The 57,671-nt window shown below is 56.1% G+C and carries 47 protein-coding genes and 1 pseudogene (2 of these 48 cut by a window edge); 28 read left to right on the top strand and 20 right to left on the bottom strand.

The window, feature by feature from the left end; translation table 11 throughout:
* The 12 genes from ACR0AA_RS16525 to maiA all read left to right on the top strand — a co-directional run.
* Positions 1–2,439 carry the 3' portion of a GcvT family protein gene (locus tag ACR0AA_RS16525; RefSeq protein ID WP_480756460.1) on the top strand. 15 nt of this gene lie to the left of the window's left edge, so the window shows 2,439 of its 2,454 coding nt (coding positions 16–2,454); the start codon falls outside the window, past its left edge; it ends in the stop codon at positions 2,437–2,439.
* 14 nt (positions 2,440–2,453) lie between these two features.
* Positions 2,454–3,995 (top strand): trimethylamine methyltransferase family protein, encoded by a 1,542-nt coding sequence (locus ACR0AA_RS16520; protein ID WP_480663599.1) that lies wholly within the window; start codon positions 2,454–2,456, stop codon positions 3,993–3,995.
* Between the two features lie 9 nt (positions 3,996–4,004).
* Positions 4,005–5,018 carry an Ldh family oxidoreductase gene (locus ACR0AA_RS16515; protein WP_480663601.1) on the top strand — a complete coding sequence of 338 codons (1,014 nt, stop codon included), beginning with the start codon at positions 4,005–4,007 and terminating at the stop codon, positions 5,016–5,018.
* The gene (locus ACR0AA_RS16510) at positions 5,015–6,253 is read left to right on the top strand and encodes an NAD(P)/FAD-dependent oxidoreductase (protein WP_480756459.1); all 1,239 of its coding nucleotides are present in this window, start codon (positions 5,015–5,017) and stop codon (positions 6,251–6,253) included. The genes ACR0AA_RS16515 and ACR0AA_RS16510 overlap by 4 nt, the downstream gene beginning before the upstream one ends.
* Before the next feature lie 359 nt (positions 6,254–6,612).
* Positions 6,613–7,563 carry an MBL fold metallo-hydrolase gene (locus ACR0AA_RS16505; protein WP_480663605.1) on the top strand — a complete coding sequence of 317 codons (951 nt, stop codon included), beginning with the start codon at positions 6,613–6,615 and terminating at the stop codon, positions 7,561–7,563.
* A 25-nt stretch (positions 7,564–7,588) separates the two neighbouring features.
* Positions 7,589–9,223, top strand: a complete 1,635-nt coding sequence (locus tag ACR0AA_RS16500) for an FAD-dependent oxidoreductase (protein WP_480756458.1) — start codon at positions 7,589–7,591, stop codon at positions 9,221–9,223.
* Positions 9,220–9,411 (top strand): DUF2783 domain-containing protein, encoded by a 192-nt coding sequence (locus ACR0AA_RS16495; RefSeq protein ID WP_480663609.1) that lies wholly within the window; start codon positions 9,220–9,222, stop codon positions 9,409–9,411. The genes ACR0AA_RS16500 and ACR0AA_RS16495 overlap by 4 nt, the downstream gene beginning before the upstream one ends.
* Before the next feature lie 17 nt (positions 9,412–9,428).
* A complete protein-coding gene (locus ACR0AA_RS16490) occupies positions 9,429–10,463 on the top strand; it encodes a TRAP transporter substrate-binding protein (protein ID WP_480663611.1) in 1,035 nt (344 codons plus the stop codon).
* Between the two features lie 3 nt (positions 10,464–10,466).
* A complete protein-coding gene (locus ACR0AA_RS16485) occupies positions 10,467–11,015 on the top strand; it encodes a TRAP transporter small permease (RefSeq protein ID WP_480663613.1) in 549 nt (182 codons plus the stop codon).
* Positions 11,012–12,328 (top strand): TRAP transporter large permease, encoded by a 1,317-nt coding sequence (locus ACR0AA_RS16480; RefSeq protein WP_480756457.1) that lies wholly within the window; start codon positions 11,012–11,014, stop codon positions 12,326–12,328. Before ACR0AA_RS16485 ends, ACR0AA_RS16480 begins: the two co-directional genes overlap by 4 nt.
* Before the next feature lie 63 nt (positions 12,329–12,391).
* A complete protein-coding gene (locus ACR0AA_RS16475; protein WP_480663617.1) occupies positions 12,392–12,937 on the top strand; it encodes a VOC family protein in 546 nt (181 codons plus the stop codon).
* Positions 12,938–13,019: 82 nt separating this feature from the next.
* Complete coding sequence (gene maiA / locus ACR0AA_RS16470; protein WP_480663619.1) at positions 13,020–13,652, top strand: maleylacetoacetate isomerase; 633 nt, start codon at positions 13,020–13,022, stop codon at positions 13,650–13,652.
* A gap of 93 nt (positions 13,653–13,745) precedes the next feature.
* Here the strand turns inward: maiA and ACR0AA_RS16465 are convergent, their stop codons facing one another.
* From ACR0AA_RS16465 to ACR0AA_RS16440, 6 genes are all read right to left on the bottom strand, one after another.
* Positions 13,746–14,174, bottom strand: coding sequence for a MarR family winged helix-turn-helix transcriptional regulator (locus ACR0AA_RS16465; RefSeq protein ID WP_480663621.1), 429 nt, complete (start codon positions 14,172–14,174; stop codon positions 13,746–13,748).
* A 259-nt stretch (positions 14,175–14,433) separates the two neighbouring features.
* Positions 14,434–15,756 (bottom strand): MBL fold metallo-hydrolase, encoded by a 1,323-nt coding sequence (locus ACR0AA_RS16460; RefSeq protein WP_480663623.1) that lies wholly within the window; start codon positions 15,754–15,756, stop codon positions 14,434–14,436.
* Between the two features lie 11 nt (positions 15,757–15,767).
* A complete protein-coding gene (locus ACR0AA_RS16455) occupies positions 15,768–17,915 on the bottom strand; it encodes a S8 family serine peptidase (protein ID WP_480663625.1) in 2,148 nt (715 codons plus the stop codon).
* Between the two features lie 358 nt (positions 17,916–18,273).
* Positions 18,274–19,353, bottom strand: a complete 1,080-nt coding sequence (locus tag ACR0AA_RS16450) for a helix-turn-helix domain-containing protein (RefSeq protein ID WP_480663627.1) — start codon at positions 19,351–19,353, stop codon at positions 18,274–18,276.
* A 59-nt stretch (positions 19,354–19,412) separates the two neighbouring features.
* Positions 19,413–20,159, bottom strand: coding sequence for an anti-sigma factor (locus tag ACR0AA_RS16445; RefSeq protein WP_480663629.1), 747 nt, complete (start codon positions 20,157–20,159; stop codon positions 19,413–19,415).
* Entirely contained in the window at positions 20,156–20,680 is a 525-nt protein-coding gene (locus ACR0AA_RS16440) for an RNA polymerase sigma factor (protein WP_239344419.1), read from the bottom strand. The genes ACR0AA_RS16445 and ACR0AA_RS16440 overlap by 4 nt, the downstream gene beginning before the upstream one ends.
* Before the next feature lie 96 nt (positions 20,681–20,776).
* On the opposite strand from ACR0AA_RS16440, the gene ACR0AA_RS16435 reads away from it, so the two are divergent.
* Positions 20,777–21,715: a c-type cytochrome gene (locus ACR0AA_RS16435; protein WP_480756456.1), complete on the top strand. Its 939-nt coding sequence runs from the start codon at positions 20,777–20,779 to the stop codon at positions 21,713–21,715.
* A gap of 369 nt (positions 21,716–22,084) precedes the next feature.
* Positions 22,085–24,391, top strand: a complete 2,307-nt coding sequence (locus ACR0AA_RS16430; RefSeq protein WP_480756455.1) for a Tex family protein — start codon at positions 22,085–22,087, stop codon at positions 24,389–24,391.
* A 38-nt stretch (positions 24,392–24,429) separates the two neighbouring features.
* Here ACR0AA_RS16430 and ACR0AA_RS16425 read toward each other — a convergent pair whose 3' ends face one another.
* Positions 24,430–25,689, bottom strand: a complete 1,260-nt coding sequence (locus tag ACR0AA_RS16425; protein ID WP_480663637.1) for a replication initiation protein — start codon at positions 25,687–25,689, stop codon at positions 24,430–24,432.
* A 579-nt stretch (positions 25,690–26,268) separates the two neighbouring features.
* Between ACR0AA_RS16425 and ACR0AA_RS16420 the strand changes: the two genes are divergently transcribed.
* Both ACR0AA_RS16420 and ACR0AA_RS16415 read left to right on the top strand, forming a co-directional pair.
* Complete coding sequence (locus tag ACR0AA_RS16420) at positions 26,269–27,654, top strand: AAA family ATPase (RefSeq protein WP_480663874.1); 1,386 nt, start codon at positions 26,269–26,271, stop codon at positions 27,652–27,654.
* Positions 27,647–28,714, top strand: a complete 1,068-nt coding sequence (locus tag ACR0AA_RS16415; RefSeq protein ID WP_480663638.1) for a ParB/RepB/Spo0J family partition protein — start codon at positions 27,647–27,649, stop codon at positions 28,712–28,714. Before ACR0AA_RS16420 ends, ACR0AA_RS16415 begins: the two co-directional genes overlap by 8 nt.
* Before the next feature lie 406 nt (positions 28,715–29,120).
* On the opposite strand, the pseudogene ACR0AA_RS16410 reads toward ACR0AA_RS16415, so the two are convergent.
* Positions 29,121–29,803: pseudogene (locus ACR0AA_RS16410) on the bottom strand (IS6 family transposase).
* A gap of 132 nt (positions 29,804–29,935) precedes the next feature.
* On the opposite strand from ACR0AA_RS16410, the gene ACR0AA_RS16405 reads away from it, so the two are divergent.
* The 8 genes from ACR0AA_RS16405 (at position 29,936) to ACR0AA_RS16370 (ending at position 38,486) form a co-directional block, all read left to right on the top strand.
* A complete protein-coding gene (locus ACR0AA_RS16405; protein ID WP_480663640.1) occupies positions 29,936–30,226 on the top strand; it encodes a helix-turn-helix transcriptional regulator in 291 nt (96 codons plus the stop codon).
* A gap of 306 nt (positions 30,227–30,532) precedes the next feature.
* Positions 30,533–31,120 (top strand): helix-turn-helix domain-containing protein, encoded by a 588-nt coding sequence (locus ACR0AA_RS16400; RefSeq protein WP_480663642.1) that lies wholly within the window; start codon positions 30,533–30,535, stop codon positions 31,118–31,120.
* A gap of 144 nt (positions 31,121–31,264) precedes the next feature.
* The gene (locus tag ACR0AA_RS16395) at positions 31,265–32,848 is read left to right on the top strand and encodes an ABC transporter substrate-binding protein (RefSeq protein WP_480663644.1); all 1,584 of its coding nucleotides are present in this window, start codon (positions 31,265–31,267) and stop codon (positions 32,846–32,848) included.
* Between the two features lie 56 nt (positions 32,849–32,904).
* Positions 32,905–33,846, top strand: a complete 942-nt coding sequence (locus ACR0AA_RS16390; RefSeq protein ID WP_480663646.1) for an ABC transporter permease — start codon at positions 32,905–32,907, stop codon at positions 33,844–33,846.
* On the top strand, positions 33,843–34,700 hold the full coding sequence (locus tag ACR0AA_RS16385; protein ID WP_480663648.1) for an ABC transporter permease: 858 nt from the start codon (positions 33,843–33,845) through the stop codon (positions 34,698–34,700). The genes ACR0AA_RS16390 and ACR0AA_RS16385 overlap by 4 nt, the downstream gene beginning before the upstream one ends.
* Positions 34,701–34,709: 9 nt before the next feature.
* A complete protein-coding gene (locus ACR0AA_RS16380) occupies positions 34,710–35,702 on the top strand; it encodes an ABC transporter ATP-binding protein (protein ID WP_480663650.1) in 993 nt (330 codons plus the stop codon).
* The gene (locus ACR0AA_RS16375; protein ID WP_480663652.1) at positions 35,699–36,694 is read left to right on the top strand and encodes an ABC transporter ATP-binding protein; all 996 of its coding nucleotides are present in this window, start codon (positions 35,699–35,701) and stop codon (positions 36,692–36,694) included. Before ACR0AA_RS16380 ends, ACR0AA_RS16375 begins: the two co-directional genes overlap by 4 nt.
* The gene (locus tag ACR0AA_RS16370) at positions 36,681–38,486 is read left to right on the top strand and encodes an aminopeptidase P family protein (protein ID WP_480663654.1); all 1,806 of its coding nucleotides are present in this window, start codon (positions 36,681–36,683) and stop codon (positions 38,484–38,486) included. Before ACR0AA_RS16375 ends, ACR0AA_RS16370 begins: the two co-directional genes overlap by 14 nt.
* A 168-nt stretch (positions 38,487–38,654) precedes the next feature.
* Here ACR0AA_RS16370 and ACR0AA_RS16365 read toward each other — a convergent pair whose 3' ends face one another.
* The 11 genes from ACR0AA_RS16365 to ACR0AA_RS16315 form a co-directional block, all read right to left on the bottom strand.
* Positions 38,655–40,349: a phosphate ABC transporter substrate-binding/OmpA family protein gene (locus ACR0AA_RS16365; RefSeq protein WP_480756454.1), complete on the bottom strand. Its 1,695-nt coding sequence runs from the start codon at positions 40,347–40,349 to the stop codon at positions 38,655–38,657.
* A 165-nt stretch (positions 40,350–40,514) separates the two neighbouring features.
* Entirely contained in the window at positions 40,515–41,405 is an 891-nt protein-coding gene (locus tag ACR0AA_RS16360) for a type IV pili methyl-accepting chemotaxis transducer N-terminal domain-containing protein (protein WP_480756453.1), read from the bottom strand.
* Positions 41,406–41,457: 52 nt separating this feature from the next.
* Positions 41,458–42,333 (bottom strand): type IV pili methyl-accepting chemotaxis transducer N-terminal domain-containing protein, encoded by an 876-nt coding sequence (locus tag ACR0AA_RS16355; protein WP_480663660.1) that lies wholly within the window; start codon positions 42,331–42,333, stop codon positions 41,458–41,460.
* Positions 42,334–43,081: 748 nt separating this feature from the next.
* Complete coding sequence (locus ACR0AA_RS16350) at positions 43,082–43,486, bottom strand: RidA family protein (protein ID WP_480663663.1); 405 nt, start codon at positions 43,484–43,486, stop codon at positions 43,082–43,084.
* 64 nt (positions 43,487–43,550) lie between these two features.
* Positions 43,551–44,747, bottom strand: coding sequence for a kynureninase (gene kynU, locus ACR0AA_RS16345; RefSeq protein ID WP_480756452.1), 1,197 nt, complete (start codon positions 44,745–44,747; stop codon positions 43,551–43,553).
* 1 nt (position 44,748) lies between these two features.
* Positions 44,749–45,588, bottom strand: coding sequence for a tryptophan 2,3-dioxygenase (locus ACR0AA_RS16340; RefSeq protein WP_480663666.1), 840 nt, complete (start codon positions 45,586–45,588; stop codon positions 44,749–44,751).
* Positions 45,585–47,204, bottom strand: coding sequence for an AMP-binding protein (locus ACR0AA_RS16335; protein ID WP_480663668.1), 1,620 nt, complete (start codon positions 47,202–47,204; stop codon positions 45,585–45,587). The genes ACR0AA_RS16340 and ACR0AA_RS16335 overlap by 4 nt, the downstream gene beginning before the upstream one ends.
* A 2-nt stretch (positions 47,205–47,206) precedes the next feature.
* Entirely contained in the window at positions 47,207–48,370 is a 1,164-nt protein-coding gene (locus ACR0AA_RS16330) for an acyl-CoA dehydrogenase family protein (protein WP_480663670.1), read from the bottom strand.
* Positions 48,370–49,170, bottom strand: coding sequence for an enoyl-CoA hydratase family protein (locus tag ACR0AA_RS16325; RefSeq protein ID WP_480663672.1), 801 nt, complete (start codon positions 49,168–49,170; stop codon positions 48,370–48,372). Before ACR0AA_RS16325 ends, ACR0AA_RS16330 begins: the two co-directional genes overlap by 1 nt.
* Before the next feature lie 13 nt (positions 49,171–49,183).
* On the bottom strand, positions 49,184–49,927 hold the full coding sequence (locus tag ACR0AA_RS16320; protein ID WP_480663674.1) for an SDR family NAD(P)-dependent oxidoreductase: 744 nt from the start codon (positions 49,925–49,927) through the stop codon (positions 49,184–49,186).
* Positions 49,924–52,221: a bifunctional salicylyl-CoA 5-hydroxylase/oxidoreductase gene (locus ACR0AA_RS16315; protein WP_480663676.1), complete on the bottom strand. Its 2,298-nt coding sequence runs from the start codon at positions 52,219–52,221 to the stop codon at positions 49,924–49,926. Before ACR0AA_RS16315 ends, ACR0AA_RS16320 begins: the two co-directional genes overlap by 4 nt.
* A gap of 319 nt (positions 52,222–52,540) precedes the next feature.
* Here ACR0AA_RS16315 and ACR0AA_RS16310 point away from each other — a divergent pair, with 319 nt between their 5' ends.
* On the top strand, positions 52,541–53,368 hold the full coding sequence (locus tag ACR0AA_RS16310) for an alpha/beta hydrolase (RefSeq protein WP_480663678.1): 828 nt from the start codon (positions 52,541–52,543) through the stop codon (positions 53,366–53,368).
* Positions 53,365–55,332 (top strand): 3-hydroxyacyl-CoA dehydrogenase NAD-binding domain-containing protein, encoded by a 1,968-nt coding sequence (locus ACR0AA_RS16305; protein ID WP_480756451.1) that lies wholly within the window; start codon positions 53,365–53,367, stop codon positions 55,330–55,332. Before ACR0AA_RS16310 ends, ACR0AA_RS16305 begins: the two co-directional genes overlap by 4 nt.
* Positions 55,333–55,369: 37 nt before the next feature.
* Here the strand turns inward: ACR0AA_RS16305 and ACR0AA_RS16300 are convergent, their stop codons facing one another.
* Positions 55,370–55,813, bottom strand: a complete 444-nt coding sequence (locus ACR0AA_RS16300; protein WP_480756450.1) for a MarR family winged helix-turn-helix transcriptional regulator — start codon at positions 55,811–55,813, stop codon at positions 55,370–55,372.
* Between the two features lie 511 nt (positions 55,814–56,324).
* On the opposite strand from ACR0AA_RS16300, the gene ACR0AA_RS16295 reads away from it, so the two are divergent.
* Both ACR0AA_RS16295 and ACR0AA_RS16290 read left to right on the top strand, forming a co-directional pair.
* Positions 56,325–57,461, top strand: coding sequence for an ABC transporter substrate-binding protein (locus tag ACR0AA_RS16295; protein WP_480663684.1), 1,137 nt, complete (start codon positions 56,325–56,327; stop codon positions 57,459–57,461).
* A 60-nt stretch (positions 57,462–57,521) separates the two neighbouring features.
* Positions 57,522–57,671 carry the start of a branched-chain amino acid ABC transporter permease gene (locus ACR0AA_RS16290; protein WP_480663686.1) on the top strand. 768 nt of this gene lie beyond the right edge of the window, so 150 of the gene's 918 nt are visible here — the first part of the coding sequence; the start codon lies at positions 57,522–57,524; its stop codon lies beyond the right edge, outside the window.

Below are 57,671 nucleotides of genomic sequence, written 5' to 3'. Positions count from 1 at the left end.
AAGGTAGTTGTCGTTGGCGGCGGATGTGTCGGAGCGTCCATTCTCTATGGGCTCACAGAGCACGGTTGCACCGATGCGGTGATGCTGGAACGCACACAGCTAACCGCCGGATCAACGTGGCACGCTGCGGGCTTGCTGGTGACCTTCGTGCGCTCACACAACGTCTCTAAGATGACATTGGAGACAATTCGCATTTATTCAGAAGTTGAGGAAAAACTGGGCACGTCAGTCGGACTGCGCAAAGTCGGGCAGCTGCGCGTGGCAAACACGCCGGAACGTTGGGACGAGTTTCAAAGCTACCTGTCGGTGGCAGAAGCCGCAGGTGTGCCTTGCAGGCTGCTGACAGCAGAAGAAATTGCCGAAGTACACCCACTTCTCAATCAGAATGAAAACATTAAAGGCGGTATCCTGCACACCGAAGACGGCTATGTGAACCCTGCGGACATCACGCAAGCCATGGCAAAGCTGGCGCGGGATGCGGGCGCGAAAGTGTATCAGAACACCGAGGCGCAAAGCTACGAGAAGCTGCCGAACGGACATTGGAAAGTGGTCACCAATCAAGGCGAGATCACCTGCGAGCATCTTGTTTTCGCCACCGGAAACTATGCGCGCGAAAACGCGCGCCGCGTGGGGCTGGACCTGCCTTGTATCCCGATCGTTCACCAGTACTGGACCACGGAAACAGTTCCTCAACTGATTGAACGCAAGAAGAAGGGCTTTCCGGAGTATCCCATTTTGCGGGACGAGGACTATGGTGCCTATCTGCGCGAAGACACGGGCGGTATTCAGTTCGGACCCTATGAATTCGAGAAAGACCTGAAGCTATTTGCCGAAGACCGCGTCCCCCCCCAGTTCGGCGCGGATTTGTTGCCCGAGGATTTCGACGCTGTTGAAACCCAATGGGAGCTTGCAATCGAGCGGGTGCCAGTGCTGGGCGAAGTTGGCATCAAAGCCAATACCAGAGGCCCGTTTCAGATGACGCCGGATGAGTTACCCCTTGCAGGCCCAGCGCCGGGGCATGACAATCTCTGGCTGGCAGAAGGCATGCCCGGTGGCATCCTTTGGGGCGGCACTGTTGGCAATCAACTCGCCCAGTGGATCCTCGACGGCCAACCTGCGATTGATATGTCAGAACTCGATCCGCGCCGGTTTGGTGACTACGCCTCAAAGCGCTGGACCATGGACAAGGTCCGCGAGACATGGGGCACGCATATGGAAGCGCATATTCCGGGCGAAGACCGCTATTCCGCTCGGCCCATGCGCACGGTTGGCTCTTACGATCTTCTAACAGCTGAGGGCGCGGTCTGGACGATTTACAACGGTTACGAATTCCCCAAATGGTTTGCGCCTTCCCCCGAAGAGGCGATCCCTGTCCACAGTTTCCGCCAAACCTACGCCTGGGACCATGTGACAGAAGAGGTCCGAGCCACACGTGAAGAGGCGGGCTTTATCGAAATGTCGCCCATGACCAAATTCACCGTGAAGGGGCCGGGCGCTGCCGCCTGGCTAGATGGGTTGATGGCAAACAAGCTGCCCAAGGTCGGGCGGATGACGCTGTCTCTGATGCTGAACGCCAAAGGAGGTATGGACGCCGAATACACCATCGTACGGGATGCGGAGGACGAGTTTTACCTCGTCTCAACCCCGAACGGGCAAGTCTACAATTGGGATACTCTAAGCAAGCAGTTGCCGCAGGACGGCTCTGTCGTCATGGAAGATGTATCCGAGCAGCTCGGCGTTGTTGCCCTTGCTGGTCCTAAATCCCGCGAAATACTGCAAAAGCTGACGGACAACGACCTGTCGAACGAAGCTTTCCCATGGCTTTCGGCGCAAATGGGTGAAGTGGGCTATGCCAAAGGCGTGCGGCTCTTGCGCGTCAGTTACACCGGCGAGCTTGGTTGGGAGTTGCACCATCCGGTAAATTACAACCGCCACATCGTAGACCAACTGCTTAAAGCGGGCGTCAAACCCTTCGGCGCACTGGCGCTCGAGTCCATGCGCCTGGACAAGTCCTATCGCGCGATCAATCGCGAGATTTGCAAGGACATGACACCTTTCGAGGCAGGCCTGGATCGCTTTGTAGCCTTCACTGAGAAGGTGCAGGGAGTTGAGCGCGAGCGCGAATTCATCGGTAAAGAGGCTTTGCTGAAGCAGAAATCTCAAGGCAACTACAACTCGCTTGTCACCATCAAGCTGCCGTTCTGCGATACATCGGTCATTGCCTATGAAGCTGTGTACAAGGATGGCCAGATTGTCGGCCGCGTGACTTCGGGCGGCTTCTCCTATCACTGCCAGCATGACATCGCGATGGCGCTGGTGCCGCAAGAGCTCATGGAGCCGGGCACCAAACTGCAGGTGAAGATTCACAATGAACTGCGCGATGGCGAGGTGATCGACATCTGCGCCTATGACCCGACCAGCGCCCGGGCGCGTGCATGAGCAGAGGACAGGCAATGAGCGAAGGACAGACAAAGTCGCGGCGCAGCAGCCGCTCCGGAGGACGGGCTGCGCGGGTATCGGCACGAACCAACCCCCCACCGGTGTATCTTTCCACCCTGCATAGGAAGGTTGGACCAATTGATCTGCTCGGCCCCGAGGGTGTTGAAGAAATACACAACGCAGCAATGACAATTCTGGAAACGACCGGGATCGAGTTTCGGGATCCGGTGGCGCTGGCAGACTGGAAACGCGCAGGTGCAGATGTCGAAAATCAGCGGGTGCGGATCGGCCGCGAGATGCTGATGGACCTGATTTCTTCCGTGCCCAAGGACTGGGATTATCACGCCCGCAATCCCGAACGTTCGGCCCGGGTCGGCGGGCGGGACACCGTCTTTGCCAATGCTTATGGTGCGCCTTTTGTCTATGGGCTCGACGGGGTTCGGCGGCCCTCGACGCTGGAGGACGCGCACAACTTCTTCAAACTGGCGCAGATGAGTCAGAGCATGCATGTCCCCGGTATTCTCCCGGCAGAGCCGCAAGATGTGCAGGTACCGCTGCGCCATTTGGATCTGGTGCACGCCGCACTGACGCTGACGGACAAACCCATCAAAGGCTCGGTCCTCTCCGAAACAGCTGCCCGCGAGACGATGGACATGCTGCGTATCGTCCATGGTGAGCAGTTTGTTGATGAAAATGTCGTCGTCGCGGCACTTTTGAACTGCAATACGCCACTGGTGTGGGACGATACGATGTTGCAAAGCCTGAGAGTCTATGCGCGCGCAAACCAGCCTTGCCTGTTGTCACCCTTTGTGCTCGCAGGCGCTTCGACCCCCGCCAGCCCCATAGGCGGCGTCGCCCTGCTGATTGCCGAAAGCCTCGCAGGTATGGCTTATTCGCAGATCATTCGCCGCGGCGCTCCGATGGTTTTGGGTGTGGCAATCATGGGCGTGTCGATGAAAACCGGCGCGCCAATGATGGGCTCGCCAGAGCCGGGGTTGATGAACCTGCTTGTTGGCCAGATGGCGCGATTCTATGGCGTACCCTGGCGTTCCTGCACGATGTGGTCCGGTTCCAAATCGCCCGACCTTCAGGCCGCATTCGACAGCGCAAATACCATGTGGCCTGTGCTGCTGGGCGGCTGCAACTTTGTGGTTCATTCTGCAGGCTTCGTCGAAGGCGCGCTTGGTGTCAGCTATTCAAAATGGATCCACGACAGCTACCAACTCGAAGGCTATCACCGTTTCTTCTCTGGTCTGAAGACAGAAAACCTGAACGACATCCTGGAGGATGTTTCTCGTATTGGTCCCGGTGGGCATTTCCTTGGCACGGATCATACGCGCGAAAACCCGATGGTGATGAACCCGCTGCAAAACAACGACAGCTTTGAACAATGGGAGCTGGAAGGAGCCAGGAACGCGGATGAAGTTGGCCGCGAAGCCGCACGCACCATGCTTGCCAACTATATTCAGCCTTCTATGCCTGATGACATTCGCGGCGCGCTTGATGAGTTTGTGGCAAACAGAAAGCAAGCGTACAACGAACGCATCAGCGCTTAGGAGGACCAAATGGAAACGACGGCAATCTCGCTTGATGAGGTCAGAGCCCTGGCCAAAGCCATACTGACCAATGCCGGCATGAATGACAGCGGCAGCGATGTTCTGGCAGAGCTGGTCTACAAATCCGAGCGCGACGGCCCCCGTAGCCATGGATTGCGGATGCTGCCCGTCTATGTACAAAGCTTCTCCTCGGGCTACGCGAACCCCGACGCCACTCCGTCCGTTACCGAAACAGCGCCCGGCGTTCTGCGCGGGGATGGCGATAACGGCTATTTCCAGATCGCCGCCGAACAGGCCCGCGAACAGCTGATCGCGATGGCACGCCAGAATGGTATCGCCGCCTTCGCTTGCGCCAACTGCCATCACCTTGGCGGCCTGCGCTTTGACACCGAACCACTGGCCGAGGCCGGGCTTGTGGCACTTGGCGTGGTCAATTCGCTGTCGATGGTTGTTCCACATGGCGGCACCAAGCCTGTCTTTGGCACAAATCCGATGTCCTTTGCGTGTCCACGCGATGGTAAAGCGCCCATTGTCTGGGATCAGGCGTCTTCAGTTGTCGCGCTGATGGACGTTCGCATGGCCGCTGCTGAAGGCCACGATTTGGGCGTGGATGGCGGCCTTGATCGTGACGGCAACCCCACCAATGATCCGAATGCGATCCTGGAGACCAAAAGCCTCCTGCCGTTTGGCGCCCACAAAGGCAGCGCCATAGCGTTGCTTGTTGAAATACTGGGCGCAGCTTTGGCCGGCGGGGCGCTTTCGGTCGACAACGAAGATCGTGAGGCCCACGGCGCGCTCAACATCAAGGGCGGCGCGACACTGATTGCGATTGATCCGACAAAGTTCGGCAACGCAGGTTTTAGTGACTATGTCACCCGTATCTGCGACGAGATCGAAGGCAATGGCAGCGCCCGTGTACCGGGCGACGGTCGTTTGGCCAAGCGTTCAGCATCTGGCACAGATGGCGTGGCCGTCAGCACCGAATTGCTTGAACAACTGCGTGATATGGCCGGGGCTGAATGAAGAAGATCATCGTAATCGGCGGCGGCGTTGTGGGGATTTCCGCTGCGCTGGCCCTGCAGGCGGATGGCCATCAGGTTACTGTCCTTGAGCCGGACAAGATTGGCCAGGGTGCAAGCTGGGCTTCTTGCGGTTGCATCGCCATTGGTGAGATTGTCCCGCTGTCACAGCCCGGCCTACTTTGGAAGGTCCCCGGGTTGCTGATGGACCCTGAGGCCCCCCTTGCATTGCGCCCCGCCTCAGCACTGCGCATGCTTCCCTGGTTCCTGCGTTTTGTTGCGAACGCCACCGATCCGAAAATGCGAGCCATTGCTGCCGATCTGGCGCAGGTGACTTTCCGGGCCACAGCTGATTTCAAAAGCCAGATGTCCGAATATGGCATCAAGGATATGCTCATCCAGCGACCAATCATAAAGCTTTTTGACAATGACGCTGACAAGGCAAGCATGGGCGCCGCCTTTGATCTGGCCCGCGATCTGGGCTGCACGATCGAGGACATTCCGGGCGCGGAAGCGCACGACATAGATCCTGCGATTGCACCGGATTTTCAATACGCCTCGGTGCTACGCGATTGGAGTTTCGTGGCAGACAGCGTCCGACTGGTGGGCGATCTGCATCAGGCCTTTCTGGCTCGAGGCGGCGAAGTGGTTGCGTCGGGAGCGTGTGGATTTGAACGGACGGATGGTCTGATTCAGTCGGTACGGCTGCAGAATGGTGATCTATTGGAGGCCGAGGAATTCGTACTTGCCGCTGGCATAGGGTCTAAGGCACTGGCTGCAGAAATGGGCGTAAAGCTCCCGATGGAAGGTCTGATGGGCTATTGGACCGGTCTTCCAGAGCCTGGTGTCGATCTGAAGCATACCGTCTTCTATCCTTCTGGCGGCTTTGGCATCACACCTCATGAGAACGCACTGGCCATCGCCGGCACTATCGAGTTCGCTAGTCTCTCGGCAAAGCCCAACTGGCGACGTGCTGACGTGTTGGTAGAGCGCGCGCGCCGAGTGCTGCCGGGGCTCAACACAGAAAACGGCGAAAGGCGTGCTGGCCGCCGTCCCTTCATGCCGGACACGCGGCCTGTTATCGGGCGGCCTCGCAGCCTCGGCAATGTCGTTTTCGCCACAGGTCACGGGCAACTCGGCCTGACGCTTGGCGCGACAACGGGCCGAATGGTGGCTGACACTATTGCAAACCGTAGCACCGATACCAACCTGACCCCTTACGGGCCTGATAGGTTTTGACACGCGGGGAACGCACCGTGAAATCAAGAGAGCCCGCTTAGGGCAACACACCCTACCAATGAATTTGGGCTGATCAGGGACAGTGTGCATTGGGTTTCCCAGCACTGCGTCATTTAGGGCTAAGATAGCGGAGCAGTGCCAGAAGCAGCCATGATAGGCTGACCGACGAGCAGACAACGGGGCTCGCCCTTTTTTTTCGAATTCGCAAGCCAAACTTCGGGTGGGATTTGCCCTCGGTGCGCGAAACTCACCCCAATTGCACCAAACGAAACAGCATTGACATTAGTTTCATTTGCAACGATGATCGTTGCAAATGAAACGTTATGAGTCGCGTGAGCAATTCACTCTTGGAGAAAACGATGGCTAAGGCATTCGCATCTCAGGAAGATTTGACCGAAAAGACCATCAGCTTTACCGAAGTCGGCGACGGGCTTTGGGCCTTTACTGCTGAGGGGGACCCCAATTCCGGCGTGATCATCGGCGACGACAGCGTGATGATCGTCGAAGCGCAGGCGACGCCACGTCTGGCCAGCAAGGTGATCGAGAAAGTCCGTGAAGTAACCGACAAACCAATTACACATCTGGCACTGACCCACTATCACGCGGTCCGTGTCCTTGGCGCTTCGGCTTATGGTGCTGATCAGGTTCTCATGTCCGAAACAACTCGGGCGCAGGTTGTCGAGCGTGGTCAGGAAGATTGGGACAGTGAGTTTCAGCGTTTCCCCCGCCTGTTCGAAGGTCATGAGAGCATTCCCGGACTGACCTGGCCCACCACCACCTTCAAAGATCGCATGAGCGTTTACCTCGGCAGCCGGCGCGTGGATCTGATGCATCTTGGCCGTGCTCATACTGCCGGTGATATCGTTATTCACGTCCCGGACCAGAATGTCATGTTTACAGGTGACATCGTCGAATACCATTCGGCCTGCTACTGCGGCGACGGTCATTTCAAAGACTGGGGTGGCACACTCGACAATATCGCCGCTTTCGACGTTGACGCCATTGCACCCGGCCGAGGTGATGCGTTGGTCGGCAAAGACATGGTTGAAGCGGCAATCGAGTCCACCCGTGACTTCGTCGAAAGCACTTATCGCCCGGCCGCCCGCATCGCCGCCGGCGGCGGCAGCCTGAAAGATGCCTGGGACGCCGTACGCGCCGCGTGCGACCCGAAATTCGCGGACTACGCGATCTACGAACACTGTCTGCCGTTCAATGTTGCCCGCGCCTATGACGAGGCCTGCGGCATCGATACGCCGCGCATATGGACGGCGCAACGAGATCTGCAAATGTGGGAACAGCTGCAGGGCTGACCGTCTGAAGGGAGGGGATTATTCAATGTTCGATGACCGTTACACGCTGGCTTACAAGAGCTATCCGTACGAAAAGTCGCCGGATCAGGATCGCGACGCACCGGTGCGCCACCCGGTCGTGGTCATGGGGGGTGGTCCGATTGGTATCGCCACCGCGCTGGACCTGGGGCGCCAAGGCATTCCGGTACTGGTGCTGGACGATCACGAAGGCATCGGCATGGGTAGCCGCGCGATCTGCTTTGCAAAGCGCTGCCTGGAAGTGGCTGACCGTTATGGCTGCGGCGAGCCAATGCTGGACAAGGGCGTTGTTTGGAACCTCGGCAAGGTGTTTCACCGTGACGACAAGGTGTTCGAGTTCAACCTGCTGCCGGAAGACGGGCATAAATTTCCCGCCTTCATCAATCTTCAGCAACCCTATTTCGAGCAATACATGATCGACCGCCTGCGCGAGCTGCAGGCCGAAGGCGCCCCGATCCAATTGCGCGGCAAGAACCGGGTGGATACGGTTCAGGTGCACGACGATTATGTCGTTTTGACGGTGATGACACCGGACGGGCCGTACACGCTGGAAGCTGACTGGTTGATCGGTTGCGACGGTGCCAATTCGCCGCTGCGCCGGATGCTCGGCTTGGATTTCACCGGCCGCGTCTTTCAGGACAGTTTCCTGATCGCCGACATCAAGCTGAAGGGCAATCTGAATTTCCCCACCGAACGCTGGTTCTGGTTCGAGCCGACCCACGGCTCGGGCGCGTCGGCTCTGCTACACAAACAGCCTGACGATGTATGGCGGATCGACTTCCAGATCGGCTGGGATGTAGACCGAAAGGAAGAATTGAAAGAGGAAAACATCCGTCGACGTTTGGACGCGATGTTGGGGGACGTCGACTATGAGATGGTCTGGTCCTCGATCTACACCTTCCAGTGCAAACGCATGGACAGCTTCCGCTCGGGTCGGGTGATCTTTGCCGGTGATGCGGCGCATCAGGTCTCGCCCTTTGGCGCACGCGGCGCCAACTCCGGTATGCAGGACGTGGACAACCTGGGTTGGAAACTGGGGCTGGTACTGCAAGGAAAAGCGCCGGAAAGCCTGCTTGAGACATACAATACCGAACGCATCCATGGCGCGGACGAGAATATCCTGAATTCTACCCGCTCAACCGATTTCATCACCCCGAAGTCTGAGACCAGCCGGATTTTCCGCGATGCTGTTCTCAGCCTGAGCGGCGAGCATGAGTTCGCACGACCGATGGTGAATTCTGGCAGGCTTTCGGTTCCATGCGTGTACAGTGGATCGCGCCTCAATTCGGCCGATGCGCTGGCGGGTGGCCCAGAGCGGACACAGCCCGGTGCCTCCTGCCCCGACGCGCCGCTGGGCGACGAATTCCTGCTGTCGAAGCTGGGCGATGAATTCATCCTTCTGACGATCGATGCGGAGGCACCCGAAACTCTGGAGGAAGACGGCATCACGGCCCGCCGGTTGGCGCTTTCGACCCGAGACGACCCGACCGGTCAGTTGAAGAAACGCTATCTCGGCGAAGCCAATTCAGCAGTCTACCTGATCCGGCCGGACCAACACGTTGCGGCTCGCCGGGATAACTTCAATGAACATTTGATGCGCACTGCCCTGCGCCGCGCTACCGGGAAGGAGGCAAGCCAATGAGCGATCTGATCCTGACGTCGAACATCGACGGGACCGACGACTTTTACGCCGACCTGCTGGCAACCCATGAAGGCAAGACCAAGGCCGAGAGCGACGCCGTTAATGCGCGGCTGATCCTGATCCTGGCTAACCATATCGGTGACCGCGAGGTTCTGAGCCAGGCGCTCAAAGCTGCAGACATCACGTAAATCCAAGGGAGGACACTATGAAACTTAAGCTGAAGGGCAACGCCCTGCTTTTCGCGGGTATAGCAACCGCTGCCATGACCATTGCCACGACTGCCGCGGCAGAAACCAAGCTGGCGCTTTCAAGCTGGCTGCCACCGCGCCACCCAATCGTGGTGAATGCGATCAAACCCTGGGCCAAGCAGGTGGAAGACGTCACCGATGGTCGTGTGACGGTGCGTGTTCTGGCAAAGCCGATGGGCCCGCCCCCGGCGCATTACGACATGGCTGCCGAAGGGATTGCTGACATTACCTATGGCTTGCATTCCTTTACCACCGATGACCGTTTCACTCGCTCGCGGATCGGCCAGTTCTCTTTCATCGGGGACGATGCCGTTGCTGGTTCCAAGGCGTTCTGGAATGTTTATTCCGGTCCATTGGAAGCACAGAAAGAACATGAGGGCACCAAACTTCTCGGGCTTTTTGTGCACGGCCCCGGCATGCTGCACAACAATGTCCGCAAAATCGAGACGACGGATGACTTTTCCGGTCTGAAAATCCGTGTGCCTGGCGGATACATCTCGGACCTGATGTCAGGTCTGGGCTCCACGACACTCTTCATGTCCTCGGGTGAAGTTTACGAAAAACTGTCCCGCGGTGTGATCGACGGCGTGACCTTCCCGTTCGACGCCCTTGCCGCCTTCAAGCTGACCGGGGACGTCAAGTACACCATGAAAGTACCCGGTGGTATCTACAATACAACCTGGTTCATGGTCATGAACGAGGCAAAGTGGAATGAGATCTCTGAGGAAGATCAGGCGGCTATCGAAGCGATTTCCGGCGAAGCCTTTGCCGAGTTGGTCGGTCAGGCTTGGATCGGTGCCGACGAGAAAGGCAATGCCGAAGCTGAAAAGGCCGGGATCGAGATCTACGAAGCGCCAGCTGAAGTGGTTGATGCGATCAAGTCCCAGGCAGCAGATGCCGAGATAGCGTGGTCCGAAGCCATCTCGGCTGACGGCTACGACGGAGCAGCCGCTCTGGAAGAGATGCGCAAACAAGCTGGTGTGGACTTCTGATCCATGGAACGGCTTCGTCATCGTTTTCCCGACCAGCCCCCTGAAGAGGGGCTGGACATCGGGCTGCTGCTCGACCGGTCGCTGGGTGTCGGAGCCGCTTTGATCCTGTTCAGCCTCGTTCTCATCACCTGTGTGGATGTGGTGGGACGATACTTGTTCAATGCGCCGCTGTCTGGCGCTTTCGAACTCACTGAAATACTGTTGGCAGCGCTTGTTTTTCTGGCCCTGCCACTCACGACCGAACGCCGCGAGCATGTCGAAGTAGACCTGCTGAATCTGGCGCTTGGACGAAAAACACAACGGTTTTTGGCCGCATTTGCTGGCCTGTTCTCTGCAGCGTTGTTGGCCACCTTCGCCTGGCGGCTTTTCACCCATGCCGCCAAGGCAGCCCATGACGGCGCAGTGACAAATGCGCTGGAGATTCCGCTGGCACCCTTTGGCTACCTGGCTGGCGTCTCGTGCATGATTTCGGCTTTCATCGCGTTCCTGCGCGGCTTGCAACCACCTGTCGAACACGAAACTGACAAAGACCACCTGGAGAGCGCGCCATGATTGAATCTCTGATCGGCTTCGCGATCCTTCTGGGTCTGATCCTTCTGCGTGTGCCAATCGCATTTGCAATGGCGGCCGTGGGTGGGTTCGGATTTGCCTTCATGCGCGGTTGGGAACCGGCTTGGGCAATGACCGGTCAGGTGGCTTTCGACACGGCTCTGTCCTACAGCCTTTCTGTCATTCCCCTTTTCATCTTCATGGGCAACGTTTTGGCTGGCTCTGGAGTGGCCCACGGGTTGTTCGCGGGCGCAGATCGGCTTTTCGGCAGATTGCGCGGCGGGCTTGCCATGGCTTCTGTCTTCTCCTGCGGTGGCTTCTCGGCGGTCTGCGGCTCGTCACTGGCCACGGCGGCGACGATGTCGAAAGTGGCGATGCCCTCCATGCGCCGGTTTGGGTACGATGACCGTCTTGCTACGGGGTCCATTGCCGCTGGCGGAACCCTCGGCATCCTGATCCCACCCTCGGTGATCCTGATCATTTACGGCCTGTTGACCGAAACCAATATTGCCAAGCTTTTCATTGCTGGAATTGTGCCCGGCATCATCGGCGTGCTGCTTTATCTTGGCGCAGTCATGGTTGCCGTACGGGTAAATCCCGCGTTGGCTCCGGAGGAGGAAAACACCGAACCCATGAGCCGGACCGATGTAATCGGCGTCTTCTGTGTATTGGGTCTGTTCCTTTTCATCATGGTCGGTATCTATGGTGGCTTCTTCACACCGACCGAGGCGGCAGGGATGGGTTCCGGCGCTGCGGTGCTGATCGCTCTAGCGCTGCGGACAATGACGTGGCGCGGGTTTTTCACCGCGACGCTGGACTCGATCCGGGCCACCGCAATGATCTTTGCCGTCATCATCGGTGCCGAGCTATTCACCAATTTCATCAACTATGCCGGGTTACCGGATGCGCTGTCGGGCTTCGTCATCGATAACGAACTTCCGGTTTGGGCTGTCATCCTGTTCATCATCGTCACCTACATGGTGCTTGGCTGCGTGCTGGAAAGCCTGTCGATGATCTTGCTGACGGTGCCGGTCTTCTACCCGCTGATGTTCGAACTTGAGTTTGCAAACGAACTGCTGCTGGACCCGGAAAACGCACTGATCTGGTTCGCCATTGTGGTCGTCGTAGCCACGGAAATCAGCCTTATCACACCGCCGGTCGGCATGAACGTCTTCGTTTTGAAGGGCGTGCTGCAGGATGTCTCGCTTGGAACCATCTTCCGCGGTGTACTGCCCTTCTGGATCGCCGATGTCCTGCGGCTGACCTTGCTGATCCTCGTGCCCTCACTGTCGCTATGGCTGGTGGGATTGATGTGACCAATCGGGGCGGCCCTCGGTCGCCTCGACAATTGAAACTGCATGTTCGAAAAGGAGAAACCGATGAAAATCGAGAAGATCCATCACGTCGCTTACCGCTGCAAAGACGCAAAAGAGACGGTCGAATGGTACGGAAAAATGCTGAATATGGACTTCATCCTGGCCATTGCCGAGGATCATGTCCCCTCAACGCACGAACCTGACCCTTACATGCATCTGTTTCTGGATGCCGGGGACGGCAATGTGCTCGCCTTCTTTGAATTGCCCACGAAGCCAGAGATGAGCCGGGACCCGAACACCCCGGTTTGGGTGCAGCACATCGCCTTCAAGGTGAAGGATCGTGAAACGCTAATTCAGTTCAAGGACCATCTAGAAGCCAATGGCGTCGAGGTGCTTGGCGTGACCGACCATTCGATTTTCCACTCCATCTACTTCTTCGATCCGTCCGGCCATCGTATCGAACTGGCCTGCCCGGACCCGGAAGAGGAAGCGATGTTGAAACGCATGGACGAAGTGAAATGGCTGATGCTGGAGGATTGGTCGAAGACCAAGAAAGCTCCGAAACATGCCGATTGGCTGCATGCGAAAGAACTGAACAAGACAGCGTGAACGGCTTTCCGCGTCGGATGGATTTCGGCGCGGGGCACCCGATCCGCAGGGCCTGAAGCGGTAAATAAAAAACAAGCGAGTCATGAAACTATACAGCTATTGGCGCTCCACGACCTCTTACCGGGTTCGGATCGCTCTGAATCTCAAAGGTGTTTCCTACGAAACGGTACCGATCAATCTGGTTGCCGGAGAGCAGCGCGCGCCGGACTATGTTGCGCTGAACCCCGGCAAGGGCGTGCCGACACTGGTGCTGGATAACGGAGAAGTGCTGACCCAATCGCTTGCCATCATAGATTACCTCGATGCCACAATACCCGAACCTCCGTTTCTACCGGAAAACCCGCTCGAGCGTGCTCGGGTACGGGCTGCGGCCCACACCATCGCGATGGACATTCATCCGGTCAACAATCTGAAGGTCGTCACACATCTGAAGTCCCGTTACGGGCTTTCAGCCGAGGACGGGATCGAATGGTTCCGGCATTGGATGACCGAAGGGTTCCATGCCTATCAGGCGCTTTTGCTTGATGGGTGCGTTTTCAGTTTTGGCGACAGCCCGGACCTTGCCGATATCTGCCTGGTCGCGCAGCTGTATAATGCACATCGATGGGGCGTAGACATGACCCCGTTCGCCCGGCTTCTTGAGATTGAAGAACACGCTTTGGCGCTACCTGAATTCGCCGCCGCTCGTCCTGAAAACCAACCCGACGCCTCCTGAAGAAAATGTCATGACCTATTTACGCCGTCCGACCCTGCCCCACCGGACAGTTCGAATTGCGCCAGACTGGCTTTGGCAAAACGGAAAAGGTCTTTAGTTCTCTGTTGCGGCCTTGAGGAGCGCGGTAACGCCCTGGTCCAGCGCCGCACGGTCTTCGGCCGACATTGAGTTCAGCATCTCTTGCGCACAAGCTTCGACTTGCGGGAGCAGCTTTTTGAACTGTCGAAGGCCTTCTGGAGTACAATGATAAACCCTGAGCCGGCGATCTTCTTCAGACGTCGCTCGGGTTATCAGGCCTTTATCGTCAAGCCTCTGCGCCGCCCTGCTGACCTGAACCTTATCCAAAGTCGTGCGCTGTGTCAGTTCCAAAGAGGTCAGGCTTTTGGCGTTGGCGAGCAAAAAAAGCAGGCGCCACTCTTCTCGCGACAGACCAAACTCACGATGATAAACCTCGGTCAGTTTTCGCGAGAACGCTTCGGACGCCACAGCGAGACGATAGGGAAAGAAGGAATCTAGTTGCATACAAAACCATAAGTCGCCTTGGTTTCATGTGCAACGAGTTTCACGGCGTCGGCCCTAGGTGTTGGTAACAGGGATCCACACGTGCCGCTTGATTAAACGGCGGCTTGACATGCTTGCTTCGCGCCGGGGCTACTGCCCCAATCGGGCAAGCTGGGCCTTTCAAAAAACCTGAATAATCTTCTCAGCCCTCAATGCTAAGGGGCTCAAAAGACCTGATTTGCCCAACCGCTTGGATTAACGAAATACTCCGGCCTCCATTTCATGTAATGGTCAATGTGCGGTAATCACGGCGCACAAACTCTGCGCGCATTTGCCCATTGCTACCTTCGATCATTTCGGCAACCAGGCGCTCGGTTTCTTCGAAATTTTTCCGCCTATCACTTTGCCCCGGCAACTCGCTGGAGTTGGTGGAAAACCAGAATGTAAATGGCCGGTCCTGTGCCTCAGGCGCAAGAGCGCGTTTTGAGGAGGGACCTATTCGCGAGTCGTAGTAGTGCCTGAGAACTTCAGGCTCGGGGTTCCCGTTTTCGCCGTTGCCACAAAAGACATAATGATCAGCCGACACCGCTTTGGCAAAGCTTGCGTCAGTGTTGTGTTCCGACCCATGGTGGGCGACCTTGAGAACACTCAAATGGCAGTATCCGTTCTCAAGATATCCCGTAGCTTCCAGATCTTCAGTTAATTTGTCCTGCTGCGCATCTCCCGTCAAAAGAACGCGATGTCCGTTTTCTTCCACCATGAAAACAAGAGAGGCAACATTCGGCGCCGTCACGCCTTTGAATGCGTCAATCCCGTTCCAATCGTAGAGATCAAACGGAGACCCACTCCATTCACCAGCGGCAAATCGATCAAGCTGTTTGCGTATCCGTTCGTTTACGCGTTGCACACCCCTTTCACCCTTTGACGTTTCAAGCCAGTTGTTCCAACCGTCCCGCAAGTTTTTTAGAGCCGGTTTTGAGGGGCCGATCAGGGTAAAGTCGAGTGTGCCAATCGTAAACTGAACAAGGTCATCTCCGCGCATTAGGAGTTTTCCCGGTCCAAGTTGGCCCGGCAGGACATTGATGGGGATATCAAGAAAGTCCGGTTGCGCGTACCGCGATACTTCCAAGGCCTGCGGTATCGACGCAGCTATGTTTTGCAGTTCATGCGCTTCGTGCAAAAATGCGTCGATTCCGGTGCTTCGCAATGCCGGAACCGCCGCGGCAAGAAGGTCACCGATCTCTCCGGCGTTCTCACCGACCTGATCGCGGAACGAGTTATGCCAAAGCGCCTTCATTTCAGGTGGCCGCGGGATTCTCGGTTCCCTTACCCCGTCATTGCCCTGGGCCTGGTGGTAGTCGTAAACCATCCATTCCACAGCATCCCGCATAAGATACTGAACACCTTGAATATGGTCCTGGTCCAGATGGGACACATACACGGCATCAAGCGCACCGCCGTTTTCGGCCACAAGTTCGGCCAGCGGGCGACGTACATGCTTTTTCATACTTTTGCCAAGGCCGCCGTCACAAAGAATATTGGTGCCGTCACCCTGAAGAAGGAGGCAATCGCCGTGCTCGGATTGAAAAATTCTCAGTTTCATCTCGCCCCCTTTCAGCTCTTGTCGAAACGGGCCGAAAAGTCGCGCGCCTCAGAGATCGCGGCTTCGGGATCGATGCGCCCAAACCCAGCATCGTTGACCCAATCATAGGACCCACCAGGCAAGGGTTTGGCGGTGCGTTGCAGAATACCGAGGCATTGCAATGAATTCAGTGGGATATCCGCCGCAGCCATCATCAGCCCAACCACGCCGGCTATGTAGGGGCTCGCCATGCTCGTTCCCGACTGCGACACCCACAGAGGATCGTCCTCATTTCGAAAACCATTTGCTGCAACGATGTTTGTACCCGGGGCCGCCAGATCGGGCTTCATGCGATTGTCACGCGTCGGTCCCTGACTGCTGGTTACGTTCATGCGGTTTGTGGCGGCATCATAGTTTGAAACGCTAATGGTCGCCCGTCCGCACGCAAGTGACGACACCGAATGCGAGTCGACATTGCTGGAAGTGGAAAAGAAGGATGGGAACCGGAAAATTCGCTGCCCATCTTGAACACCAAACTCATGCGGATCGTCCCGTTCAATCCAGCAATGGAACCGACCGTTGCGGATTTCTTCGCCGATCAGCCGCACACGCCAGATTCCAGCCCGTACACCTCGTATTTCTCCGGGCCTCAAGTGCGGTGACAGGTAGACTGCAATGTAGTTCTCACCATTGCTTGGATGAAAAAGCTCATTGTAGATCGAAACCATCGTGCCATCACGCAATCGCTTGTTTTCGATGAATTCCTGAGGCTTCACTTTAAGCCAGCGCGTTTCGCCCGGAGGTAGCACCTCAACTTGCATCCGATCTTGCGGCGAATACCAGATTTCCAATTCGTTTTCGGAAACGTCCGCGATGCCGTTACCGACGACAATCCACTCCAATTCAGTTTCCAAACCGCGCGACGCGATCCGACCGTTCGAGTGAATCCGCCCCATGATCCAGCTGATATCACCTTCTTCCTGAGGAGCTTCCTGGCCGGCATTTCCCGCAGCAAGTGTGATCGCCCGGTTCGGTTGCGCCAAAGCATTGTCCAGCCAGCGGCTTGTGGCACTCAGCCCGTCGTGACCCCCACCGTTTGTCCCCAAACTGATATTTATGGTAATCGGCTTTTCTTCCTGACGGGCGACATCAAGCAGGTACTCGACCGCATGGACGACCCGACTGGTCTCTGCGAATGTTTCGCGCCTGCGTTCATAGTCGCCTTCAGGAACAGGTACATCGATCAACACACCGATGATTTGTGCCTTTGGGCAAACACCACTATTGCCTGCCGCGATGCTCGCCACATGGGTTGCGTGAGACGATCTGTTGGTTTGGGATTGACGCTCGATCAGGGTTGCGGGCAAGCCAGTTGACGTACCCGAAGCTGCTAACGCTGCATCAAGATGAGATGCGGTAAATTCGCTGCCATAGTCAAATTGAGCCGGTGGCACCCGGAACTCTCCACCCTGATCCCAGATGCGCAAAAACCGAGTTTTGCCGTTTTCATCCAGAAAGTCAGGATGCGCGAAATCAAATCCTCCAACATCAACGATTCCGACAAGCAAGCCCTCACCATCATTGTGAAGAGACTTTTTGCCGATTGAGCGATTTGTGGGTTTGGACGAAGGTATCGCAGCTGGAATATCCAGTTTTAGCGGGTCGGTGACATTCACGAATGCAACTTCATCCATGGCGCTCAGGTCGCTGAGGAAGGACACCGGAACCGTGGCGGCAATCTGGTTACCGCGAGTAATAACTTCAGAAACTTTCGAAGGTGCGCGTCGTCTGTCGAGTGCGTGCGCGCAAAGGTCCGAGATTTTTTGCACCGCCGCTTTGTTCGCGGCATCGTCTGTGTCCTGACTGTTTGAAGTAACATCAATGAGTACATTTACGTAAGACGTGTCCGCAGGTGGTCTTTTGGCAAGCTTCTCGCGGGCTGACAGGCCGTGTCTTTTCAAGAGATCGCGATCCAGACCTCGTGAGAAGGTCTGAACGCTTGTCTGCAAATCGGCGATCGACGTTTCATCTTCGATATCGTCGACGGAGAATTCGACCGACGTTCCTGTGGAAACTTGTGTCGAAATCTTAGCCCGGCACGCATTTACCGGCCCATCACCATTTCCAACCACCCGCAGCCTGGGATGCAATCGGTGTGCGGTTTTGCTGATAACTGACATCTAAAAATCTCCAATAAAATCTCCTTGCAGTTTAGGGGGACTTACCAAAATCTCCAAATACATGTTCAACTCAGAATTGAAGTGGCGCCACCAGTTGATCTTCAAGCCCGATCGAGTCGACAAGTGAGACCCTGCTGCGGGGAAACCGAAGGAAACCGTTCCATTCGTTGCTCAATCTCTCAACCTTTTGGGCAGCGACGCCCGAACAAACCCGCAGTTGGTCGTTCTCTGACGGTAACTCGTACCTTCGGGGCCATTGCCTATGTATCACGGAGGGATTGAACCTTTTTGGGAACGCCGGAGGCTTTACAACAGATCCGAGTTATCCGACCGGCGCTTTCCGAAATTGAACCACAGACTAAAGCGCTGCGGTCCAGACCCGGTAACGCCCCTGCCCCGTCACCTCGCGGATCAGACCGCGGTTCATGATCTTGTCGATGTTGCGCTGTACGGCCGCACGTGAGGCCTGTGTCAATTCCTCGGCAAGCGGCGCAGATACCATGGGCCATGCGGTCAGAGCGTCGACAAGGCGCGGCGGCGTTCGGCCGCTCAGATCGCTTATCGCCTCTCGGGCGCGCAGATCCCAAGCATTGACCCGATCCAGATGCAGCAGCGCGGCCAGAACAGCCTGCCCTGCTCCCCTGATCCAGGCCGAGAGCTTTTCGTCAGGCGTGCCAACCCCGCGCAACGCACCCGGCCCCGACAACGCCAGAGGCATAAAGACCGCCCCACCCCGACCCATCGTCGCGGCATGGCGCGCGGCAATGATCGCGGCTTCGGTGTCCTGCCCAATGCCTTCGGATAATGCACGCCACGCGTGAAATCCGATCGCGGCTTGCGTGACGGGGTGCAATCCTTCCGCGTTGCGCATGACTTCGGCCAGATCAGCAACAGCATCAGGAGTATCTTCGATCCCCTGCGCCAAGCGATCCAGAAACGCCGTTAGCCCGGTTTCCCAACCGCCATCCGACGGACCTGCGCCTGATGTCAGACGGCGGACAGCCCAACCAGCACGAAACAACGCCTGAACGTCATCCCCGGTTGCCCCGATCCGCAATCCTGTCCACAGCGCCAGCCTGTCGACGCCGATCCGGTCACCTGTCCACCAGCCAAGATCGGACACGTCCATCAATGCCAGACGATGTCCCCAACCGTTCGGCCCTGCGCGCAGCCGCTCATCCAGGGCACCGAAAGTGGCCGCCAATTCAGCCAGCTCACAAGACAGCTCGGACTGCGCGGCGCGCCAATCCCGTGGGTCGAACAACTGTCGCCGGTCGGCCACCGGTCCGGGCGGCAGAAAGCCCGCCTGTGGACTGCCCTCATCCGGAGGAAGAAACCAAAGATCATCATCATCGGGCGGGTCGGTATCATAGATACTGGGAGGACCGACCGTATCGGCGTCCTCATCCGGATCCGGCATCACTGGTTTCGACGTCATGCCCGCTATAATTCGGATATTTTGAGCGGTTCACAAGGCGTTTTCGACACGACGGACCATCAACCCGTGAAGGTCGTGGTCAGGATTTCCAGCGGTTCGTTCAGATCGGTTTGCTCGCTGCTACCGATTAGCATGTATCCATAGCCGTCCTGCGCCCATGTCGCGGTGGCCAAACCGCTAAGAGCCGCATGTTTGACGTCCTTCGCAGGGGCACCTTCGCCTTGCCGGATAATGCAAAAGGCCAGGGGCTGACCCTTATCATCCGCGAAAACCACCTGAATCAACGGCTTGCCCTTAAACGACAAAACCTGCGCGCGCTTCAGCTCCAACCCCGACAATGATTCAAGCGTGTCCCGGTTCAGGGACCGACCCAATTGCGCCTCAGCCAGCGCGAACTGAGCGTCAAGCGCCTCCGGTGTATTGTCCAGAGAGGCGATCGTATCCGGAGAATACAACGACTGGTAGATTGCCGCCTGCTCGGCCCAGCCCATCGGTTGCGGGCGGTTCACCCAGTACGTGGCGGACACGGCCACAACGGCAACTGACGCCGCCACAGCCAGCAAACGCCACGGCCCACCCGAAGGATGGACGGGACTGGCCGTTCCCGACTTCGGTAAATCTAACTGCGGCGCTTTGGCGGGAATATTCTCGAACACCGACTGCACGACCGGCGCGTACGGGTCCAGTGCCATAAGGCGCTGTTCCAGATCTGCGTCATTTTCGATCGCCGCTTCGATAGCGGCGGCCTCGGCCACATCCGCATTGCCTTCCAGATACGCCCTGAGCGTCTCGTCGGAAAACTTCATTTGCCACTCCGTCGAACGGCGTCTGCCGCATCATGCTGCATCACGTTTTTCAGTTTCTGCCGGGCGTTGGACAGCCGGCTCATGATAGTCCCAATCGGCACTTCCAGCAACGCGGCGGCTTCGCGGTAGCTGTACCCTTCGACGAACACAAGCATAACCGTCTCTCGCTGCGCTTCTGGCAACTGCATCACTTGTGTAAACACTTCAGCGGCGAAAATATTCGTTTCCGAATCCGGTCCGGACGCAATTAATTCTGCCTCGGGTGTAACAGACAACGCTTGCGCCTTGCGCACCGAACGCGCCCGCACCTCATTCAGCCAGATCGAGCGGCAGATCGTCATCAGCCAGCTGTCCAGCCGATCATGTGACGTCACCTGATGGTGACGTTCCAGCGCGCGCAGACATGTGGATTGCAAAAGGTCGTCGGCAACGTCGGATGCGCCGGACAAGGCAAGCCCAAACCGCCAGACACGTTTCGAATGCGTCTGGATCGCGCCGCGCACGGCCTGTTCGGAGCTCATTTCAACACTCATCGAATAAATCGCGACCTGTGTGTGTTTGTCATTCACGGACCGGGCCCGCGTGGTCTGGACTGACACATATGTTGGAGGAATGAAATGAAACTTCTGTTGAAGGCGGTCACGATTGCGTCGGCAATTGTTGCAACCCAGGCGTTGGCCGACAGTTGGACGTTGGCCTCGGAAGGGTCGCATTTGGCCTATGGCACAATCAAGAAAGACACTATTGGCGAGGTCAATTCCTTCACAAAACTCTCGGGTCACGTCAGCCCGGACGGCAAAGCCGAAATTGAGATCGACCTGTCCTCGGTCGAGACCAATGTCGACATTCGCAACGAACGGATGATCGCGCACGTATTCCGCAATGCAGGAACCGCTTCGCTTACTGCAAAATTTGACATCGGCGAAATTTCGACCCTCGGCGTTGGTCAAACCACAACAATTGACGTTGAGGCCGTTTTGTCTCTGGTCGGAACAAATGTCGAATTTGACGCTGAGATGTTTGCCGTCCGCCTGTCCGAGACGTCGGTGATGGTATCCACCAACGACATGGTGTTCCTCAGTACCGAAGACGCTGGCGTCAATGCGGGTGTTGACAGGCTGATGGAACTGGCCAACCTGCCCGGCATCACTAGAACTGTTCCGGTCACAGCGCGGTTGGTCTTCAACGCGGATGGCAGACAATCCAACATTGTGCCGGTCGTTCCGATTACTGTGGCCGCCGTAGATGGCGATATCAAAGCGGGCAAGAAAGTGTTTCGCAAGTGCCGGGCCTGTCATCAGCTGAAACAAGGACTGCACGAAGTTGGCCCGTCGCTGCATGGTATAATCGGATCGGCTGCTGGCCAGACCCCCGGTTACGGATACTCTGTCCCCTTGCGACAGTCCCGCACGGTCTGGACAACCGAAACTCTTGCCGCGTTTCTGGCTGATCCCAAGGGTGCCATTCCCGGAAACAGGATGCAGTTCTCTGGCCTCACAAACGCCAAGGATATTGCCGACGTGATCGCCTATTTGCAGGCAGAATCTCGGGGCTAACCCTTGGCTCAGTGGAACCCGGGTTTCGATTGTCCGAATTGCCACGCTGTCCCTTGTCTACCCTCAGGCAAGGGAGCGGCAGGGCCAAACTGACACTGGCGGACATCAGGAATCTCAGCCATTCTATTCTGACCGAGTCCGGTATTGATCCGGAACACGCGGCTAAGACGGGCATTGTTAACCAAACGTGAGATCCACAGACATGCACCTCATGCGCGCGACACAGCCCGCGGCTGTGTCGAGGTCGCGAAAACCCTACACGATGATTTGCTGGATTTGGCCGAACGGGGCTTGCGGTTGCGATATACCCTTTCCCTCTGCGATTCGGCTGGCTAAGAAGTTCCTCCCAACTGAAGACAGGAGGCCCCCTTGGACCGCATCGCCCGCACCATCGCCACCGAAATCAACGCCCGCCCCGAACAGGTCGGCGCCGCGGTCAAGCTGCTGGACGAAGGGGCTACAGTTCCCTTCGTCGCCCGCTACCGCAAAGAGGTGACGGGCGGATTGGACGACACACAACTTCGGACATTGTCGGACCGCCTGACATATTTGCGTGAATTGGAAGCCCGTCGCGAGACGATCCTGAGTTCGATCAAGGATCAGGGCAAGTTGACGGATGATTTGGCCAAGTCTATCGCGCAGGCGGATACCAAAGCCCAGTTGGAAGACATCTATCTGCCCTACAAACCCAAGCGTCGCACCAAGGCGATGATTGCGCGAGAAAACGGGTTGGAGCCACTTGCGGACGCCATTCTGGCAAACCGTTCTGCTGATCCCGAAGAGTTGGCCCAGACCTATGTCACCGCAGCAGTTCCAACCACAAAGGACGCACTCAATGGCGCTCGGGACATAGTCACCGAGCGTCTGACCGAAAATGCCTCCCTTCTGGGAGAGCTGCGCTCTTTTATGCAACGCGAAGCTTTGCTGACCTCGAAAGTGATTGACGGCAAGCAACAGGAAGGCGCGAAATTCAGCGACTACTTTGATCACACCGAGCTCTGGTCCAAAACGCCATCTCACCGCGCGCTGGCCATGTTGCGCGCGTCGAAAGAAGGCATCGTGACACTGGATATCTCTCCTGAACCCGATGCCGGCGCCACGCGGGCCGAGGCCATCGTTGCAGCCCATCTGCAAACCCGCAGCGATGCTCCCGGAGACACCTGGCTGCGCAAAGTTGCCGGCTGGACCTGGCGGGTAAAACTCTCTCTGTCGATGATGGTCGAATTGATGGCCGATCTGCGCAGTCGGTCTCAGGAAGAGGCAATTCACGTTTTTTCCAGAAATCTCAAAGACTTACTTTTCGCCGCACCGGCCGGCGCGAGACCAACTCTGGGCTTGGATCCGGGAATCCGCACCGGCGTCAAAGCCGCTGTCGTTGATGCAACCGGTAAAGTGGTTGCGACGGACACGCTGTACCCCTTTCAGCCCAAAAAAGACCTGCACGGCGCGCAGGCAGCCATCCTGAACCTGATTTCGGCTCACAAGATCGAGCTGATCGCCATTGGCAACGGCACGGCAAGTCGCGAAACAGAAAAGCTGGTTTCCGATACTCTGAAGCTGCTGCCCAAAACTGTCACGGCGCCCACAAAGGTTGTAGTGTCCGAAGCCGGTGCGTCCGTGTACTCGGCTTCAGAACTAGCCGCGCGAGAATTCCCTGATCTCGATGTCTCGCTTCGCGGAGCTGTGTCGATCGCACGGCGTTTGCAGGACCCATTGGCCGAACTCGTTAAGATTGAACCTAAGTCCATCGGCGTTGGGCAATACCAACATGATGTTGACCAGCATCGTTTATCGCAGTCGCTGGCCTCGGTCATCGAAGACGTCGTGAATGCGGTGGGCGTAGACCTGAACACGGCCTCTGCCCCCCTACTCTCACACGTCTCTGGCCTTGGACCCGGATTGGCTGAGGCCATCGTCCTGCACCGGGATTTGAATGGCGCGTTTAGGTCCCGAAAAGAGCTTTTGAAGGTCGCACGCCTGGGTCCTCGCGCCTACGAACAATGCGCGGGTTTTTTGCGGATACGTGACGGGTGGGAACCGCTGGATGCGTCTTCGGTCCACCCTGAGGCCTATGACGTCGCCCAAAGGATCGTATCAGCCTGTGGTCGCGATATTCGCCAGATCATGGGTCACGATGGCGCATTGAAGGGTCTGCATGCCGAGCGTTTCGTGGATGAGAACTTTGGCCTTCCAACTGTGTTGGACATTTTCTCTGAGTTGGAGAAACCGGGTCGGGATCCACGCCCCAGTTTCGTGACCGCATCGTTCACCGATGGGGTCGAAGAAATAACCGATTTGAAGCCCGGAATGGTGTTGGAAGGTACGATCACCAACGTTGCTGCATTCGGCGCTTTTGTCGATATCGGTGTGCATCAGGACGGTCTGGTGCATGTCAGCCAGCTTGCCGATCGATTTGTCAAAGACCCTCATGAAGTGGTTAAGACCGGGCAAGTTGTCAAAGTGACCGTTGTTGAGGTAGATGTACAACGTAAGCGTATTGGGTTAACCATGCGAAAGGACGGTGGAGCTTCGGGGCGCCGGGATCGTGAAGCAAATGCTCCTGGAAAACGTCCTTACGCGGCAAAAGGTAAAAGCCCGCAACACGCAAAATCTGACAAGAATGCACATCACAGCGCCCTTGGAGATGCGCTCAGGTCGGCTATGAAAAATCGATAGGGATTGAGTGACGTTTTACCAGTCCTTCCTGAATGATACTATGTGAATGCGTCTGGCTCCAGTTCCTCCCAAAATTCGAATATTTTTGTTGCGTTTAGACCCGATCGCCAACCGTGAGCCCGAAAGTGCTCACGGTCGAGATCATTATCGAGCCCTGACACGAACAACCGCTTGTCTGCATCTCTTTGTGTGGGGTTTCGCCGCGAAACCAAGTCTTCCACCACTGCCAGCTTCCTGGCCCGCTCGGTACGTTCGGCCGCTCGCGCTTCGTATTCCCTGTCTTGCTTTTGCTTTTCGGCATCCCTGAGTTGAGCCACTTCCACTGCTTCCGGACTCGGCACAATCTCGGGCTCTTTTTTGGCTGTAATGTAATCATCCCGCATAGCCGCCGACAAATAACCTAGCGCCGACTTCACCCCCTCCTGCCGGTTTACATAGTCCAGCTTTTGTTGGACGTAGTCCTCTCCGTGCTCCGATATCCACTGACGCGCAAGACGGTCTGAAACGCCCTGTTTCCGCAGCGTTTTGTAAATCGATAGGTTCCGGACACCATCGCTATCATCTATTTCAAACATCGCTTTCTGCGGGTTTCCTTTTATCAAGAAGCGAATGTCCGTAACGGTCCGTCCCTTTTTCTGAAACTCAGGCTCTATGAGTATGTCAGAGCTTTTGTTCACTTCAGCGACGGCAGGTTTAATTATCTTGGCATTCAGATGCTTAAAGCTGCTGTAGTAGTCGCTGCCATCCACTCCCATGAGCTTTCGAAATACGTCAAGCGCCCACCATCCCGTGGACCCGGTCCGCACAAACCGATAGCAGTTTTCGTAGAGCGCCAATCCATGACCGGAACTGAAGTTCCGCTGAATTTGAACATTTATCAACGCGTAGATTTTCGGATCATACAGTTTTTGCGCTAAAGCCGGGGAATACGCATATTCACACACTCCATTCTTCAACTTGGCAAAACTAAGAAGCGACGAGACGCCCCATTCCTGGCGGCCTTGTTCATCCAGCATGTCCCACTCAGCGACGGTTTCAGCCAGTGCGCGCAGACTGGCCCGCAGAGTGTCAAAGTCGTTGGAATTGTACCCGACCATCATCGCCAATGTCCGCGCATCGATAGTATGTGTCGGCGCCGAGGTCAAAGCGTCGTATGCGTTGAGCAACAGAACATTCGATAGCTTACGTTGCAACAAGGTCAGCTTGCCGCTGATATGAATCGCAGCGACGTTCTTCTTTACCGTCTCCCGGCGCAAAGCCCCGGAGAGCTGGTCCATGTTAAGTTCTGTATCCGGCATGATTCTGCCTGGCTGCTCGTTTTCTGATTCTTGGCACGAAAGGTACCTTTAGTTCAATCTTTATTGGGTACCAATATACGGGATTTGGCCCAACCCGCATTTGGGTACCTAACCGAACACTGAACAGAGTTATCCCCAGAAAGAGTCGTTTTGGGATTCTCACCCAACGAATCAATGAACGAATTGCGCCTCTGAAAGTCAAAATTAGAGCCTGAAATCGCTGGAAAACTGACGTCCTGAGAATCGGAGCCCTTCTTCCCGACGTTCGGTGCTATTGAACCCGTATCCGGGTACCTTTAATCCCGGACTCTGGTACCTTTCGGCCTGTATTCGGGTCCCCTATGTACCATTAGGCATTGTTTTTAAACAATATTTTATTCGCAAAGAGTCTAAACTATATAAAAAGAATAAACTGTTTAGTGCTTCCTCTTTTCATTTTTTTCTCAGTTTCGTGGCGAAACCATGCTTGAGGCGCAATTTCTGTGGAAAACTCGCATTCACAGGATAGCCTCGCAAGGTAATGTTCGCTACATTGCCCCATATACGCCGGCAAGGCGAACATTAGCTGAGGCATCGACAGTGAGCAAAACGAACCAACCTCCCCTACCTCCTTATCTTAATCTCGACCCGGAAAGTGCGGCGGCGAAGTTACCAGATCCTATTGGCACAACACGATTCGCGAAAGCAGCTACGTTCTGCGCCAAAGGACGTGAAGATTTGGCACGGCGAGGGTATGCGCCCGACGGGGAAAAGAGATTGCGGCGTTTTTCAATCTGGGAGATTACAAAGTATCTGATACCGGTTGCACCCGCCCATCTGAGGCGTGTCCTCAAGGCCAATCCGGAGCTTCCGCAGGGCGAAGGTGAAGCGGGTTCCAAGTGGTTTACACTCGACGAAGTTCTAACACTCAGGAAGTACTTTGCTGCGGAAGGTGTCAGCACCAAAGAATATTTGCCTTATCGTCCGGAAGGGTTGCCCGCCAAGGTCGTTTCTGTTGCGAATTTTAAGGGCGGCGTGGGAAAGACGTCAACAGCTGCTCATCTTGCAATGTCTGCGGCATTGGATGGATACAAGGTCCTTGTCATTGATTTGGATAGTCAGGGATCCATGACTTCGATTCTCGGGGGATCTGTCGCCGACGAGTGGCAGACTGTCTTTCCACTCATTGCCAAGGACTACGCGCGGGCTGTGCAGGAAGAAAACCGCGTACGGCAGGTAGGGGGGCAGCCTGAAATTCCCCTGGATGAAACGTTGCAGGAAGCCCTGAATACAAAGCCTAGTGACGTTATCCAGAAAACACATTGGCCCAATATCGATCTTATTGGAGCGCAGTTAAACCTGTACTGGGCGGAGTTTCAGATACCCGTATGGCGTATGGGGCTTCGAAGTTGGCCGCTTTGGGATGGGCTCACCAATTTCCTGGAAGATGAAGGCGTGCTTAACGACTATGATGTCGTTTTCGTTGATACGCCTCCTGCACTTGGGTACCTAACGATCAACGCTTTGGCGGCTGCTGATATTCTCTTGGTGCCATTAGGGGCTTCATTCCTGGAGTTCGATTCAACCGGCCGGTTCTTTGATATGCTCTACACGACCTTTGCGAGCATCGAAGATGGCGAAAACGCTGCGCAGCGAGCGGCCGGATTGCCCGAATTGAAGTTTGAATGGGATGTGGTCCGAGCCATTATCACTCGATTTGATGCGAGCCAACAGACAGATATGGCCAACGTCATCCAAGCCTATTTTGGTGATTTCATGAATGCCTACAGGCAGGATTTTACCGCTTTAGTGGGGCAGGCCGGTGAGCAAGTTAACGGCATCTATGAGGCGGACTACCGCGATTTCAACCGCGACACTTATGTACGTGGTCGGGAAACCTTTGATCGCACATACGCCGAGTTCAAAGAAGTGTTGATAGGGTGTTGGTGGCGGGATGCCCAAATGGGAGGACAGCTAGATGGCTAAGCGCAGGCGATTGACAGCACCAAATACCGCAGATCTTGAAGAATTGGAGGCCGGTTTCGCGGCGAAACCGGCATTGAATCCGTTTGAAGCCTCTGCGGCTACACCGCCAATCGCCCAGGTTGCTGCCGAAGCAGCAACCCTGAATGGAATGGCGTCTGTAACGGATCGCGTTGCGTTGGCTCAGGACCAAAACGACGCGGCACTTTGGCGAGATGCGCAAGAAGCCGGCCTAGTCGCTGAAATGCTGCCGATTGACCAGATTGACGCTGAGTTTATCCGCAGAGATCGGATGGTCGAAGACGAAGAGGCCATGTCTGAGCTTCTTGAGTCGTTACGTGCTCACGGATTGCGAACGCCCATTGAGGTTTCACGTGACGGCGATGGATACGGTCTGATCTCAGGATTTAGGCGCTTAGATGCTTTTCGGCGGCTTTCGGAAGATGACCCGCGCTTTTCGACAATTCCCGCATTTGTGCGAGATTCGGGTTCGGGGCAGGGTGCCTACGTATCTATGGTCGAAGAAAATGAGCTGCGCTCAAACCTCAGCCCCTACGAGCGTGGGCGCATCGCGGTTTTGGCTGTGGGGCAGGGGATATTTGACACGACCGAAGCGGCCGTCGATGTTCTCTTTGCGGCAGCGTCGAAAGCTAAGCGATCGAAAGTTCGTAGCTTTGCAGTTGTTCATGAGGCGCTTGGGGACTTACTGCAGCATCCAGTTGCGCTATCGGAAAAAGCAGGATTGAAACTGGCTTCGGCTTTGCGGGGAGGCGCGCAAGCTGAGCTCCGGCAAGCCTTGGCAGAGGCGGAAGTACTGGATCCAAAGTCCGAATGGGCAATCTTAGAAAGTGCGATGAATGCAGCACCGATGCCTAACAAGAGTAAGTCGCGGGGGGGGCGCCCTCAGCAAGTCAAACCTTTGGCACCAGTCAAATTGCCAGGCGGTGGGGATGTGCTGGCAGAGTTGTCGTCGGACGAAGTGCGTATCCGTATTCGGTTGAAAGGTGTCTCTGAAGAAGATGCCCAAGAGTTGGTTAAGCAAGTTGCACGCCACCTAAGCTAGTTTCGCAGCGAAACCTGGAGCGCCTTCCGCGACTTCAGGTTTCGACGGCAACAGATCATAGGGGAGGCTTCCGGTTTGAATTCAGTAGTCGTCAGCAGTGAGCAAAAAGCGCAAAAAATGAGCACCAAGTCCTTGATAGGCTTCATTTACAATATTTTTCGGGATGTGTCGCAAACTTTGGGTCTAATTGACGAACCCGCGTAATCTGAGGTTTCTCACAGTTGAAAAGTTCTCGAACAGGTTTAGCACCATCTCATTGAAAGGCTGCCATTTCCCCAAGGATGCAGTTTTGAAAGCTGTTTAGTTCTATCTAGGGTCAGGACTCATCGCCAATAGATGACGAGAGCTGCGAGGGATGTGTCGCAAACAATAGGAACGGTCAAGGTCAGCGACTTACTGGATACACCTATCCTGCGATCTCGGCGAATAGCTGGAAGCCAGACGTCGTATTGCTGGGAATTGCCGCTTCCGGATCATGTTGGCGACTTCAATGCCGTCCAAAGTAGCTGATGCGGATCTGAACGATTTGAACCCACACATGTGCCTTACGCGACGCTTGATAAATCGATGATCCTGTTCGATCAGGTTATTCAGATACTTGGACCTGACCGTTTGGATTTTGGCTGGGCAGCTAAACCGATTGAGGATATTGTTCACCTCTCGAATGCCCGCCGCGTTGGCTCCACTTTTGTCGATGACGATCTTGCTCGGGATTCCATTGGAAGCCAGCGCTTTGCCAAAGAGCCGTGCTGCTGCTGGACGGTTCCTACGCTCAGACAGCATGAAATCAAGAGTATTCCCAGTTTTATCGACGGCCCGATAGAGGTACATCCATTTGCCGCGAACACGAATATAGGTCTCGTCCATGCGCCATGAATTCAGCGTTGGGCGTTTCTTCGATTGCGCACGAGCTGCGACGATCGGTGAGTATTTCACAACCCACCTATTCAATGTGGCATGGTCAATTCGCACACCGCGCTCAGCCATGATCTCTTCCAAGTCACGATAGGACACCGTGTACCGCAAATAGAAGTAAACAGCGTACAAAACTGCATCTTTGGGGAAATGACAGCCCTTTAACGAGATCATGCTCAAATAACCTGTTAAAATTTTTCGACCAGTACAAACCTCAGATCACGCAGGCTCGTCAACTAGACCCCATAGTTTGCGACACAACCAACATCATTTCCAATGATTGCGTCCCCTCTTCGGGATGCCGTCATGGAGTTGGAAAAAAGTCTTTCAGGATGCTTGATCACCTTCATCGACACAGACGGGAAGCAGCAACTTCGGGTGGAGGCATTTGGGTCTTCCTATGGCCTCTCGCTGGCAGAAATCCGGGTTTCCAATTTGCTGATAACAGGACTCACCTCTCCAGGGATCGGAGAACAGCTTGGTCTGGCAACTTCCGCTGCACAGACGCATGTGAAGTCTGTGTTTGTCAAAACGAGAAGCTCCAACAGAGTCAACTTCACTTGGAAGGCAGTTCAATTCTCACCGCCTGTTGTCTAGATTTCAAGCATTCTGGCTACATTGGTGAAGCCAGGGGTCAGGGTTCACAATCAGTGGATGACGGGTGCCGCTAATGCGATGGCTGATAGCAAGACCTTTTGGGCAGCCGTTTTGGTTGTGCTTGATTGGTCTATTCTCCATCGGGATGATCTCTTTGGAGGGGGGGCGACGAGCAGTAGATATTTTCGTTGATCCCAGGTTAGAGCTTTCGTCACATTGTTTTTTAGCTCAGCTAAAATAAATTTTGATCTTCTTGCTAATTTTCTATTGAATGGTTCAAGCCGTATGACAAGCAGGAGAGATCGGATGCAGGCTCCGACAGCGCGTATCAAAGCCAAAGGGCAACCGACCGAACTGGGTGCGGCGATACGACGGCGGCGCAAGGCCATGGGACAAACCCTGGATCAAGTCGCCAAGGCAACCGATCTGACGACCGGCTTTCTGTCGCAAGTTGAACGCGGGCTGAGCTCACCTTCGCTAACGTCGCTGATGGCTATCGCTGCGGCCTTGCAAACTAGCATCGAGCAGTTGTTGAGCGTGCCCGAAGTTTTTTCAGAATATGTCGCGAAAGATAGCAGACAGACATATTCTCTTGGGACACGCGGCCGGTTTTATGAAAAGTTGGGCCCCGGGTTTGCTGGCGCGTTGTTCCACCCACAGATCGTACATCGCCCACCAGGGCATGTGTCAGAAAAGATGTGTCACACGGGCGAGGCGTTCTGCTATCTGCTGTCGGGAAAGTTGGAATATCACCTTGGGGACAAGGTGTTCATCCTGTCGCCAGGTGATGTGATTCATCATGACACCTCAGTACGTCATTACTCCGTCGTGCTTGGTGAGGCTGAGGCAGTTGAGCTTTGGGTGACTACGTCGCCGATGACCGAAGCAGGCTGATGGGCCTAAATTTCTCTTCCCGAAAGGTATGAAATTAACGAGGAGTAAAATTTTTTATTATTTTACTAAAAAAAACTTTAGTAAAACTAAGAATCACTTATTGTCCTTCATCACAAAGCAAAGACTTTGCGGGAGGAGAAGATAATGAAGCTAAGAATGGTACTGGGAGCGACCGTTGCCGCAGCATTGGCGATGCCTTTGTTTGCACAGGAACGTGGCGGCACGCTCAACTTTGCTCGCTATGAAGGATCTCGCCTGATTGATCCGATCTATGCGGATCGTAATCCGGACATATGGATGGTGGGCAGTCTGTTCGACACCCTGCTGCGGGGCAACACAGATGGAAATTCAGTGGAACCGGGGCTGGCGGAAAGCTATTCGGTCGCTGACGATGGAAAGAGCGTTACCTTGACCCTGCGCGAAGGGATCAAGTTCGCAGATGGCTCTTCCATGTCCGGGGCAGATGTCGTGTTCTCGCTGGATCGCGCGCGTAACCCCGACCTCAGCCCCTGGGCTGGATTGTTAGGATCAATCGGCAGCGTTACGGCAGATGGAAACGACATCACAATTGCTCTGAATGATCCTGATCCGACTATCCTGTCAATGCTGTCCACCTTTAATACGGCGATCGTCTCAAAAGCTGCATTTGAAGCAGCGGCTGGTGACACCGATCAGGACAAATCTGCAGCCATCTTTGCTGCAACTGCACCTGGAGTGGGTTCCGGTCCTTTCTATCTGTGCGGCTTCGAGCAGGGTGCCTCGATGGATTTCTGTGCGAACGAGCATTATTGGCGCATGGGATCGGACGGTGAACCGCTACCCTATCTCGAAAATGTGCATTTTGAGATCGTGCCGGATGATGCAACGCGTATCCTGCGTCTGCAGGCGGGCGAGGTCGACGCCGCAGAGTTTATTCCGTTCAGCCGTGTGGCTGAACTGGAAGCTGATCCGAAAATCAGTATGCAGCTTTACCCTTCGACCCGAATTATCTACTCGCCGATCAACACGCGTGAAACACGCTCAGACGGCTCGCCCAATCCGCTTGCTGACGCCCGCGTACGGCAGGCTCTGAACTACGGGACCAACAAAGACGCTTTGATTGGTGTCGTCCTGCATGGGGCTGGGCAGCCCATGAGCTCGCCTCTGATGGCGAAAGCGACACAATATGCTGCCGATCTGAGTCCGCTCTATAGTTACGACATGGACAAGGCCAAGGCTTTGATCAGCGAGGCCGGGGTTGAGCCGGGGACGCAAGTCACCCTGACCACATTGGCGGGATCCGCCGATGACGCGACGATCTTTGCAGCACTTCAACAAATGTGGGCACCTTTGGGCATCGATTTGGTCGTCGAGCAGGTGGACGGTGCCACCCGCGGGGCAAAAAACCGATCTGGTGAGTTCGACATTCACACCTATGGTTGGGTCAATGATGTAAATGACCCCAGTCAGGTTGTCGGTTGGCTTGGCCATACTCCCACCGCCAAAGCCGTAGGCACAGGCTGGGAGAATGCCGAGTTCAACACTTTGTTCGAAGAAGCCGCAAATGAGATGGACCCGGCAGCTCGTGAGGCCAAGTTCGCGAGGATGCAGGAACTCTATGCAGAGGCCGCTCCGTTGTTGTTCATGTATGAAACACCCTTCGCAGTCGCGCTTGGTACAACCGTCGAAGGCTATGTTCAGACGCCTCTGGGCAATAACATCTTCGATGAAGCAACAATCAGCCGATAAGAGCTGACCTTTTGCCTCGCCGCCAGATGCGGCGGGGCCCTTTGCGGAGCGTAGACTTGTCCAGCCTGTCTTACATTTTGAAACGGCTTTTGCTGATGGTCCCGACCTTCTTTTTGGTCATGATCATCATCTTCTTGCTCGTGCGCCTTTTGCCGGGCGACCCGGCCATCGCAATGGCAGGAGACCGGGCGTCTGACGCGGACATCGCGGCCATTCGGGAAAGGCTGGGCCTGAACGAGCCAATGCTGTTGCAGTTCTGGTTGTTTCTAAGAAACACGCTGCACGGTGATCTCGGCCGTTCAATTCTGATGCGAACGGATGTGCTCGACGTGATCGCAGATCGATTGCCGATCACCGTGTTTCTGACCATATACTCGGTGGTTTTGTCGCTGCTGATCGCCGGGCCGCTGGCATTTGTCGCAGCACTTAATCGAGGGCGCTGGCCGGATGCCGTCATTCGCACCGTGTTCCAGATTGGGTTGTCAATGCCGGTTTTCTATATCGGTCTGGTTTTGCTGACTTTTCTCGCAGCGCAGTTGCGCCTGTTTCCCGTGGGCGGGTATGGCGACACATTTGGAGAGCGCCTGTACCACCTGTTCCTGCCCTCGATTACCGTCGCGCTATATACTTCGGCCATCATCATGCGGAATCTGCGCAGCGCAATCATCGAAGTATTGGATGCAGAATACGTCCAGTTCGCACGTGCCAAGGGATTGCCCGCACGTCTGATCCTTGGACGACATGTTCTTCGGAATGCACTCATCTCGACGGTCACTTTGCTGGGCCTGTCCATCGGCAATTTAATGAGCGGTACACTGGTGACTGAAACCGTGTTTGCCGTTCCGGGCATGGGCCGACTGATGCTCGAAGCCATCTTTGCCCGTGACTATCCGTTGATTCAGGGACTGACCCTGACATTCGCGGTCCTCATCTCGCTGGTTTTTCTTCTGACGGACCTTTTTCAAAGCCGCCTTGACCCGAGGATGCGCCTGCAATGAGCGATGCGACCTTCAATCCTGTGACCCAGAACCCGTCCAGATGGCGGCGGGTATTGCGCAAGCCGGGCTTTGTGGCTGGCCTGTTAATTATCGGGTTTTCGATCATGCTCGCCGTATTTCCCGGAGCATTCGCGCCGTACGACCCAAACGCAATCGACTATCTGGCTGTGCGTCAACCTCCGTCATGGGCCCATCCTTTCGGCACCGATTTGTTGGGGCGGGACAGCTTGTCCCGCGTGATCTGGGCATATCAGGTGAACATGCAGATGGCCGTTTTTGCCACGGTATTTGCGCTGGTGATCGGCGTCGTGATTGGGGCGTTGGTAGGCTACTATCGGGGCATTGCTGACTTGATCTTTGGCCGGGTCGTCGATGCGGTAATCACATTTCCCTTCCTCGTATTGGTGATCGCCGTTGTCGCTGTACTCGGCCCCGGACTGGTCAACATGTACATCGCCATCTCAGTGGTCGGCTGGGTCTACTATGCGCGCTTGATGCGGGCCGAGGTCATTGCGCAGATGGGCAATGACTATGCTGCGGCGGGGATCGTTATGGGGTATTCCGACCGGCGCATCATCTTTCGCCATTTGCTGCCCAATGCGATTTCCCCGGTCATCGTTTATTGGATGACCGATATGGCCTTGGCGATCCTGCTTGGGTCGTCGCTGGGCTATCTGGGCTTGGGCGCGCAACCTCCGCAGGCGGAATGGGGCGTTTTGATTGCCGAAGGTCGCAACTTCATTTCCACCGCCTGGTGGCTGAGCCTGATGCCCGGTATCGCCATCGTCCTGACCGGTCTTGGGTTCTCGTTGCTGGGTGATGGGCTGGCCGATCTGTTAAGGCCGCGAGGGTAGGGGATGGGTATGAACGACAAGATGCCGATCCTGGAGGTCGAAGGGTTGAACACAACGTTCTATCGCAACGGACTGGCGCTGCCTGCTGTGCGGGACGTGAATTTTTCTGTCACACGCGGCGAAGTACTGGGATTGGTCGGTGAAAGTGGGTCAGGCAAAAGCGTTACCCTGAGATCGATCATGGGGCTTGCGCGTCGTTACGGGGACGTCTCTGGACAAGTACGTTGGCAGGGTCGTGATCTGGTGCCGATGCCGGATCGTGAACTCCGCCGTGTTCAGGGGCGCGAGATCGCGATGATCTTTCAGGAGCCGATGACCTCGCTCAACCCGCTACTGACTGTCGGCCTCCAGCTTGAGGAGACCTTGTGCACGCATACGGACCTCTCGCGCGCGGCCCGGCGCGACCGGGCTATCGAAATGCTGAACCTCGTTGGAATCCCCTCGGCCGCGGAACGTCTAAAAGACTATCCACATCAGTTTTCAGGCGGGATGCGGCAACGGGTGATGATTGCAATTGCACTGGCCGCCAATCCGAAACTTCTTTTGGCTGATGAACCGACAACCGCGTTGGACGTGACCATTCAGGCGCAGATCCTCGACCTGATCCTGCGTTTGGCGGAAGAGATGGATATGGGAGTGGTTTTGGTTACCCATGATCTGGGTGTGGTGGCCCAGACTTGTGACAGTGTTTCTGTCATGTATGCCGGGCGCATTGTGGAACAGGGGCCCGTGCGCGACGTGCTGCGTGCGCCGCGTCATCCTTACACCGTTGGCCTGATGCGGTCGGTGCCCCAGAATTTGCCGCCCCGAACGCCGCTCTATTCGATACCAGGCGTTCCCCCCAGTCTGGACACATTGCCGCCGGGGTGCGCTTTCGCACCTCGCTGCAGTTCCTGCATCGAAGCTTGCGTGCAGGACCGGCCTGACCTGTCGCACATCAATGACATGCGGCATGTGGCCTGTTTCAATCCTGTGATCAACGCCAAAGGAAATGCTGCATGATCACCGTTATGCAAATACGCGACCTGCATCTGCGGTTCCCTCTAAGTCGCAGCCTGGTGGACTACGCCTCGGGTCGGCCAGGCCGTGTGGTCAAAGCGTTGAACGGCATCAGCCTGGATTTGATCAAGGGTGAGGCATTGGGCGTTGTTGGCGAGTCCGGCTGCGGAAAGTCGACGCTGGCGCGCTGCATCGTGCGCCTGCATGCCCCCAGCGAAGGAACGATCGAATTCGAAGGTCAGGACGTTTTTGGCGAGCAGAACCGCTCTGACCGTACCTATAACCGGCGCGTCCAGATGATGTTCCAGGACCCATATTCTTCGCTAAACCCGCGCATGACGGCAGGCCAGATACTGGCCGAAGCGCTGAACGTTCACAATATGCGCCCAGAGGCCGAGATTCCGGCCCGGGTGGTTGAACTTCTTGATCTTGTTCGCCTTCCTCAGGATGCGCAGCACAAGCTTCCGCATGAGTTTTCCGGTGGGCAGCGCCAGCGCATCGCAATCGCGCGCGCGCTGGCGGTTGAGCCAGAAGTCCTGATTGCGGATGAGTTGGTTTCGGCGCTTGATGTTTCTGTCCAGGCCCAGGTTGTGAACTTGCTGCTGGAGCTGCAGGAAGAACTGGATCTGACGATCCTGTTCGTTGCCCATGATCTAAGGCTCGTTCGCCACGTTTCTAACAGGGTCGCTGTGATCTATCTGGGCCGGATCGTGGAAATTGGGGACAGCGAGACACTGTTCTCAGCTCCCGCACACCCTTACAGTCAGGCGCTTCTTTCTGCAGCCCCCACACTAAATCCCGATGATCGGGGTAATGTGGCTCGTCTCGAAGGAGAGTTGCCGTCACCCCTGAACATGCCCTCGGGTTGCCCATTCCATGTCCGGTGCCGCCACGCCACGGATGGCTGCAAACAAACGGTACCCGCACTGCTGCCCTTTGAAGGTCGTGGCGAAGTTGCCTGTCATCATGTCGAAGAGATAAATGCCCATGCTTGATGCCCCGGACCAGAAAACCACTGTCTCAGCTTTGTGTGAGGAACTGGCCAAACAAGGATTAGATGCGTTTATTTTGCCCCGTTATGATGCACATCAGGCAGAGTATGTTGCCCCACATGATGAACGTCTTGCCCACATAACAGGTTTCACCGGATCGGCGGGGATGGCAATTGTGACACCGGACACTGTCGCGATATTCGTTGATGGCCGCTATGTGGTGCAAGCCGCAAACCAATGCGCTGGTCCGGCCTTTTCCCACCATCACCTGCACAACGAGCCGCCGGAGAACTGGCTAGCATCAGTTGCGGTCACAAATTGGAAAATTGGCTATGATGCAATGCATCTACCGCCTGTTTGGTATGACCGATTTTTCACTGCGTTGGCGGGGACCGGGGCAGAGCTGGTCGCGACAGCGACCAACCCAGTCGACGCTGTCTGGCCTGATCAACCTGACCCTCCAATGGGGAAGATCGAACCCTTTCCATTGCAGTTTGCGGGTAAGAGTTCAGCGAAAAAAATATCGGATCTGGTCACGGAAATGCGCTTGCAAGGTGCGACGCTGCTGATTGAAACTCAGCCCGACAATATCGCATGGTTGCTGAATGTGCGCGGGTCTGATGTGGCCTTCAATCCGATACCGCATTCCTTTCTTCTCGCGGATGCATCGGGGCAGGTATTTTGGTTTGTGGCGGACCGAAAAATAGATGCGGACATTACCGACCATTTGCCCGATTTTGTTTGCTTGCTACCCATGGAAGCACTGCTGCCGACGCTTGCGGATAAGGTGCAAGCTGATCAGGGCGTCTTGTTCGATCCGGACTTCTCGCCGGAAGCCGTGCGATCCATTTTACGACAGAACGGTGCAAAGGAGCTAGCAAAAAGCAGCCTCATTGCATTGACGAAAGCCCGAAAGAACAAGTCCGAGATCGAAGGTTTGAAAGCCTGTCACATAGAAGACGGGATCGCCTGGACGGAGTTCTGCGCTTGGCTGGCACGTGAGGTGCCGGCCCGTGCGGCGTCAGGGCATCCAGTGACTGAGCGCGAGGCTGAGGAAAAAATCCTGTCCTTCCGGTGCCAGCAACCGGGCTTTATCTGCGAAAGCTTCAACACGATTTCTGCTGCTGCAGGCAATGCTGCCATGTGCCACTACGCGACAAGCCCGGACAATCAGGTGCCGATCCCACCGGATGGCACATATCTGCTGGATTCAGGCGGGCAGTATGAGACGGGAACGACGGATGCAACGCGCAGTATCGCTTTCGGGGCACACAGACCCGATGGGTATGACCGCGCTTATACCGCTGTTTTCAAAGCGTTCCATGCAATAGCGACCTTGCGTTTTCCCGCTGGTACACAAGGTCACCACATTGATGCGATATGCCGTCGGCCGTTATGGGATCTGGGGTTGGATTACGACCATGGGACCGGTCATGGAATTGGCCATCGGTTATCGGTTCACGAACATCCTCAACGCATTGGAAAACCTTACAACCCAGTGGACTTGGCACCGGGTATGATCTTGTCGATTGAGCCCGGATATTACGAAACGAACCGGTTTGGCATTCGCATTGAGAACCTGTTCGAAATTGTCCGGGCAGAAGATGGCTTTATGGAATTCTCGAACCTCACATGGATTCCAATCCAGACGGACATGTTGCTGCTCGACAAATTGAGTAATGCCGAGCGGACTTGGCTCAACACCTATCATGCGGAGATGAAACAGCGGATCGGTACTTATCTGTCATCCAACGCCCTGTCTTGGCTCGGCTCCACCAGTGGCTTGGTAATTTGATGGGATCAATATCGTCGGCACTGCCCGCAGCGCTGTACTCACCCTTCAGGCCATCCAGAACGATCTTTTTCTTTTCATCGGTTGAATACTGTTCGCGCGTTGCGCGACAGGCGTCATTTACAACTTTCTCGCCGTTCGACGCACAAACAGTAATCTGCATTTACCTGATCAAGAGCTTTCAGGCACCCGAACCCAAACCTCAACGCGACGATTGCTGGCCCGGCCTTCATCAGTGTCATTGCAATCGAGCGGCATCTGTTCACCGAAACTGAGTGCCTGAATGTTAAAGCCGCTCAGCCCATCGGCGGCAAACTCATTTGCAAGCACCTCTCGCACAGCCTCGGCGCGTTGTTGCGCAAGCCGCGTATTCTGCCCCGCATCACCCACACTATCGGCAAAACCGACAAGTAGGAGTTCCAGCCCGTCAAATTCGCTGTTGCGCAGCCGGTCTGCCAGATCGCGGATGTTCAGCACCGACTCCGCATCCAGGTTGCTGGAGGCATTGTCAAAGCGAAACGTGATCGACAGGCGGTCCGCACGGCGTAGCTCTTGCATCATTGACGAAAACTCATCCCCGCTGAAATCCGGTTCCACGGCAGCGGCGTGGATGAGCGCGATGCCCATGTCCTGAATCTTCATGCGTTGAAGTCGGGCGCTTGCAAAGCCAGTATCCTCAAGCACGGATTGCGCAGCATCTGTCTGCGTCCATTTAAGGAAATCACCGGCAACCGGGTGCAGGTTCTCTTCTGCGGCATATGCAAGGACAGGGCGCGACAATGGATAGTTGTTGATCCTCAGATCGAAATTGGACGGTTCAGACATAAGCCCACAGGCTTTACGAATGGACATCATGTCGGCCCCGTCCCGCTGTACCTGCACGCGATCAATAAGACCAAGCGCCGTGCGGTCTGCGCGGACCGAGCTGATCAAGTCCTGCGCACTTGGATGAAATACCGTATCTGCAGCCAGCGGGCCATCGGGGCTGCCGGAGACCTTCTGATAAAAGAGCGCCGGTTTATCCCCTTCCAGCAAGTGTAGTGTGACTGGCGAATTGCCCCCGCCCAGGTTTTCCCAGGACCGCAGATCACCGGACAAAATGGCCGCGATTTCTTCTATGCTCAGGTCGCGGACAGGGTTCTTGTCACCGGCAATCAGAACGCGACTGTCCAGTGCAAGCAAGAACTCCCGCTCTGTACTTGCAGCCGCGTTGATCCGTTGGTCTGTGATCGTGATGTCCGGTGCGAAGACGGCATCGGCCGCGCTGGCAGGCTGCATGTCTATCTCGGCAACCACGGAACCGTCCTCACCGCTCAGAAGAGTGATAACAGACCGACCTGGGGATTGCTCCTCAATCAGATATCGAAGACCACGCTCGAGCGCATATTCGCTCAGCAATGCGGGCATCATCAAGTCCACAGCGTTGGATCCGCCAAGCACTGCGATCTTCGGATCATAGAGTTTCAGATCCGGGCAGGCGGCACCAACGCAGTCTACCCGATCAGTGGAAAGTTGAAAGCTGCCGAGCGGGGTCTCAATGACGTAGTAGCTGTCGCTGTAATCAACCAGCTCCCCCATAACCTCGGTGTCATCGCTCCGGGAGACCAATGTCACTCGTGTGTCGACAACTTCTTTTTCAGGTTCCGCTTCCGCGATAGTCCCGTCAGCTCCGGGACAGCCTGTTCCGGAACACGTGAGCATCGCAGCATAAAGTGTCAGTATTCCCAACTCTGTCTGAAGAACATAGGTGGCGCCATCATACTCCAGAATTACGCCTCGGACGCTTGTGCCTCCGTCATGAGTGGTCAGTTCTACTTCGTTGGCCGTTTGCGCGTTTGCCTCTATTGCAAAAGCAGATGCGAACATGCTGGCAACCACAAACAATTGTCTGGAATTGTGTGCCAGAAACGATTTTGAAATCCGGGAAGCATGAGACATCTGATTTCACTCCAAATTCACCTGGTGGGTTCGCCGAAGAACCGGGTGGCTGGGGATTGGGTTGCTCCCGCTACAGCCTCCCGACGGATGCCTTCAGTTCGAAGAGGACTGCGTTGTGTAAAGGGCAACGGCCTCATTCATGCGCTGCAGCAGCGGTTCACTGTCGCGTGCAAGAACTGATAGATCGCGATCTGACAGCACTTCACCGTTCACCGCGCGTTCCAGCAGGCTTTTCACCGGATTCCACAGCTCTTCGACTTCGCGCAGTTTTCGGGAGATTTCAGGTGTTGGCGGGGCAATGACGCCAATATCGTCAAAACCGTCCTGCAGCGCTGACAGCGAGGTATCAAAAAGTTCAACCGTATCCGCCAAACGCGCCGCCTGCTCAGACGGGTCTTCAACCGCCTGCATCAGACAGGCCTCTTTTACTGCTTTTTGGGTCAGCATGCGCTGACGCCCGGCGATATCAACGGTGATGGCCAGGTTCAGAGAAACCGACGCGGTTTCAGAGGCATAGGCCCGTGCCATTTTGTAGACAGCGATATTCATGAACTTCAGCACCCGTAGGCTTGCGCTGTCGAGTTCATCCAACTCTGCATTGGCAATAGTGGCGTTGTCGATGCCGGCTTCAATGATCGCCTTATAAGCGGCCCAATGTGAATCAATTGCCCCCAATGCGCTGATGACTGTGTCATTGCTTTCAGCATCCAGACCCAAATCTGAGTCCCCGTTGCGCAATCCCTGGTCCGATTGCAAAAAAAGATCAAAGGCCTGAGTCATTTGGTCAAATGACGTGTTGAAACCCACATCCCGCGCCATCAGGCAGGCGGCTTTGGTTATGCGTTGGGTTAGCATTCGTTGACGGCCGGCGATGTTCACGCGATGTGTGACCTGATCCACACTTGTGCTGTCCTGTGCAATCGAAGTCTGCGGGGCAACTGTTGCGCAGACCAAGAAGGTTGCGGTCAGAACCATTCTGATCATTTTTGTTTCCTTTTGTACTGAGAGTTGGCTGTCTCAGGTCGTTTTGTTGGGGTCACCTGTACATAATGACGGCTTCGTTCATCGTGCGCAGAAGAGGTTCAGTTTCCCTCGCAAGAGCTGCGAGATCCCGGTCCGTCAGTTGTTCTTTGGCAACCGCGCGATCGAGGATCGCTTTCACGGGCGCCCAAAGATCGGATACTTCTCTTAGTTTTCGGGAAAGCTCTGGGTTGGATGGAGGAATAACGCCTGCGGACGGAAAGCCTTCCAGAAGGGCCACTAGTGAGTGGTCAAACAGATCCACTGTCTTCGCCAGCCGAGCGGCCTGGACCTTGGGGTCAGTTGCGACACGCATCAGGCAGGCTTCCTTCACAGCCTTTTGTGTCAGCATACGCTGACGCCCGGCGACATTGATTGTCATCGCAAGGCCCAGCGGAACGTCTGGGGTTGCAGAAGCATATGCTTGCGCGGTGGTGTAAACCGCTGAATTCATAAACTCGAGCACATTGAGACTTGCGTTGTCGAGTACTTCGAGATCCGCACTTTCGATCGCTGCGTTTTCGATCCCGGCGTCAACAATGTTCCGATAGACTGTCCAGTGCGAGTCAATCTCTTCCAGCGCAGCCAGCACAGCGCTGAAGCTTTCCGGGGCCAGCCCGAATTCCGGGTCTCCTCTCCGCAAGGCGCTGTCTGAACGAATGAACAAACTGTATGCCTGGGTCAGCTGGTCATAAGCCGTGGTTGTGCTGATGTCCTGAGCCATCAGGCAGGCCGCCTTTGCCATTCGCTGCGACAACATCCGCTGGCGTCCCGCGATGTTGATCCGGTTTGCAGCCTGTGCAGCAGAATCTGCCGGCACTGTCGTGGATTGCGCAAACAAACCTGTCGGAGCAACCAGCACCAAAGCGATCGCAAGCACATTTCTTAACATTATAGGGCCTCCGGATTTACCGGTTGGGGTCTCGACTCAACCCATCATCTTGTGACGAGCGTGCTTTCTGGGTTGAGCGAAATATACAGCCCTAGGGTGATTCACCTTGACCTAGATCATTAAATGGTGGTGAACCCATTAATCGGTTTACCTTTTTTGCATCTTGGTCTGTGCAGTTACAAAACTTTGGACGCGCCAGGTTTGAGGGTCATTTCGCTAATACCATGGAGCGGCTGTTGACCTCGCGATTTCCGCGTAAGTGGCGCGGATACAAATCCCATCTTTTAGCAAGGATCGTCACCGTTTCCCGCGATGGACCTTTGGTCAACTTGTCTGGTTGCACATGCGATCCGATTAGAGCTAGCGCGACGTAGTGCAAAGATTGCTAGAGCGCAGGATAAATGTCCCATACAAACGATACTCCTGCCACTCTACAAATTGCAGGCCATGTCAGGCTGATTTTGAGAAGGACGGGAAGATCATTAGGTCGGAAACATCTTAACCAGCTAGCACGGGCGTCTGGTCTGGTTCGCCATATTGAGCGCGATATTCAGCGCCGTTGATCTTGGCACCTTCGAACGGATCCTAGGCCAGGCCCGTTGATCAAGCAGTGACTTACGATAAAAACCCAATCCTCCATCGTGACGAGTCAGCGGCAGCAATGCATAATGGCATTGAAGCGGTGAACTTGATCCGAAAGGGTCAACTCACTTTTGAGATCTTTCTCTTCAATCATACGCTGTTGCCGTCACCGACCGCCGGAGATATGCGCCGTGGCTTCAATTTCGATCAGAGCTTCATCCTCGACCAGATCCTTGACAATCAGCAAGGACATGGCCGGAAAATGCTTGCCCAACACCCTGCGGTACGCCTGACCGACTTCGCGTTGTTTTGCCAGGTATTCATCCTTGTCCTTAACGAACCAGGTCAAGCGTGCGATATCCGTTGATTTGCCTCCGGCGGCTTCGACCACGGCGACGATATTGCGCAAGGTCTGCTCCATTTGCCCGATAAAGTCCTTGGATTCGAATTCCTTGTTTGCGTTCCAGCCGATCTGGCCGCCAACATGAAGCGTTCCGTTCTCGGCCAGCATGCCGTTTGCGTAGCCAAGTGCGGGGGCCCATCCGTCGGGGTGAATTTCTTTCAGGTTCATCTTTTGTCTCTTCCGCTTGGTTTCGGGCAGTGTGTGCAAGAGGGCCGAAGCTGGCGCGCCGATCTCAGGTTACGCGCGATCTCAGTTGGTATTTCGGGTCTCGCCAGAGCTCGTTTTGAATCACGGTCTCGATGATTTTCGCAGCGGCGACGACATCGTCTACGTTCAGGTAGAGCGGGGTGAAACCGAACCGCATGATGTCCGGTGACCGGAAATCGCCGATCACGCCTCTGTCTATCAGCGCCTGCATGGAAGGATAGCCGTGCTCGTAAGCAAACGAGACCTGCGAGCCGCGTTCGGACGGATCACGTGGCGAGGCCAGTTGCAGCTGCGGGCAGCGGTCCTCGACCTCGGCAATGAACCTTTCGGACAGGGCGACCGAGGCCATGCGTAAGTCCTGCAAATCCACGTCTTCCCAGATCTGCAGAGCCTCATCCAGTATCGATAGCTGAACCACAGGAGGCGTACCAACACGCAAACGTTCGGTCGACATTGCCGGGCGGTACTGTGGGTCCATGGCAAACGGAGCCTCATGCCCCATCCACCCCGCAAGCGCGGGCTGTACCGTTTCAACGAGGTCAGGCCGCACATAGATGAACGCCGGAGCACCGGGGCCGCCATTTAGGTACTTGTAGGTACAGCCCGTCGCAAATTCGGCCTTGCTGGCGATCAGATTGACGGGAAACGCGCCTGCGCTGTGGGCAAGATCCCAGATCATGACCGCTCCGGCCTCATGGGCGCAGCGGGTGATCTCGATCATGTCGTGCTTGCGACCTGTGCGAAAATCCACTTCGGTCAGCATGACCACGGCCACGTCTTTGTTGATGGCGTCCGCGACATCTTCCGGTGCCGTGGTGCGCAGTTCGTACCCTTTGTCGATGGTTTCGATCAGCCCCTGCGCCATATAGAGATCAGTTGGAAAATTGCCATCATCCGACAATATGACACGCCTTTCAGGGCGCATTTTCAAAGCGGCGGCCAGTGCCTGATATTCCTTGATCGACAACGTGTCGCCAGTTGCGACCGATCCCGCTGGCGCACCGATCAGCCGGGCAATCTTATCGCCAACCCTCTGGGGCAGAGATATCCAGTCGGCCGTGTTCCACGCTTTGATCAACTCCTGTCCCCATTCGGACCGAATGGTTGCCAGCGCGCGGTCTGCCGCCGTTTTGGGAAGCGGGCCGAGAGAGTTTCCGTCGAGGTAAATTACGTCGTCCGGAATATCGAACAGATGCTTTCGGTAAACGGTGTTTTCGGGCATCTCAAAGCTCTCCGCGCAAGTGCCAGAGTTCCGGGAAGAGCTCAACGCTGAGCATTCGACGCAGGTATTCCACGCCGGATGTCCCGCCCGTCCCGCGCTTGAATCCTATCACCCGCTCAACAGTGGTGACGTGGTTGAAGCGCCAGCGCCTGAAGTAGTCCTCGAGATCGACAAGCTTTTCGCCGAGTTCATACAGAGTCCAGTAGGTGTCTACGTCCTCGTAAACCTGCCTCCACTTGGCCTGTACCTCGGGCAGGGGGGTATGTGGCGAATTCAGCTGCGGTTCCGGGATTTTCGCGTCGGGCCCGTCGATAGTGGTGAACAACAACCGGATGACATCGTCATAGAAGCTCGGACGGGCCAGTTCTGTGCTGAGTATTTCACGCACTTCCGCATTATGCTCGTGCGGTTTGAGCATGTTGGGGTTTCTGTTGCCCAGAACGTATTCGATCATTCGGTACTGATAGGATTGAAATCCCGACGACGGACCAAGCGCCTCGCGAAACCTGGTGTAGTCGGCGGGCGTCATCGTGCGCAGAACGTCCCATGCATTGTTGAGCTGCTCGAAAATTCGCGACACACGCGCCAGCATTTTGAACATGTGGGACATGTTTCCTGCGTTCAACGCGTCTCGGGCTACGGACATTTCATGAAGGGCCAGCTTCATCCAAAGCTCGCTGGTCTGATGCTGAATGATGAACAGCATCTCGTCATGGGCGTTTGACAACGGGCATTGTTGATTCAACAGGTTGTCCAGCTTCAGGTAGTCGCCATAAGACATAGCGTCCTTGAAGCGCATCTTTGCTCCTTCCGAGCCCGGATCATATGGCTGCGCGCTCATGACTTTTCCTTCAATCTGAAACGCTGGATTTTTCCCGTTTCGGTTTTCGGCAAAGTCTGCGCAAAGACGATCGAACGGGGGTATTTGAATGGGGCGATGGATGCTTTGACGTGGTCCTGCAACGCTTTGACCATGTCCTCGTCGGGGTTGTGGCCGGATGAGAGAACGACATGCGCCTGAACGATTGCACCGCGGGCTTCGTCAGGGAACCCGATGACGGCGCATTCGGCGACTGCTTCGTGGCTAAGCAAGGCCGCTTCAACTTCGGGACCGGCAATATTGTATCCCGATGAAACGATTATGTCGTCGTTCCGGGCGGCAAAATGAAAATACCCGTCCTGATCACGGTAAAAGGCATCGCCCGACACGTTCCAACCGTCCTGGACGTATTCCTTCTGGCGTTCGCCTCTCAGGTACCGGCATCCGGTTGGACCACGTATCGCAAGGCGGCCGACCTCACCAACGGGCACCTCCTTGCCGTCGTTGTCGATAATTTTGGCCACATATCCCGTGACCGGTTTGCCCGTGCAGGCCGGTTTGTGGTCTTCAAAACGGTTGGTGACAAAGATATGCAACATCTCGGTTGCACCAATTCCGTCGAGCATTGGCTTGCCCGTTTTCGCAATCCAGTCGTCGTAGACCGGACCGGGCAAGGTCTCACCTGCGGAAACGGCCGCACGCAAAGAGGAAAGATCGGCCCCTTCATCCATGGCCCGCATCATGGCCCGGTAGGCCGTTGGGGCGGTGAAGCAGATCGTTGCCCCATATTGTTCGATAACGTCCACCATGTTCGGCGGCGAGGCATTCTCCAAAAGTGTCGCTGTCGCCCCGAAACGCAGCGGGAAAACGGCCAACCCGCCCAGTCCAAAGGTAAAAGCCAGCGGCGGCGATCCTATGAAGACATCCTCTGGCGTGACGTTCAGCACTTCTTTTGCATAGCCGTCGGCGATGATCAGCAGATCGCGGTGAAAGTGCATCGTGCCCTTGGGTTCACCGGTTGATCCCGATGTGAACCCGATCAGTGCAACATCATCCTGTGCCGTCTCTACCGCGTCGAAAGTCACAGGTTTTTCCAGTGCCAGACGATCCAGTTCGGCATCATGATTTGCAGTACCGTCAAACCCCACAACGGTTTTGAGGAATTTGCTGCCCTTGGCGCAGGCGGTCATTTCATCCATCAGACGGGTGTCGCACAACGCGTGGGTCACCTCGGCCTTGTCTACATATTTCGCCAGTTCCGCCGCCCGCAGCATCGGCATTGTATTGACCACCACTGCGCCCGCCTTGGTGGCGGCCAGCCAGCAGGCAACCATGGCCGGGTTGTTGGCGGACCGGATCAAAACGCGGTTGCCTGGCTTTACGCCAAGATCACTCACCAGGGCATGAGCCAGACGGTTGGTCCAGTCCATCAGCTCTTTATACGTGCGGCGGCGACCATTGCCGATCAACGCCGTATGATCACCGAAACCCTTTGCAACCATGGCATCCGTCAACTCGACCGCCGCGTTCAGACGATCGGGATAGTCAAAACCGTCCAGCAGCAATTCCGGCCATGTGTCGGTTTCCGGCAGGTTGTCGCGGGTAAACGTGTCGGTATGAGCTGAATCCCTGAGCATGATCATACTCCGTGGTTTGCGTTGAGCGCCTGACGTGCGATGACGACGCGCTGAACGTCTGAGGCACCTTCGTAGATCCGAAGGGCGCGGATATCGCGATAGAGCTTCTCGACGGGTTCGTCGGCCTTCACGCCGTCTCCGCCGTGCAGCTGAACTGCCTTGTCGATCACGACCTGTGCCTGATCCGTTGCGAACAACTTGGCCATAGCGGCTTCGCGCGTTACTCTCGGTGCTCCGCTATCCTTGGTCCAGGCGGCGCGATAGACCAGCAGTGCAGCAGCATCGACATCCAGCGCCATGTCAGCAACGTGACCCTGCACCATCTGCAGATCGAACAGCGGTGCGCCCTGAAGGTGGCGGGTGGCGACCCGGCTCAGGGTTTCGTCCAGGGCACGGCGTGCAAATCCCAGCGCGGCGGCTGCCACGGTGGTCCGGAACACGTCCAGAACCGACATGGCAATCTTGAACCCTGAGCCTCGTTCCCCGATGAGAGCAGAGGAGGGGATGCGACAATCCGTGAATCTGAGCCTTGCAAGCGGATGAGGCGCGATTGTCTCAAGACGCTCAACTACCTCGAACCCCGGTATTCCAGCGGGAACAATAAAGGCGGAAAGACCTTTGGCACCCGGTGCTTCGCCGGTGCGGGCAAAGAGGGTATAGACGTCGGCAATTCCCCCATTGGAAATCCACGTCTTTTCGCCGTTGAGAATGAAGTCATCGCCATCCTGCACGGCCGTCATGGTCGAACTGGCAACATCGGACCCGGACTGAGGTTCTGTCAGCGCAAATGCCGAGATCGCCTGACCCGCACGGGTCTGGGACAACCATTCGGATTGCTGGGCCTTGGTGCCGAACAGCGATATCGCGCCGGTTCCAAGTCCCTGCATGGCAAAGGAAAAATCAGCCAACCCATCGTGCCGGGCCAATGTCTCACGAATGAGGCACAGGCTCCGGACGTCAAGCATTGCACCGCCTTCGGGATCAACGGCAGTATGTTCCAGCCAACCGTCGCGCCCCAATGCCGTGACCAGATCGCGACAGGCCTGATCCGTGTCAGAGTGATCGATACCCGCCAATTCGGTCGCCGCCCAACCCTCCAGGTGCGCGGCCAGATCCCGGTGACGGTCCTCAAAAAACGGCCAGTTGAGAAAGCTCTTGTCCGGCATCAGTTACCCTCGAATACAGGTTTTTCCTTGGCCACAAACGCATTGTAGGCGCGGTGAAAATCCTGACCTTGCATACAAATTGCTTGCGCCTGCGCTTCGGCTTCGATCGCTTGCTCAATCGACATCGACCATTCCTGCGCCAACATCGTTTTTGTTATCATGTTCGCGAAACCCGGCCCGTCAGCGATCCGGCGTGCCAGATCGTTTGCCGTGTCCAGCAACTGGTCCTGCGGCACGACCCGGTTGAAGTATCCCCAGGCCGCGCCTTCTTCGGCGGTCATCGAGCGGCCCAGATACAGTAGTTCGGCGGCGCGGCCCTGGCCGATGATCCGGGGCAGGATGGCGCAAGCCCCCATATCGCAGCCCGCCAGACCCACACGGTTGAACAGAAAAGCGGTTTTTGCCTCGGGCGTGGCGATCCTGAGATCCGACGCCATGGCGATGATGGCACCAGCCCCTGCGCTGATACCGTCAACGGCCGCAATGATCGGCTTGCCGCAATTCACCATTGCCTTTATCAGATCTCCGGTCATCCGGGTGAAGGCCAGCAGCTCTTTCATGTTCATTTTGGTCAGCGGGCCAATGATTTCGTGAACATCCCCGCCAGAGCTGAAATTCCCGTCGTTGGGCGCAAAAATGACGGCCTTGACGGTGTCGCTGTAGTGCAGGTCACGGAACCAGTCCCGCAGTTCGGCATAGCTGTCAAAAGACAGGGGGTTCTTTCGCTCCGGTCGGTTCAGCGCCACAGTGGCGATACCGTCGGAAATTTCACATCTGAAATGCGTCACCTCGCTGCGCATTGATCTCTCCCTGTCATATTTCTCCACCCGAAATGCTGAGCGCGTGCCCGTTGACCGATCGTGCGGCATCCGAGCAAAGCCACATTGCCGTTCCGGCCACCTCGTCGGTCTGGACAAACCGTTTCTGCGGGTTATTGCGCCAAAGCGACTCGGCGGCTTGTTCCGAAGTCATGCCGGTCTTTTCGGTAATGTTGGCTATGCTCCGGTCCAGCATCGGTGTTTCGATGAAACCTGGGCAAATCGCATTCACTGTTATGCCCGACGATGCCAATTCCAGAGACAGCGCACGGGTTAGCCCCACAACGCCGTGCTTGGCAGCGCAGTATCCCGACACGTACGAGTATCCCTTAAGGCCAGCCGTTGAGGCAATGGCAATCATCCGACCCCAGCCCGCAGCTTTCATGTCGGGCAATGCGGCCTGCCATACGTTGAAGACGCCGGTCAGGTTGACGCCCAGCATGGTGTTCAAGTCATCCGGCGACATTTTCTCGAAAGGCACCGAAAGCGCAGCCCCGGCATTTGCCACGACGACTGCGATATCGCCGTGCTCGGCCCGTGCGGTGTCAAAGGCAGAAGAAACAGAGGCAGGATCGGTGACATCGCAAACCTGCCAGGACAGCCCCTGAGCCTGCAGTTGTTGCTGACCGCGGCCCATGATTGTGACCTTGGCGCCGGCCTGCGCGAACGCGCGCGCCGTTTCGGCGCCGACACCGGATCCGCCGCCCGTCACGATGACATGTTTCCCCGAAATCGTCATACCTTACCCAAAACCTCTGCTTCGCGATCCGCCAGTCGCCAGCTTTGATCCCGACCCGCCAGGTACGGGAGCGGCCAATCCGCGTGGCGATCACCGATTGAGGCACCCGCATGCAGCGTCCAGTAGGGGTCAGCCAGATGCGGGCGGGCCAGACACACAAGATCCGCGCGCCCGGCCATCAGGATCGAATTCACGTGATCGGGTTCATAGATGTTGCCGACGGCCATGGTCCGGATGCCGGTTTCGTTGCGAATGCGGTCCGAAAAAGGTGTCTGGAACATCCGTCCATATACCGGTTTTGCGTCAATGGTGGTCTGACCAGCGGACACGTCAATGATATCAGCGCCTGCGTCTTGGAAGGCGCGGGCAATTTCGACCGCTTCCTCGGGGGTGACACCGTCTTCGCCGACCCAATCATTGGCTGAAATTCGGACCGCCATGGGCTTTTCAGAAGGCCAGGCCGCCCGCATCGAGGCAAATACCTCAAGCGGGTAGCGTAGCCGGTTTTCCAGAGACCCGCCGTACTCGTCCGTGCGTGTGTTGGCCACCGGGGAGATGAAAGAGGATATCAGATACCCGTGCGCCGCATGCAGCTCAATCATATCAAAGCCCGCGCGGTCAGCCATTTTGGCGGATGCCGCAAACTGTGCCGTGACCTCATCCATGTCGGCGCGCGTCATCGCACGGGGTGTTGCGTTGTCGGGCGACCACGGAATCTCGGAAGCAGAGATCAGGTCCCAGTTTCCGTTGCCGAGGGGCTTATCCATCCCCTCCCAGCCCAGATTGGTTGAACCCTTGCGACCGGAATGGCCGATCTGGCAACAGATCTTGGCCTCAGTCTCGTGGTGCACAAAGTCGGTGATCCGCTTCCATGCGGCTTCATGCTCGTCTTTGTACAGACCGGGGCATCCCGGCGTGATGCGGCCAGTGTCGGATACGCAGGTCATCTCGGTATAGACAAGCCCTGCGCCCCCTTTTGCCCGTTCGCCCAGATGCACAAGATGCCAGTCGGTCGGCGATCCATCGACAGCCTTGTATTGTGCCATGGGCGATACGACGATCCGGTTCTGCAGCTCCATGTCCCGCAACTTGTAGGGTGCGAACATCGGGGCACGTACTGGTGCATCCTCGGCGACGCCAGCCTGTGTCTGGAACCAGCGCTCAGCCGATTCCAGCCATTTCGGATCCCGCAGGCGCAGGTTTTCGTGACTGATGCGCTGCGACCGCGTCAGCAGAGAATAGTTGAACTGAACCGGATCGAGGTCCAGATACCGTTCCACATCTTCAAACCATTCCAGCGAGTTGCGGGCGGCGGATTGCAGGCGCAATACTTCCAGACGACGCTCTTCCTGATAGCGTTGGAAGGCCGCCTCCATCGACGGTTCGGAATGCAGGTAGTTGGCGAGGGCAATTGCGCTGTCAAACGCCAGTCGAGAGCCCGAGCCGATCGAAAAATGTGCGGTCGCGGAAGCATCGCCCAGCAGGACGACATTGTCATGATACCATTTCTCGCAAAGTATCCGCGGGAAGTTCATCCAGACGGCCGATCCGCGCAGGTGATCTGCGTTGGACATCAGTGCGTGGCCATCAAGATGCGCGGCAAACACATCCTGACAGGTGGCGATGATCTCTTCTTTCGACATGGCCTCAAAATCGAACCGGTCCCAGGTGTCTTGCGCGCATTCTACGATGAATGTCGCTGTGTCATCATCGAACTGATAGACATGCCCCCAGATCCAGCCGTGCTCAGTCTTTTCGAAAATGAAGGTAAAGGCGTCGTCGAATTTCTGATGGGTGCCCAGCCAGATGAATTTACAAGCCCGCACATCGACGTCGGGTTTGAAATGTTCTGCGAAGGCAGTGCGGGTCTGTGAGTTGATGCCATCGCAAGCTACAACGAGATCGTAGTCATCCTTGAATTCTGCCGCGGTTCCGAACTCAGCCTCGAATCGCAGATCGACGCCCAATTCCCGCGCGCGGTCCTGTAGCAGGATCAGCATCTGCTTTCGGCCTATGCCGGCAAAACCGTGCCCGCCGGATACGGTGCGGACGCCATCATGCACGACGGCAATGTCATCCCAATAGGCAAAGTTTTCACGGATCGCCTGCGCGCTTTTGGGGTCGTTTTCCTGTAGGTTTTCAAGGGCGTCATCAGACAACACTACGCCCCAGCCAAACGTGTCGTTTGACCGGTTGCGCTCGAACACCACGACTTCATGCGATGGATCGCGCAGCTTCATGGAAATCGCAAAATACAGACCCGCCGGCCCGCCCCCTAAACAGGCAATCTTCATGTGTGCCTCCATCCGAAATCAGGGCTTCATTTTGAATACATCCTAGGTTGTTTCCTTATTTGCTTCAAGCTTGAATATTTAAGTTTGAAGTATTATGGTCTCACTAACCTGATCCGCACCAGAGAAAGTCCGACTTAATGACCCCTTTTGCGATTGGCATGCAGCCCGCATGCCCACTTTGCAGCCCCTCACAGCTGACAATTTTTCTCGTTTGGGGTGGGGAGTGCATGATCCGCTCTGCTAGTCCCGAGGTGGTTGATAGCTGTAAGATTCGAACCCTGAATTCGGGCAGAAACCTCAACAGGGTGCGGGCATTCAAATGACAAACGAAGCGGGAATTGATTGGACCGAAGCGTTCGCAAATGCCGATTTCATTCCGGACGGGATGGCGTACCCGGTGCGCTGGAAAAGGCGGGCCGCCGAGTTCCGAATCACGGCGGGTAATGCGCAACTAAACATCGCCTATGGTGCACACCCACGCGAAAAGCTGGATCTTTTCCTTCCAGCGGGTAAGGCACGCGGGTTGGCCGTGATCGTGCACGGCGGGTACTGGCTGAGATTTGACAAGTCGGATTGGTCCCATCTGGCCCAAGGCGCCTTAGAGCACGGCTGGGCAGTTTGCCTGCCAAGTTACGTTCTTGCTCCTGAAGCCGAGATACCGGAAATCACGCGCCAAATTGCAAACGCAATAACCGAGGCGGCACAGCGCATAGATGGACCGATCTGCCTGTCTGGGCATTCTGCGGGTGGCCAGCTTGTAACCCGGATGATGTGCGAGAATTCACCGCTGCGGGCCAACGTGTCCGCGCGCATCAAGCGTGTTGTGTCTATCAGTGGTCTTCATGATCTGCGGCCATTGAAGCTGAGCCAGATGAACAGCCAGCTTGGCCTGACGGACAAAACTGCCGCCGCGGAAAGCGCGGTTCTGAGCACCCCCAGGGCAGGGTCTGATCTGGTGTGCTGGGTTGGCAATGACGAGCGGCCTGAGTTCCTACGGCAATCGGCGTTGCTGGCAGAGCGCTGGCGGTCCGTCGGCATAAACACGCGGCTTCACGTCGAGGTCGGGCGCCACCATTTCGATGTCATCGACGACCTCACTGACCCCGAAAGCATGCTGGTCAAAACCCTTATCGGAGAACGGTCATGACGGTTACGCTTACAAAACGCGGCACGATCGGGGTTGTGACAATCGACAACCCGCCGGTAAACGCGCTTGGTCAGAGTGTGCGGCAAGGTTTGCTGGATGCCTTGCGTGAAACCGAGAACGACCCGACCGTGCAGGCCGTTGTGCTGGCTTGCTCCGGGCGTACCTTTGTCGCGGGCGCAGACGTAAGAGAGTTTGGCAAACCGCCTGTCGGCCCTCTGCTGCCGGATGTTCTCAGGGCTATTGAAGTGGCCGAAAAGCCATGGGTCGCCGCGTTGCACGGCACGGTTTTGGGGGGCGGGCTGGAACTGGCAATGGCCTGTCATTCGCGTATCGCCATGGAAGATACGCTTCTTGGATTGCCTGAAGTCAATCTGGGTCTCATCCCCGGTGCCGGAGGCACTGTGCAACTACCGCGCCTGGTTCCGGCAGAACTGGCGCTCGACATGATATCCGGTGGTAAACCCATCAAGGCGCAGAAAGCCTTGGGCGCCGGTCTGATTGATGCGCTAGCCGGGGAGGGCCTTTTGGAAGATGCAGTGGAGCTTGCTCGCGCAAAAGGCGCGTCTGGCGACCACCAGTCAACTCTGAATCGCCCGGTGATTATGGTGTCGGATAGGGCGGCGTTTGAGAGCAAAATAGAGAAGATCGAAAATAAGGCCCGTGGCCAGCTGTCTCCGGTGGCTGCAGCGTCTGCTGTTAGGGATGCGCTGGACCTATCAGCAGACGCAGCGCTGACGAAGGAGCGCGAGACCTTCCTGCGGCTCAAGGAGTCTCCGCAATCAAACGCGTTGCGATATATGTTCTTTGCTGAACGCGATGCCGGTCGGTTGAGTCGCCTGAAGGGCTTGACGAAAAAGGAAATCAAAACCGTTGGCGTTGTTGGCGGCGGAACAATGGGAGCCGGGATCGCTGCGGCCTGTCTTCTGGCCGGGTTAAATGTAACGATGGCCGAGCGCGACGCAAGCGCGGCCCAGGCGGGCGCGGATCGCGTGGTGGGAATCCTGTCGGGCAGTCTGAAGCGTGGATTGATTTCCCAAAGCCGGCTTGAATGGCTTGAGCGGAACTTTCGATCGACCACCAGCTATACCGATTTCGCGACTGCGGACTTGGTGATTGAGGCCGTGTTTGAGGACATGGAGGTCAAGAAGTCTGTCTTTGCTGACCTTGCCGCCGTTGCCCGACCCGATGCGATCCTCGCCTCGAACACGTCCTATCTGGACGTGAACGAAATCGCTCGATCCGTCGGCCACCCGGAACGGGTGATCGGGCTGCATTTCTTCTCTCCGGCTCATATCATGAAACTGCTTGAAATCGTTGCCCCCGATCAGGTGTCGGATGCGGTTCTGGCCAGTTGCATCGGGTTTGGAAAACAGCTGGGCAAGATCTGCGTCACGTCCGGCGTTTGCGACGGGTTTATTGCCAACCGGATTATGTCATCCTATCGCCGCGAGTGTGAGTACATGTTGGAAGATGGTGCACTGCCTTGGGAAATCGACGCTGCAATGGTCGAGTTTGGGCTGCCGATGGGTGTTTTCCAGATGCAGGATCTGGCGGGGTTGGATATCGCGTGGGCGATGCGCAAGCGGCAGGCGGCAACGCGCGATCCGGATCTGAGATATGTCGAGATCGCGGACAGGATTTGTGAAAAGGGTTGGTTTGGGCAAAAGACCGGCCGTGGCTGGTACATCTATAACGGCAAACAGCGATCGCCCAATCCTGAGGTGGAAGAACTGGTTGTTTCAGCGTCCAGCCGCAAAGGGATCACCCGTCGGAAAATGAGCGCTGAGCACATCATGGGTCGCATACTTGAGCGTATGCAGGCTGAAGGGCAGGCCATTCTTGATGAGGGGATCGCCCGGTGTGCGCAGGATATTGATGTTGCCATGGTGAATGCGTTTGGCTTCCCCAGATGGAAAGGGGGACCTATGTTTATCGCGGAAAACCGGCGGCCTAGCGGATCATAATCGAAAGGTTTGCCGAAAAGCGTGGCATTGGCGCTGGTCAGTGATCACGCTCGACCTTGTGCAACAGGTCCCGAACCAAATCCAGATCGCTGTCATCAAGGCCGCTGAACAGCGAATTGACCTCGGCCTCATGCGCGCGGGCCATATCTTCAAACTTGTTCCGCCCGGACTCCGTGAGCGCCACAAGCACGCTGCGGCGGTCATCCGGGCTTTGCCAGCGTTGGGCCAACCCGTCACTTTCCATCCGCTCAACGATCGCCGTGACATTGCCGTTTGACACCAGCAATAGCTTTCCTAGCTCGCTCATTTTCATCGGCTTGTTGTGGCGATACAAAGCGGCCGCAACATCGAAGCGAGGCAGCGTGGTGTCGTGTTGCGTTCTTAGGAATTCCCGCAAGTGGTTTTCTGTTGCGCGCGTTGCTCGCAGGAGTCTGATCCAGGCTCTGAGACGCCGTCTTGCCAGTTCATCTTTGTCACTCATTGACCGGAAGGCCCCATTTCAAGAAAGTCACGCGATGTTAAGTCGCTTTGCAAAATCGATCTTAGACGATGGTTCTTTAAACTTAAAGCATTATGGGTTGTTTTTGCGGTCCAGCTCGGACTGTTTCGTGTTCGATGCTTTCTGGTCACGCCTCATCAGAGATAACAGATACACTTCTTCAAGCTTGAAACTTTAAGCTTGAACGTTGTTGAAGTTTCGGCTACATCTGTACATGCTAAATGCACCTTTGGCCAATAAATCGGAGGGTAGGGGTGCGACGCGCCCCGGACAGTCAAATCAAGTGAAGCATGAGAGATATCTCCGCAAAATTCACTCCGGACTCAATTCTCCAAGCGGGACATTTGACCTGCTGTTTAAACTGTGCACCCCCCAAAATACGAGATGTGCCGGGAGGCAAAAAGACTAAAGCCTTCTTGACATTGCCGGGATCGGGCGGACGCTGACACCGCTCACCTTCAGAGCAAGCCAAACAATAAACTGGGAGATCATCATGTCACTAAAACCGTTGCTTGCAGCAATATGCACAGCCGCTCTGACCACCGGAGCTCAGGCAGAGGGCCTGAAAGTCGGGATGATAACAACCTTGTCGGGTGGCGGAGCCGGACTGGGGATTGATGTGCGCGACGGGTTTGTTCTGGCTGTCGAGCAATCCGGCCGGGACGACATTGAGGTCGTCATTGAAGACGACCAGCGTAAACCGGACATCGCGGTTCAGCTTGCGGACAAACTGATCCAATCCGAGAAGGTCGACGTTCTAACGGGCATCATCTGGTCCAACCTTGCAATGGCCGTGGTGCCCGGAGCGGTGGCGCAGGGCAAATTCTATCTTTCGCCCAACGCCGGTCCTTCGCCTCTTGCCGGGCGCGGATGTCACCAGAACTATTTCAATGTTGCGTGGCAGAATGACAATCTGCACGAGGCGGCCGGCGCCCATGCAAACTCGACGGGTTACGAAAAAACCTTCATCCTTGCGCCGAATTACCCTGCCGGGAAAGACGCGCTTGCGGGCTTCAAGCGTTTTTACGAAGGTGACGTGGCCGGCGAAATCTACACCAAGCTGGGCCAGACCGACTATGCCAGCGAGATCGCCCAGATCCGCGCATCGGACGCGGACAGTGTGTTCTTTTTCCTTCCGGGGGGAATGGGGATTTCGTTCCTGAAGCAATACGCGGACAGTGGCGTCGACCTGCCGGTTGTCGGCCCCGCGTTCAGCTTTGATCAGGGAATTCTGCAGGCCGTGGGTGATGCCGCTCTGGGTGTTCACAACACGTCGCAGTGGTCGAAAGACATTGATAACCCGACCAACGCAGCGTTTGTCGAGAGCTTTCAGGCCAAATACGGCAGGCTGCCTTCGCTTTATGCCAGCCAAGGCTTTGATACCGCGAACCTGTTGATGTCAGCGATGGACTCGGCCGATGTCACCGATCAAGACGCGTTCCGGGAAGCACTGAAAGCGGCCAACTTCTCCTCTACCCGTGGCGACTTTGAGTTTGGCCCCAACCATCACCCGATTCAGGACATCTATGTCCGCGAGGTGATCAAGGAAGGCGATGTCTACACCAACCGCATCATTTCGGTTGCTCTTGAAGATCGCGGCGACGCCTACGCCGCCGAATGCCAGATGTAAATTGCCCTAAACCCGCCCGTTCGAAAAGACGGGCGGGTTTGTGCTGAAACAGGGGTAAATATGTCCTGGATTCTTTTGGTGGAACAAACGCTTAACGGTTTACAGTTCGGCGTTATGTTGTTCCTTATGGCCGCTGGCTTGACACTGATCTTCGGGGTCATGGGGTTGATCAACCTCGTCCACGGATCGCTTTACATGATCGGGGCTTTT

It is taken from the genome of Ruegeria sp. CE8 (assembly GCF_056537465.1).
The sequence above is the reverse complement of the archived record's forward strand: the minus strand, read 5'-3'. Positions and strand labels throughout refer to the sequence as shown.

Excerpts from the sequence above, each read along its gene's own strand:
- ACR0AA_RS16330 (WP_480663670.1), bottom strand. The coding sequence starts at position 48,370 with ATGCCGGACAAGAGCTTTCTCAACTGGCCGTTTTTTGAGGACCGTCAC.
- ACR0AA_RS16460 (WP_480663623.1), bottom strand. The coding sequence starts at position 15,756 with ATGAAACTGAGAATTTTTCAATCCGAGCACGGCGATTGCCTCCTTCTT.
- ACR0AA_RS16505 (WP_480663605.1), top strand. The coding sequence starts at position 6,613 with ATGGCTAAGGCATTCGCATCTCAGGAAGATTTGACCGAAAAGACCATC.
- ACR0AA_RS16360 (WP_480756453.1), bottom strand. The coding sequence starts at position 41,405 with ATGATCAGAATGGTTCTGACCGCAACCTTCTTGGTCTGCGCAACAGTT.
- ACR0AA_RS16475 (WP_480663617.1), top strand. The coding sequence starts at position 12,392 with ATGAAAATCGAGAAGATCCATCACGTCGCTTACCGCTGCAAAGACGCA.
- ACR0AA_RS16450 (WP_480663627.1), bottom strand. The coding sequence starts at position 19,353 with ATGACGTCGAAACCAGTGATGCCGGATCCGGATGAGGACGCCGATACG.
- ACR0AA_RS16395 (WP_480663644.1), top strand. The coding sequence starts at position 31,265 with ATGAAGCTAAGAATGGTACTGGGAGCGACCGTTGCCGCAGCATTGGCG.
- ACR0AA_RS16520 (WP_480663599.1), top strand. The coding sequence starts at position 2,454 with ATGAGCGAAGGACAGACAAAGTCGCGGCGCAGCAGCCGCTCCGGAGGA.
- ACR0AA_RS16485 (WP_480663613.1), top strand. The coding sequence starts at position 10,467 with ATGGAACGGCTTCGTCATCGTTTTCCCGACCAGCCCCCTGAAGAGGGG.
- ACR0AA_RS16445 (WP_480663629.1), bottom strand. The coding sequence starts at position 20,159 with ATGAAGTTTTCCGACGAGACGCTCAGGGCGTATCTGGAAGGCAATGCG.
- ACR0AA_RS16510 (WP_480756459.1), top strand. The coding sequence starts at position 5,015 with ATGAAGAAGATCATCGTAATCGGCGGCGGCGTTGTGGGGATTTCCGCT.
- kynU (WP_480756452.1), bottom strand. The coding sequence starts at position 44,747 with ATGCCCGAAAACACCGTTTACCGAAAGCATCTGTTCGATATTCCGGAC.
- ACR0AA_RS16500 (WP_480756458.1), top strand. The coding sequence starts at position 7,589 with ATGTTCGATGACCGTTACACGCTGGCTTACAAGAGCTATCCGTACGAA.
- ACR0AA_RS16335 (WP_480663668.1), bottom strand. The coding sequence starts at position 47,204 with ATGCTCAGGGATTCAGCTCATACCGACACGTTTACCCGCGACAACCTG.
- ACR0AA_RS16305 (WP_480756451.1), top strand. The coding sequence starts at position 53,365 with ATGACGGTTACGCTTACAAAACGCGGCACGATCGGGGTTGTGACAATC.
- ACR0AA_RS16300 (WP_480756450.1), bottom strand. The coding sequence starts at position 55,813 with ATGAGTGACAAAGATGAACTGGCAAGACGGCGTCTCAGAGCCTGGATC.
- ACR0AA_RS16315 (WP_480663676.1), bottom strand. The coding sequence starts at position 52,221 with ATGAAGATTGCCTGTTTAGGGGGCGGGCCGGCGGGTCTGTATTTTGCG.
- ACR0AA_RS16435 (WP_480756456.1), top strand. The coding sequence starts at position 20,777 with ATGAAACTTCTGTTGAAGGCGGTCACGATTGCGTCGGCAATTGTTGCA.
- ACR0AA_RS16340 (WP_480663666.1), bottom strand. The coding sequence starts at position 45,588 with ATGAGCGCGCAGCCATATGATCCGGGCTCGGAAGGAGCAAAGATGCGC.
- ACR0AA_RS16440 (WP_239344419.1), bottom strand. The coding sequence starts at position 20,680 with ATGAGCTCCGAACAGGCCGTGCGCGGCGCGATCCAGACGCATTCGAAA.
- ACR0AA_RS16370 (WP_480663654.1), top strand. The coding sequence starts at position 36,681 with ATGCCCATGCTTGATGCCCCGGACCAGAAAACCACTGTCTCAGCTTTG.
- ACR0AA_RS16465 (WP_480663621.1), bottom strand. The coding sequence starts at position 14,174 with ATGCAACTAGATTCCTTCTTTCCCTATCGTCTCGCTGTGGCGTCCGAA.
- ACR0AA_RS16375 (WP_480663652.1), top strand. The coding sequence starts at position 35,699 with ATGATCACCGTTATGCAAATACGCGACCTGCATCTGCGGTTCCCTCTA.
- ACR0AA_RS16295 (WP_480663684.1), top strand. The coding sequence starts at position 56,325 with ATGTCACTAAAACCGTTGCTTGCAGCAATATGCACAGCCGCTCTGACC.
- ACR0AA_RS16355 (WP_480663660.1), bottom strand. The coding sequence starts at position 42,333 with ATGTTAAGAAATGTGCTTGCGATCGCTTTGGTGCTGGTTGCTCCGACA.
- ACR0AA_RS16455 (WP_480663625.1), bottom strand. The coding sequence starts at position 17,915 with ATGTCAGTTATCAGCAAAACCGCACACCGATTGCATCCCAGGCTGCGG.
- ACR0AA_RS16480 (WP_480756457.1), top strand. The coding sequence starts at position 11,012 with ATGATTGAATCTCTGATCGGCTTCGCGATCCTTCTGGGTCTGATCCTT.
- ACR0AA_RS16385 (WP_480663648.1), top strand. The coding sequence starts at position 33,843 with ATGAGCGATGCGACCTTCAATCCTGTGACCCAGAACCCGTCCAGATGG.
- ACR0AA_RS16365 (WP_480756454.1), bottom strand. The coding sequence starts at position 40,349 with ATGTTCGCATCTGCTTTTGCAATAGAGGCAAACGCGCAAACGGCCAAC.
- ACR0AA_RS16495 (WP_480663609.1), top strand. The coding sequence starts at position 9,220 with ATGAGCGATCTGATCCTGACGTCGAACATCGACGGGACCGACGACTTT.
- ACR0AA_RS16400 (WP_480663642.1), top strand. The coding sequence starts at position 30,533 with ATGCAGGCTCCGACAGCGCGTATCAAAGCCAAAGGGCAACCGACCGAA.
- ACR0AA_RS16320 (WP_480663674.1), bottom strand. The coding sequence starts at position 49,927 with ATGACGATTTCGGGGAAACATGTCATCGTGACGGGCGGCGGATCCGGT.
- ACR0AA_RS16380 (WP_480663650.1), top strand. The coding sequence starts at position 34,710 with ATGAACGACAAGATGCCGATCCTGGAGGTCGAAGGGTTGAACACAACG.
- ACR0AA_RS16415 (WP_480663638.1), top strand. The coding sequence starts at position 27,647 with ATGGCTAAGCGCAGGCGATTGACAGCACCAAATACCGCAGATCTTGAA.
- ACR0AA_RS16325 (WP_480663672.1), bottom strand. The coding sequence starts at position 49,170 with ATGCGCAGCGAGGTGACGCATTTCAGATGTGAAATTTCCGACGGTATC.
- maiA (WP_480663619.1), top strand. The coding sequence starts at position 13,020 with ATGAAACTATACAGCTATTGGCGCTCCACGACCTCTTACCGGGTTCGG.
- ACR0AA_RS16490 (WP_480663611.1), top strand. The coding sequence starts at position 9,429 with ATGAAACTTAAGCTGAAGGGCAACGCCCTGCTTTTCGCGGGTATAGCA.
- ACR0AA_RS16350 (WP_480663663.1), bottom strand. The coding sequence starts at position 43,486 with ATGAACCTGAAAGAAATTCACCCCGACGGATGGGCCCCCGCACTTGGC.
- ACR0AA_RS16425 (WP_480663637.1), bottom strand. The coding sequence starts at position 25,689 with ATGCCGGATACAGAACTTAACATGGACCAGCTCTCCGGGGCTTTGCGC.
- ACR0AA_RS16310 (WP_480663678.1), top strand. The coding sequence starts at position 52,541 with ATGACAAACGAAGCGGGAATTGATTGGACCGAAGCGTTCGCAAATGCC.
- ACR0AA_RS16515 (WP_480663601.1), top strand. The coding sequence starts at position 4,005 with ATGGAAACGACGGCAATCTCGCTTGATGAGGTCAGAGCCCTGGCCAAA.
- ACR0AA_RS16405 (WP_480663640.1), top strand. The coding sequence starts at position 29,936 with ATGGAGTTGGAAAAAAGTCTTTCAGGATGCTTGATCACCTTCATCGAC.